This window comes from Micromonospora sp. KC213, assembly GCF_004348325.1.
Taxonomy (GTDB): Bacteria; Actinomycetota; Actinomycetes; order Mycobacteriales; family Micromonosporaceae; genus Micromonospora.
Genome location: NZ_SMKF01000020.1, coordinates 1 through 49,963 on the forward strand (window position 1 = coordinate 1; position 49,963 = coordinate 49,963).

Annotated in this window: 48 protein-coding genes, 1 tRNA gene and 1 pseudogene; 18 read left to right on the forward strand and 32 right to left on the reverse strand. The window is 72.7% G+C overall.

Going from position 1 to position 49,963, the window contains the following annotated elements; translation table 11 throughout:
* On the reverse strand, positions 1–1,741 hold a 1,741-nt coding region (locus E1166_RS07360), incomplete at its 3' end, for an NAD-binding protein (protein ID WP_132268548.1).
* Positions 1,742–1,828: 87 nt separating this feature from the next.
* Between E1166_RS07360 and E1166_RS07365 the strand changes: the two genes are divergently transcribed.
* From E1166_RS07365 to E1166_RS07380, 4 genes are all read left to right on the forward strand, one after another.
* Complete coding sequence (locus E1166_RS07365; protein WP_132268550.1) at positions 1,829–2,332, forward strand: MSMEG_6728 family protein; 504 nt, start codon at positions 1,829–1,831, stop codon at positions 2,330–2,332.
* 25 nt (positions 2,333–2,357) lie between these two features.
* Positions 2,358–3,884, forward strand: coding sequence for an FAD-dependent oxidoreductase (locus E1166_RS07370; protein ID WP_132336927.1), 1,527 nt, complete (start codon positions 2,358–2,360; stop codon positions 3,882–3,884).
* A gap of 138 nt (positions 3,885–4,022) precedes the next feature.
* A complete protein-coding gene (locus E1166_RS07375) occupies positions 4,023–5,189 on the forward strand; it encodes a hypothetical protein (RefSeq protein ID WP_207914064.1) in 1,167 nt (388 codons plus the stop codon).
* A gap of 224 nt (positions 5,190–5,413) precedes the next feature.
* A complete protein-coding gene (locus E1166_RS07380) occupies positions 5,414–5,857 on the forward strand; it encodes an HNH endonuclease (protein WP_132336929.1) in 444 nt (147 codons plus the stop codon).
* A 90-nt stretch (positions 5,858–5,947) separates the two neighbouring features.
* On the opposite strand, the gene E1166_RS07385 is transcribed toward E1166_RS07380, so the two are convergent.
* Both E1166_RS07385 and E1166_RS07390 read right to left on the reverse strand, forming a co-directional pair.
* Positions 5,948–6,715, reverse strand: coding sequence for an enoyl-CoA hydratase/isomerase family protein (locus tag E1166_RS07385; protein WP_132336931.1), 768 nt, complete (start codon positions 6,713–6,715; stop codon positions 5,948–5,950).
* 85 nt (positions 6,716–6,800) lie between these two features.
* Positions 6,801–9,176, reverse strand: coding sequence for a M4 family metallopeptidase (locus E1166_RS07390; protein WP_165944272.1), 2,376 nt, complete (start codon positions 9,174–9,176; stop codon positions 6,801–6,803).
* A gap of 119 nt (positions 9,177–9,295) precedes the next feature.
* Between E1166_RS07390 and E1166_RS07395 the strand changes: the two genes are divergently transcribed.
* Positions 9,296–9,829 carry a hypothetical protein gene (locus E1166_RS07395; protein WP_132336933.1) on the forward strand — a complete coding sequence of 178 codons (534 nt, stop codon included), beginning with the start codon at positions 9,296–9,298 and terminating at the stop codon, positions 9,827–9,829.
* Positions 9,830–9,926: 97 nt separating this feature from the next.
* Complete coding sequence (locus tag E1166_RS07400) at positions 9,927–10,526, forward strand: hypothetical protein (protein ID WP_132336935.1); 600 nt, start codon at positions 9,927–9,929, stop codon at positions 10,524–10,526.
* Between the two features lie 4 nt (positions 10,527–10,530).
* Here E1166_RS07400 and E1166_RS07405 read toward each other — a convergent pair.
* The 5 genes and pseudogenes from E1166_RS07405 to E1166_RS07425 all read right to left on the reverse strand — a co-directional run bounded on the left by E1166_RS07405 (position 10,531) and on the right by E1166_RS07425 (position 12,973).
* A pseudogene (locus E1166_RS07405) lies at positions 10,531–10,947 on the reverse strand (ASCH domain-containing protein).
* Between the two features lie 30 nt (positions 10,948–10,977).
* Positions 10,978–11,592, reverse strand: a complete 615-nt coding sequence (locus E1166_RS07410; RefSeq protein WP_132336937.1) for a histidine phosphatase family protein — start codon at positions 11,590–11,592, stop codon at positions 10,978–10,980.
* 30 nt (positions 11,593–11,622) lie between these two features.
* A complete protein-coding gene (locus E1166_RS07415; protein WP_132336939.1) occupies positions 11,623–12,078 on the reverse strand; it encodes a VOC family protein in 456 nt (151 codons plus the stop codon).
* 35 nt (positions 12,079–12,113) lie between these two features.
* Complete coding sequence (locus E1166_RS07420) at positions 12,114–12,515, reverse strand: AraC family transcriptional regulator (protein ID WP_132336941.1); 402 nt, start codon at positions 12,513–12,515, stop codon at positions 12,114–12,116.
* Positions 12,516–12,896: 381 nt separating this feature from the next.
* A tRNA-Thr gene (locus E1166_RS07425) sits at positions 12,897–12,973 on the reverse strand.
* A gap of 368 nt (positions 12,974–13,341) precedes the next feature.
* Between E1166_RS07425 and ugpC the strand changes: the two genes are divergently transcribed.
* Positions 13,342–14,433 (forward strand): sn-glycerol-3-phosphate ABC transporter ATP-binding protein UgpC, encoded by a 1,092-nt coding sequence (gene ugpC, locus E1166_RS07430; RefSeq protein WP_132336942.1) that lies wholly within the window; start codon positions 13,342–13,344, stop codon positions 14,431–14,433.
* A gap of 55 nt (positions 14,434–14,488) precedes the next feature.
* Here ugpC and rlmB read toward each other — a convergent pair whose 3' ends face one another.
* Positions 14,489–15,607 carry a 23S rRNA (guanosine(2251)-2'-O)-methyltransferase RlmB gene (rlmB, locus tag E1166_RS07435; RefSeq protein WP_132336943.1) on the reverse strand — a complete coding sequence of 373 codons (1,119 nt, stop codon included), beginning with the start codon at positions 15,605–15,607 and terminating at the stop codon, positions 14,489–14,491.
* Complete coding sequence (gene cysS / locus E1166_RS07440) at positions 15,607–17,022, reverse strand: cysteine--tRNA ligase (RefSeq protein WP_132336944.1); 1,416 nt, start codon at positions 17,020–17,022, stop codon at positions 15,607–15,609. Before cysS ends, rlmB begins: the two co-directional genes overlap by 1 nt.
* A gap of 87 nt (positions 17,023–17,109) precedes the next feature.
* Between cysS and E1166_RS07445 the strand changes: the two genes are divergently transcribed.
* Positions 17,110–17,775 (forward strand): helix-turn-helix domain-containing protein, encoded by a 666-nt coding sequence (locus E1166_RS07445; RefSeq protein ID WP_132336945.1) that lies wholly within the window; start codon positions 17,110–17,112, stop codon positions 17,773–17,775.
* Positions 17,776–18,101: 326 nt separating this feature from the next.
* A complete protein-coding gene (locus E1166_RS07450; protein WP_132336946.1) occupies positions 18,102–19,055 on the forward strand; it encodes a hypothetical protein in 954 nt (317 codons plus the stop codon).
* A 138-nt stretch (positions 19,056–19,193) separates the two neighbouring features.
* On the opposite strand, the gene E1166_RS07455 is transcribed toward E1166_RS07450, so the two are convergent.
* A complete protein-coding gene (locus tag E1166_RS07455) occupies positions 19,194–20,900 on the reverse strand; it encodes a S8 family serine peptidase (protein ID WP_165944273.1) in 1,707 nt (568 codons plus the stop codon).
* Positions 20,901–21,074: 174 nt separating this feature from the next.
* Positions 21,075–22,034: an EamA family transporter gene (locus tag E1166_RS07460; RefSeq protein WP_132336950.1), complete on the reverse strand. Its 960-nt coding sequence runs from the start codon at positions 22,032–22,034 to the stop codon at positions 21,075–21,077.
* Positions 22,035–22,115: 81 nt separating this feature from the next.
* Here E1166_RS07460 and E1166_RS07465 point away from each other — a divergent pair, with 81 nt between their 5' ends.
* The gene (locus E1166_RS07465; protein WP_132336952.1) at positions 22,116–22,661 is read left to right on the forward strand and encodes a CGNR zinc finger domain-containing protein; all 546 of its coding nucleotides are present in this window, start codon (positions 22,116–22,118) and stop codon (positions 22,659–22,661) included.
* On the opposite strand, the gene E1166_RS07470 is transcribed toward E1166_RS07465, so the two are convergent.
* Positions 22,621–23,193, reverse strand: a complete 573-nt coding sequence (locus tag E1166_RS07470; RefSeq protein WP_132336954.1) for a GNAT family N-acetyltransferase — start codon at positions 23,191–23,193, stop codon at positions 22,621–22,623. The two genes, E1166_RS07465 and E1166_RS07470, sit on opposite strands and share 41 nt — an antisense overlap.
* A gap of 62 nt (positions 23,194–23,255) precedes the next feature.
* Between E1166_RS07470 and E1166_RS07475 the strand changes: the two genes are divergently transcribed.
* Positions 23,256–23,918, forward strand: coding sequence for an HAD family hydrolase (locus E1166_RS07475; RefSeq protein ID WP_132336956.1), 663 nt, complete (start codon positions 23,256–23,258; stop codon positions 23,916–23,918).
* Between the two features lie 133 nt (positions 23,919–24,051).
* Here the strand turns inward: E1166_RS07475 and E1166_RS07480 are convergent, their stop codons facing one another.
* Positions 24,052–24,234 carry a DUF397 domain-containing protein gene (locus E1166_RS07480; RefSeq protein WP_132336958.1) on the reverse strand — a complete coding sequence of 61 codons (183 nt, stop codon included), beginning with the start codon at positions 24,232–24,234 and terminating at the stop codon, positions 24,052–24,054.
* A gap of 884 nt (positions 24,235–25,118) precedes the next feature.
* The gene (locus E1166_RS07485; RefSeq protein WP_207914066.1) at positions 25,119–26,528 is read right to left on the reverse strand and encodes a class II fumarate hydratase; all 1,410 of its coding nucleotides are present in this window, start codon (positions 26,526–26,528) and stop codon (positions 25,119–25,121) included.
* Between the two features lie 507 nt (positions 26,529–27,035).
* Between E1166_RS07485 and E1166_RS07490 the strand changes: the two genes are divergently transcribed.
* Positions 27,036–27,818 (forward strand): alpha/beta fold hydrolase, encoded by a 783-nt coding sequence (locus E1166_RS07490; protein ID WP_207914068.1) that lies wholly within the window; start codon positions 27,036–27,038, stop codon positions 27,816–27,818.
* Positions 27,819–27,916: 98 nt separating this feature from the next.
* On the opposite strand, the gene E1166_RS07495 is transcribed toward E1166_RS07490, so the two are convergent.
* The 3 genes from E1166_RS07495 to E1166_RS07505 all read right to left on the reverse strand — a co-directional run bounded on the left by E1166_RS07495 (position 27,917) and on the right by E1166_RS07505 (position 31,667).
* Entirely contained in the window at positions 27,917–29,584 is a 1,668-nt protein-coding gene (locus E1166_RS07495) for a fumarate hydratase (RefSeq protein ID WP_132336962.1), read from the reverse strand.
* Positions 29,585–29,673: 89 nt separating this feature from the next.
* Entirely contained in the window at positions 29,674–31,101 is a 1,428-nt protein-coding gene (locus tag E1166_RS07500) for a PQQ-binding-like beta-propeller repeat protein (RefSeq protein ID WP_243706307.1), read from the reverse strand.
* A gap of 77 nt (positions 31,102–31,178) precedes the next feature.
* Positions 31,179–31,667 carry an Lrp/AsnC family transcriptional regulator gene (locus E1166_RS07505; RefSeq protein ID WP_132336964.1) on the reverse strand — a complete coding sequence of 163 codons (489 nt, stop codon included), beginning with the start codon at positions 31,665–31,667 and terminating at the stop codon, positions 31,179–31,181.
* 139 nt (positions 31,668–31,806) lie between these two features.
* Here E1166_RS07505 and hppD point away from each other — a divergent pair, with 139 nt between their 5' ends.
* From hppD to hisC, 4 genes are read left to right on the forward strand one after another with little or no spacing between them, the layout of a single operon-like run.
* On the forward strand, positions 31,807–33,006 hold the full coding sequence (hppD, locus tag E1166_RS07510) for a 4-hydroxyphenylpyruvate dioxygenase (protein WP_132336966.1): 1,200 nt from the start codon (positions 31,807–31,809) through the stop codon (positions 33,004–33,006).
* Positions 33,007–33,017: 11 nt separating this feature from the next.
* Entirely contained in the window at positions 33,018–33,722 is a 705-nt protein-coding gene (locus E1166_RS07515; protein ID WP_132336968.1) for an RDD family protein, read from the forward strand.
* A complete protein-coding gene (locus tag E1166_RS07520) occupies positions 33,719–34,705 on the forward strand; it encodes an RDD family protein (protein ID WP_132336971.1) in 987 nt (328 codons plus the stop codon). Before E1166_RS07515 ends, E1166_RS07520 begins: the two co-directional genes overlap by 4 nt.
* Entirely contained in the window at positions 34,702–35,805 is a 1,104-nt protein-coding gene (hisC, locus tag E1166_RS07525) for a histidinol-phosphate transaminase (RefSeq protein WP_132336973.1), read from the forward strand. The genes E1166_RS07520 and hisC overlap by 4 nt, the downstream gene beginning before the upstream one ends.
* A gap of 42 nt (positions 35,806–35,847) precedes the next feature.
* Here the strand turns inward: hisC and E1166_RS07530 are convergent, their stop codons facing one another.
* The 7 genes from E1166_RS07530 to E1166_RS07555 form a co-directional block, all read right to left on the reverse strand.
* Positions 35,848–36,456 carry a hypothetical protein gene (locus E1166_RS07530; RefSeq protein ID WP_207914069.1) on the reverse strand — a complete coding sequence of 203 codons (609 nt, stop codon included), beginning with the start codon at positions 36,454–36,456 and terminating at the stop codon, positions 35,848–35,850.
* The gene (locus E1166_RS31445) at positions 36,453–36,878 is read right to left on the reverse strand and encodes a hypothetical protein (RefSeq protein ID WP_207914071.1); all 426 of its coding nucleotides are present in this window, start codon (positions 36,876–36,878) and stop codon (positions 36,453–36,455) included. The genes E1166_RS07530 and E1166_RS31445 overlap by 4 nt, the downstream gene beginning before the upstream one ends.
* 281 nt (positions 36,879–37,159) lie before the next feature.
* The gene (locus tag E1166_RS07535; protein WP_132336975.1) at positions 37,160–38,413 is read right to left on the reverse strand and encodes a PQQ-binding-like beta-propeller repeat protein; all 1,254 of its coding nucleotides are present in this window, start codon (positions 38,411–38,413) and stop codon (positions 37,160–37,162) included.
* 121 nt (positions 38,414–38,534) lie between these two features.
* A complete protein-coding gene (locus E1166_RS07540) occupies positions 38,535–39,020 on the reverse strand; it encodes an SRPBCC family protein (protein ID WP_132336977.1) in 486 nt (161 codons plus the stop codon).
* A 118-nt stretch (positions 39,021–39,138) separates the two neighbouring features.
* Positions 39,139–39,348 (reverse strand): DUF397 domain-containing protein, encoded by a 210-nt coding sequence (locus tag E1166_RS07545; protein WP_132336979.1) that lies wholly within the window; start codon positions 39,346–39,348, stop codon positions 39,139–39,141.
* A 155-nt stretch (positions 39,349–39,503) separates the two neighbouring features.
* The gene (gene fahA, locus E1166_RS07550; protein ID WP_132336981.1) at positions 39,504–40,700 is read right to left on the reverse strand and encodes a fumarylacetoacetase; all 1,197 of its coding nucleotides are present in this window, start codon (positions 40,698–40,700) and stop codon (positions 39,504–39,506) included.
* Between the two features lie 156 nt (positions 40,701–40,856).
* The gene (locus tag E1166_RS07555) at positions 40,857–41,717 is read right to left on the reverse strand and encodes a hypothetical protein (RefSeq protein ID WP_132336983.1); all 861 of its coding nucleotides are present in this window, start codon (positions 41,715–41,717) and stop codon (positions 40,857–40,859) included.
* A 116-nt stretch (positions 41,718–41,833) separates the two neighbouring features.
* Between E1166_RS07555 and E1166_RS07560 the strand changes: the two genes are divergently transcribed.
* Entirely contained in the window at positions 41,834–42,994 is a 1,161-nt protein-coding gene (locus E1166_RS07560; protein WP_132336985.1) for a cupin domain-containing protein, read from the forward strand.
* Between the two features lie 66 nt (positions 42,995–43,060).
* Here the strand turns inward: E1166_RS07560 and E1166_RS07565 are convergent, their stop codons facing one another.
* The 4 genes from E1166_RS07565 to E1166_RS07580 are packed head-to-tail and all read right to left on the reverse strand — an operon-like array spanning position 43,061 to position 45,828.
* Complete coding sequence (locus E1166_RS07565; RefSeq protein ID WP_132336987.1) at positions 43,061–44,059, reverse strand: tetratricopeptide repeat protein; 999 nt, start codon at positions 44,057–44,059, stop codon at positions 43,061–43,063.
* Positions 44,056–44,544 (reverse strand): 2-C-methyl-D-erythritol 2,4-cyclodiphosphate synthase, encoded by a 489-nt coding sequence (ispF, locus tag E1166_RS07570; protein ID WP_132336989.1) that lies wholly within the window; start codon positions 44,542–44,544, stop codon positions 44,056–44,058. The genes E1166_RS07565 and ispF overlap by 4 nt, the downstream gene beginning before the upstream one ends.
* Before the next feature lie 49 nt (positions 44,545–44,593).
* Entirely contained in the window at positions 44,594–45,289 is a 696-nt protein-coding gene (ispD, locus tag E1166_RS07575; RefSeq protein ID WP_132336991.1) for a 2-C-methyl-D-erythritol 4-phosphate cytidylyltransferase, read from the reverse strand.
* A 53-nt stretch (positions 45,290–45,342) separates the two neighbouring features.
* Positions 45,343–45,828, reverse strand: coding sequence for a CarD family transcriptional regulator (locus E1166_RS07580; protein WP_007073334.1), 486 nt, complete (start codon positions 45,826–45,828; stop codon positions 45,343–45,345).
* Between the two features lie 326 nt (positions 45,829–46,154).
* Here E1166_RS07580 and E1166_RS07585 point away from each other — a divergent pair, with 326 nt between their 5' ends.
* Positions 46,155–46,874, forward strand: a complete 720-nt coding sequence (locus E1166_RS07585; protein ID WP_132336993.1) for a hypothetical protein — start codon at positions 46,155–46,157, stop codon at positions 46,872–46,874.
* Positions 46,875–46,929: 55 nt separating this feature from the next.
* Here E1166_RS07585 and E1166_RS07590 read toward each other — a convergent pair whose 3' ends face one another.
* From E1166_RS07590 to E1166_RS07600, 3 genes are read right to left on the reverse strand one after another with little or no spacing between them, the layout of a single operon-like run.
* A complete protein-coding gene (locus E1166_RS07590) occupies positions 46,930–47,991 on the reverse strand; it encodes a 3-oxoacyl-[acyl-carrier-protein] synthase III C-terminal domain-containing protein (RefSeq protein WP_132336995.1) in 1,062 nt (353 codons plus the stop codon).
* 34 nt (positions 47,992–48,025) lie between these two features.
* Positions 48,026–49,192 (reverse strand): acyl-CoA dehydrogenase family protein, encoded by a 1,167-nt coding sequence (locus tag E1166_RS07595; protein WP_132336997.1) that lies wholly within the window; start codon positions 49,190–49,192, stop codon positions 48,026–48,028.
* Between the two features lie 46 nt (positions 49,193–49,238).
* The gene (locus E1166_RS07600; protein ID WP_243706498.1) at positions 49,239–49,958 is read right to left on the reverse strand and encodes a methyltransferase domain-containing protein; all 720 of its coding nucleotides are present in this window, start codon (positions 49,956–49,958) and stop codon (positions 49,239–49,241) included.
* Positions 49,959–49,963 lie beyond the last annotated feature (5 nt).

The following is a 49,963-nucleotide window of genomic DNA, read 5'->3' on the forward strand; positions in this document are numbered from 1 at the left end:
GTGGTGGGGCCGGCGTCGTCTCGCGGAGCAGGGCGGACAGCCCCGCCCGCCGGGCCACCACGGTCAACCGGTCCCCGGCCGAGATCACCATCCGCGGGTCGATCCGCCAGTCGGTCCGCTGCCCGGCCGGCGTGTGGGCGAGCAGGCGTACCTCGCCGGGGCGGGCCACGGCGGACAGCGGGCTGCCGTCCAACGGGGCGCCGGCCACCACCGGCACCTCGACCACCAGCAGCGCGTGCCGGCCGACCGGGATGGTGGCGATCACCGCCCGGTCCAGCAGCGCGGCGGCGAACGCGGGCGCGGCCAGGTACGACACGCTGCGCGAGATGCCGATACCGAACGCCTTCTGGATCCGCTCGGCGAAGTCGCCGTCGAAGAGCCGCAGCACCATCCGCAGCTCCGGGTTGAGACCCCGGGCGGTCAACGCGGCGCGCAGGTTGGCCCCGTCGTCGGTGGAGACCACGACCAGTGCCTGACAGTGTTCGACCGACGCGGACCGCAGCGTCTCCTCCCGGGCGGCGTCCCCGACGATCATCGGTACGCCCAGCCGCCGGGCCAGCGACGCCCCGCGCGCGTCGGCGTTGCGGTCGATCGCCACCACCTCGACGCCGAAGTCACGCAGTTGGGCCATCACCCGGGTGCCGATGTTGCCCAGCCCCACCACCACGACGTGGCCGGTGCGTTCCGGTTGGATCCGGCCCGAGTGCAGGGCCAACCGGGTGTTGACGATCCCGTCCACCACCACGGCGGTGATCAGCGGGATCAGCGCCAGCCCGGCGAGGTTGAGCACCACCTGCATGATCTGGGCGGCGGCCGGCTTGGTGACGTCCGGGTCCTGCCCGCTGAGCGTGGTGACCAGGGTCAGGTAGATCGCCTCGGCCCAGCTCACGTCCGTCGCGCGGGCGTTCAGCCAGCCCAGCCCGGCGATCACCGCCAGCAGCAGGAGCACCGCGATCCCGATCTTGCGGGTGGCGAAGCTGCGGACCGCCCGCAGCAGCACGGCCAGCGGCTGCCGCCGGCGACGCGCGCGGACCAGCCGGCGGGCGGCCAGCTCCGTCCCGGCCGGCTGCCCGGTCGCCTCGGCGAGCACCACGTCGGCGGAGTGTTCGTCGGCGGGCAGCACCCGGACCAGTTCCGGGTCGGTGGTGACCGCCAACCCGCAGACCACGTCGGCCGAACGTACGTCGTCACGCTCGGCGACGTAGAGGGTGCGGCCGGCGTGCCGGAAGTGGGTGGGCGCGACCTCGCCGAGCGCGGCGGCGACGAACGCCGGGGCGGCCATCGAGGCGTCCGAGAGCACCGCCGAGTCGGGGAAGAGCTCCCGCAGGCCGTTGGCGAGGCTGGTGTTGAACATCCGGACCACCAGGCGAAGCCGGGGCTCCACCTCCTGGGCGCAGAGCGCGGCGTGCATGTTGCCGACGTCGTCCTGGTGCAGCAGGGCGAGCCCGGCCGCTCCGGCCAGGCCGGCCCGACGGAACGTCGCCTCGTCCAGCCGATCGGCCCGGACCACCTGCACGCCCTCCAGTTCCCGGCCGTCCGGCCCGTCACCGCGGCGACGCTCCGGCACGATCAGGGTGATGCGTACCCGGCCGGCGGCCAACTCCGGGGCGAGCAGCGCGCGGGTCACCCAGTACGACAGCGGGTCCTGACCGCAGATCACGTAGTGCCGGCGGTGGTCGTTGCCGCGCCACAGCCGCAGTCCGGCGGGCCGGCGAGCGCGGTCGTGCTGGGGCTCCGCCATGCCCGGATGGTAGTCAGCCGCTCGCCGTACGCGCAGCCCCGTCGATCATGCAGGCATGTCACGCCTGGCGGCGGGTAGAGCACCGCCGTGCAGACGTTCCTCCCGTATCCCGACTTCCTGGCCAGCGCCCGGACGCTGGACCAGCGGCGGCTGGGCAAGCAGCGGGTGGAGACCCTCCAGGTGCTGCGCGGGTTGACCCGGCCGGACTACGGCTGGCGCCACCATCCGGCGGTACGCATGTGGGCCGGCTACGAGGAGGCGCTGACCCGGTACGGGCTGGACGTCTGCGCCGTGTGGTGCGAACCGGGTCGGGCGGACACCTGTGCCGGCAGTTTGGTCGGCGAACTGGCGAGCGCCTGCGGCCTCACCGCCGTCCGCCGTCAGGCGGAGCTGGCCGAGGCCGGTGAGCTGCCGCCCTGGCTGGGCCGGGAGGACCTGCACCGCAGCCACCGCTCGTCGCTGCTGCGCAAGGATCCGGCGCACTACGGGCCGCTGTTCGGCGACGTCCCACCCGACCTGGAGTACGTCTGGCCCGCCTCGGACCGGCAGCGGCGCTGTGCGCTGCCGCCGGACGCCGAACGGACCGGCTGACGGCTATCGTGGCAGGCCGGCACACATGACCTTGTCGCAGGTGGTGGGCCGGCTCATCGGCGTCCGCGAGCACCTGGTCGACCCGGGTGGCGGTGGCGCTCCCCGGGTGCCGCGACCGACCACGGCCCTGGTGGTCGGCGGTGGGATCGCCGGTATGTCGGCGGCGGTGGTGCTTGCCGAACGCGGGATCCGGGTGACCGTGCTGGAGGCTGCGCCGACCCTCGGCGGCCGGCTCGGCGCCTGGCCGGAAGCCCTCGCCGATGGCATCCAGGTCAACGAGCACGGTTTCCACGCGTTCTTCCGGCAGTACTACAACTGGCGGTCGATCCTGCGCCGGATCGATCCGGCGCTGGCCTTCCTCAAGCCGGTCGACGGGTACCCGGTGCTGAGCGGGCGGTGGCCGGCCGAGGAGTTCGGCAGGTTGCCGCCGGCTCCGCCGATGAACCTGCTCGCCCTGCTGGCCCGTAGTCCCAGTCTGCGCCTGGCCGACCTGCGCCGGATGGACCGGGACGCGGCGTTGCCGCTGCTCAGCTACCACCCGGCGGGTACCTACGCCGAGTTCGACGACACCACCGCCGACGCGCTGCTCACCTCGCTCAGGCTGCCGGACCGGGCGCGGGCGATGCTGTTCGAGGTCTTCTCGCACTCGTTCTTCAACCACGAGACGGCGATGTCCGCCGCCGAGCTGATCGCCCAGTTCCACTTCTATCTGCTGGGCAATCCGGAGGGGTTGGCGTTCGACTGCCCGGACGAGGACTACGCGACGGCGATCTGGCAGCCGTTGGCCCGGCACGTGACGCGGCACGGCGGCCGGGTGGTCACCGGTGTCGCCGCCGCCCGGCTGGACCGGCAGCCCGACGGCTGGCGGGTGACCGCCGCCGACGGTAGCCGGTACACGGCCCGGCACGTGGTGCTCGCCGTCGATCCGCCCGCGCTCGCCGCGCTGGTCGCCGCCTCCCCCGGCCTGGTCGCGCAAGCACCCCGGCTGGTGGCACGGATGCCGGCGTTCGGCCAGGCCGGCCCGCCGTACGCGGTGGCGCGGTACTGGCTGGACGGGGACGTCCGCGCTGACCGGGCGGTGTTCAGCGGGGTGTCCCGGCAGCCGACGCTGGACTCGGTGGCTCTCTACCACCGGCTGGAGAACGAGTCCCGCCGCTGGGCGGAACGGACCGGCGGGTCGGTGGTGGAGTTGCACGCCTACGCCTGCGAGCCGGGCGTGCCCGCCGGCGAGCTGGCCGAGCGGATGCGGGTGGAGCTGTGCCGGCTGTGGCCGGAGGCCGCCGGCCTGCGGGTCCGCGAGTTGCGTGCCCGGGTCGAGGCGCGGGCCCCCGCGTTCGCCCCCGGCAGCCACGCCGGCCGCCCGGGGACACGCACCGACGCCAAGGGGCTCTACCTGGCCGGCGACGGCATCCGGACCGAGTTCCCCAGTGCGTTGATGGAGCGGTCGGCGGCGACCGGGATCAGCGCCGCCAACCACATCCTGCGGGCCGAGGGCGCCGCCGCCGAGCCGGTCCGTTCGGTCCGCCCGCATGGCCTGTTGGCCCGCCCTTGACCGGCGACCCTGAGGATCCGTTCCGGGACGGCCGAAGAAACGGTTCGCCAATCCGGACAAAACCTCCCATCTGCTGTTCTACGCTGGGTTCACGTCCGTCGACAGCCGGTCAGCGACCGGCACGGGAGGTCGCCGAGGGTGTCGCCACTGCACCGGTACGCCGAAGAGGTCGCGGGCGTCGCCGAGGACAGGCGCGACGACGCGTACGGGTTGCTCCGCGACGAACGGGCGTGCATCGTCACCGCGCTGCGGCTGGGATGGTGGATGGCCGACGCCTACCACCACGCGCAGACCGCCGACCTGACCGGCCCGGACGCCACGCCGGTCATCGCCCCCGCCAAACTCTCCAACCTCACCGAGATGTCCGGCTGGCACCGGATGCGGATGTACCTGGACGGGGTGGATGTCGCCCTGGCCCAGATCGCCGAGCTGACCGCCCCCGACCGGCCCGGGCCGTCCACCGCCACCGCCCGCGCCCGGGCCGGTGGCGATCCGCTGCTGCTCGCCCTGGACGAGTTGAACGTGGACGTGCTGCGCTGGGCGATGGCCACCAACCACCGGGTGGGGCTGGCGTACCGGTTGGGTCGCTCGCTGGCCGACACCGTACGGCAGAGCGACGCCGACCGGCTGGTGCACCGCTTCGGTGGCCGGCACGTCGAGATCAGCCGCTGGCTGGACGAGCTGGCCAGCGTGCTGCCGCCGTACTCGGCGGCGGTGGTGCGACGCTCACTGCGGACCTGGGCCACCGCGGTCACCCGGGCCGCCGTCGGCGACCCGGCCGAGCCGGGGACCGCGGAGCTGGCCCGGGAGCTGCGCAACCAGGGTGACCTGTGGCGGGGCGTGCTCACCGGCGGACTGCACCCGAAGGACCTGCTCGACGAGGAGAACTGGGCGGTGGTCGCCCGCAACCTGATCATCCGGGACCGGAAACTCGTGGTCCAGGCGGCACGGGGCATCTTCTGGCCAGTGCTCCTACCCCTGCTGGTGGTGCTCGGCGCGGTCGTCGGGGTGAGCGCCGCAGCGGCGGCCGGCTCACCCACCACCCGGGCGGCCGTGGCGTTGGTCGGCCTCGGCGCCGGACTCACCGCGATCTGGCGTTCGGTCTCCGGGCCGGCGCTCTCCGTCGCCGCCGAGGTCAACCGGCCACTGCTGGACAGCGAGCTGATCGCCCAGATGGCCGAGCGGATCAACCGGCCGCTGGCGGCGGCGCGCGCCGCACGGCGCACCACACGACAGCGACAGCCCGACCGTACGGAGCCGGGATCGAAATACGTTGCTCCCGTCTCCGGCGTCGACCTACCGTGATCGCGCAAGGTCAACCAGTCAGCCGGGAGCTCGCCATGTCGTTGTCGCACCTGGGGTGCGCGTGGTCGGCGCTGTCCGTCGAGGGTTGCCGAGCCGATGGTCCCCGGGACGGGTGACCCGCCTGCCGCGTGCACCCCACGCGCCCAGCCGCCCGTCCCGTTTCCGGACCGGGCGGCTTTCCGCTGCCCGGCCCGGTGCGCCGCCGATCATGAAGGGAGAGCCCGGTGGACGCCGTCCTCGTCATCAACGCCGACCTCGGCCCGCTGCACCGGGTCACCATCCAGCACGCGATCCGGATGCTCTGCCGCCGGGTCGCCGAGATCCACGAAGCCGAACCGGACCAGGTGATCGGGGTCTTCCCGGTCCCCCGCGTGGTACGCCTCGTCCGGTACGTCGTGACCCGCTGGCGGTTCTCGGCCGGGCCGGCCTGGTCCCGGGCCGGTGTGCTCCGGCGCGACGCCCGCTGCTGCGCGTACTGCGGCGGGCCGGCGAGCACCATCGACCACGTCCTGCCCCGCTCGCGCGGCGGCCGGAACACCTGGCGCAACACGACCGCCGCCTGCTACGCCTGCAACCAGCGCAAGGGTGACCGGACGCCGGCCGAGGCGGGGATGCCGCTGCGGCGCGAGCCGGTCGTCCCGAGCTGGGCGTCGCTGGCCGGGCGGTGACGGGCCGGCCGGCGGGCACAGGGGGCCGTGTCGGAGGTACGCCTCCGGCGCGACGCCCGCCGGCCCCACCCGTTCGACGTCGGCCGGCGGTCAGCGTCCGTCCGACGGTGACCAGGTGAAGGTCGGGGTCCGCCGTTCGTGGTGGGCGGTGATTCCCTCGTGGGCCTCGCCGCTGTCCCGCACCTTCCGGTGCCACCAGGCGACCCGGGCCGGGCCGGCCCGCTCGTCGACGATCTCCTTGGCCGCAACGATGCTGAGCTGGGAACGTTGGACGATGGCGGCGGTGACGGCGGCGACCCGGGCGGTGAGCGCGTCGGCCGGCAGCACCTCGTCGACGAGACCGACCCGCAGCGCCCGCTCGGCGTCGATCAGCTCGGCGGTGAACAGCAGGAACTTCGCGGTCGACGGGCCGACCAGGCGGGTGAGCCGGCGGGTGGTCGGCGCCGGGTAGACCAGCCCGAGCCGGGCCGGTGGCACGCCGAACCGGGCGTCCTCGGCGGCGAACCGCAGGTCGCAGGCGACCGCGAGCTGGCAGCCTCCGCCGACGCAGGCGCCGCGTACGGCGGCGACGGTCGGCTTGGCGAAGGTGGCCAGCCGTTCCTCGGCGGCCACCGCGATGCTGTGGTCACCCGCGTCGAGCAGTTCGTCCAGATCACCCAGGTCGGCCCCGGCGCAGAAGGTGCCGCCGGTCCCGGTCAACACCAGCGCCCGCACCGACGGGTCGGCCTCCAGGCCGTCCAACAGCACCGGTAGCTGCCGCCACATGGCCGGCGTCATCGCGTTGCGCCGCGCCGGATGATGGATGGTCACCGTCGCCACCGCGCCGGTCACCTCGACGGTCAGCTCCGCCTCCGACACCGCCCACCGTCCTTCCGCACCGGCCGGTCCGCACCGACCCGTGCGGCGACCATAACGGCGCGGGCCCGGCGACAACCAGGTCAGCCTAGGCGACGTCGACCGCGGCGTCGTCGACCACGAAGGACGTCTGCCGCGAGTTGTCCTCCACGCCGACGAACTTCAGCGTGACCGTCTGGCCGGCGTACGGGGCCAGCGAGAAGGACTTCGGCGCGTACCCGGCGGCCTTGTCCAGGTTCGAGTAGCTGGCCAGGGTGGTCAGTACCCTGCCGGCGGAGCTGAGCACCTGCACCTTCAGCGTGTCGTAGGCGCTGCCGGCGGTCTCCGCCGAGTCGATGTGCAGCCAGAAGCTGAACCGGTACGACGTGCAGCCGGCCGGCAGGCTCACCGCCTGGGAGAGGGTGTCGGTGCGGGTGCTGCCGTACCCGTTCAGCCAGGCGTTGCGGGTACCGGTGCGGGCTGGTTGCCCGGTGAACGTGCCGATCACGCCCGAACTGGGCGCCCACCCGGTGGTGCCGGACTCGAAGCCGCCGTTGTCGAGCTTCGGCCCGGGGCTGGCGCAGCTGCCGGTCCCGTTGACGGTCAGCGTGTACGTCGCCGTCCGGGTGGCGGAGCCGGTGCCGGTCACGCTCACCCGGTAGGTGCCGGGCGGAGTGCTCGTCGTGGTGGCGATGGTGAGCACCGACGAGTTGCCGGCGGTGACCGACGACGGGCTGAACGACGCGGACGAACCGGCCGGAAGGCCGTCAGCCGACAGCGTCACGGTCTGCGCGTTACCGCTGGTGACGGTGGTGCCGACGGTGGTGCTGACCGAGCCGCCCGGGTCGGCCGAGCCGGCGGTCGGGGAGAGCGAGACGGAGAAGTCGTTGCCGCTGGAGCAGGGCGCGTCGGTGCCCGCGACGTTCACCGCGGTCCACGCCGCCTGCACGGCCCGGTACTCGGTGGAGCAGCTGCCGTACAGATCGGTGGCGGCTCGCAGGGTGTAGGCCCGCGCGGTGTTCGACGGGGTGGTGTTGTTGACGTACGCGGTGGTCGACGTGAAGTACACGTCGAGCGCCCGGTACCAGATCTTCTCCGCCTTGGCCCGGCCGACGCCGGTCACGGCCGGCGCGGAGCCGCACACCGGCGAGGTGCCGTACGGGGTGACGCCGGTGCCCTCGGCGAGGTTGAAGAAGAAGTGGTTGGCCACGCCGGAGGAGTAGTGCACGTCCTTGTTCTTGGTGCCGGTGCTCCAGCAGCTGTCGGACGCGCCGTCCAGCGCCGGGTCGTACATGTGGCGCAGCGGCGTGCCGTCGCCGTTGAAGTCGAGCTTCTCGCCGATCTGGTAGTCGGCCGGGTCGGCGGCGGTGTTGGCGTAGAACTCCACCATCGTGCCGAAGATGTCGCTGGTGGCCTCGTTGATGCCGCCGGACTCACCGGAGTAGAGCAGCCCGCCGGGCACCACGTTGTCGCTGATGCCGTGGCTCATCTCGTGGGCGGCCACGTCGAGCGACACCAGCGGCCGGGCATTGCCGACGCCGTCGCCGTACGTCATCCGGGCGCCGTCCCAGAAGGCGTTGTTGTAGTTGTTGCCGTAGTGCACCCGGCTGGGTACACCCCGGCCGTCGCCGAAGATGCCGTTGCGGCCGTGCACGTTCTTGAAGTAGTCGAACGTCTTGGCCGCACCGAAGTGCGCGTCGACCGCCGCCTTCTGCCGGGGGTTGGTGTCGCCCCAGGTGTTGTCGGAGTTGGTGAACGTGGTGCAGGTCGACGTGCCGTTGTTCATGTCGCAGGTCGAGCCGTTGCCGCGGACCGGGTCGACCATCGAGTACAGGCTGCCGGAGACCGTGGTGTCGATGTCGACCGTGCCCGAGTGGAGGCTCTGGCCGGTGCCGGCGATCATCTCGATCTCGTCGTGGGTGCCGATCACCTTGCCGCTGATCGCGTCGGTGATGACGTGGAAGCGCGACGGGGTCTGGCCGTCGGTGTGCCAGCCGGTGAGGACGGTCTCGTAGGCGAGGCGACCCGTGCCGCTGCTGGCGTCCACGAAGAGTTCCGGGGTGCCGACGCGCTCCAACTTGCCCTTGAACTGCTGCCGGGCGAGCACCCTGGCCCGGGTCACCGTCAGCCGGGGGGTGGTGGAGAGGGTGAGCGGAGCGGCCAGGCCCACTGAGGAGCCGGCGTAGGTGCCGTTGGGCGCGGTGTGGACGACGAAGTCACCGCCGTTGACGCGCAACCCCCGGTAGGTGCGGGTGTAGCGGGTGTGTGACGCACCATTCGCGTCCACCTTGGTCCGGACCGCCTGGTACGCCTCGGCGGCGGTGCCCTGGACGGCGCCGGGGTTGCTGCGCAGCACGGTGGCGGCACGGGCCGCGGACGAGGGGGCCGGAACGGGGGCGGGTGCCGCCTGAGCTGTGGTGACGACGCAGCTCAGCATGCCGCCGGTGAGCAGCATCGCGCCGACGGCGGCAAGGGGTCTTTTCACGTGCCCTCCTGGCAGGGAAACCTGTGACCGGGGTAGCGCTCGTCGACACCGACACTGGCCGAACGGGGGAGGGCGTCCTGCTGACGGAACCCGACGGCGACGGTGCGCGTCCGACCGGCATGAGATCATCCGCCCTGACCATTGTCAAGATCGCCGTGTTGGCCGGGCTGCTGACCGGCTGCGCGAGCGCCCCGACCGGCACCCCGTCGGCCGACGCCACCCCCGAGGGCACGGCGAGCAGCGCCACCGGCCGGGCCGACTTCCGGGTCGTCCTGACCCGCACCGGTGGTCTGGCGGGCCGCGACGACACGGTGACCGTCGAATCGGACGGGCAATGGACGGTCACCGGCCGGGGCGGCGCCCTTCGGAAGGGTCGACTCTCGTCCGCCGGTCTCGACCAGCTCCGCGCGTTGACGGAGAACGCCACCAGCGGCGACGGCGGGGCGAGCATCGGTGGCCGCTGCGCGGACACCTTCCGGTACCGGCTCACCGTCCCGGCGGGCAGCGTCGCGTGGACCGACTGCCCCACCGGTCCGCAGCCGCCGCCGGCCGCCGCCACGATCGCGTACCTGCTGTTTGCCGCGACCGGGATCGACGGACCGGTCACCGGCTTCACACCGGCACCTCGGGCCGCCGGCCCACCCACCCGTTGAGAAGCCGAGGCGCTGGTCGACGCGGTGCTTTCCGGGCTGGACAGATGATCGTCACGTTTGCCGGGTAACGTACCGCTCCGATCCGTCGAGGAGCATCATGCCGAAAAGTCGCCTCATCGGCCCGCCCGGGCTGTTTGCCCTGCTCACCACGCTGCTGATCACCAGTGCCGTGGTGCTGACCTCGGGCTGCGCCCGGGTGGGCGGGCAACCGGCGGCGACACCGGCCCCGACGGCGACGGCCGCCCGGACGTTGGCCCTGCCGGAGACGGTGCTGGGCCTGCCCCGATCCCCCAAGCCGGAGCTGACCCGGGTCTCCCGGTCGTCGCTGGAACGGCTGCGGGAATCCGCCGCCGACGTGAGCAGCAGCGTCGACGGGGCGTACGCGGGGCGGGCCCGGACCGCCGACGCGGTCGTGGTCAGCGGGGTGTCCGGCAGGTTCAGCGACCTGGACGCGACCCTGACCCGGGTGCTGCGCCCGTACCCGGTCACCACCTTCCGCACCGTCGAGTACGGCCGGTTCAACGGCGAGGCCCGGTGCGGCCGGGGCCGCACCGAAAACAAGCGCTACCTGACCGTCTGCGGCTGGGCGGACCCGCAGACCGCCGGTGTGGTCGCCTTCATCTCCGCCCGCAGACAGCTGGAACTCACCACGGAGTTCTTCGAGATCCGCGACCGACTCGACGGCACCACCGGTTGACCGGTCACCGCCGTTCGACCACCCGGAAGCGTTCCAGCACCACCGGCATGTCGTCGTCCACGGTGAACTCCGGGTCGCCCCGCCACTGCCGGTAGTCCGGGCCGCGCCATTACGCCTCGTGCCCGGCCCGCCAGGCGGCCACCGAGTCGTGCCCCTCGCCCTCGTCCCGGGCATGGTCGAGGTCGACGTCGCCGAGCCGAACAATGCGGACCTCGGTCGTCTCCACCACCGCGACCGGGCGGTCGTCGGAGTCCACCACCACCGACCGGGCACCGACCACCGGCAACGGCTCGCCGTCAGCCTCGTAGTCGGGCAGCAGGGACGTGGTGGCGGTCTTGGCCCCGAAGAACACGGCGGCGACCAACCGGTCGCGCAGCGGCCCGGGGAAGGCGAACTCACAACGAGAAAGATCGTCTGTCACCGTTCGACGGTAGCCGCCACGGTGACCGGATCAGATCCGGTAGTCCGCCGGCAGGCCGGTCCCCCGCAGTTCCGGGGGCAGGTGGGCGACGTCGTTGACGGCGATCAGGCTGGGCGGACCGGCCAAGCTGTAACGGATCACCGTCAACCCGGCATTGTGGGCGTTGAAGCCGAGCCAGCGCCACCCGGGTGCGTGCAGGGCGTGTCGCACCAGCCAGGCGATCAGGAAGGAGTGGGTGACCACCAGCTCGCGCACCTCACCGTCGGCCGGTGCGGTGGCGAACCGGGCGACGGCCGCCGCCGTCACCCGAGGCCCGTGCACCCGTTCCGCCGGGGAGAAACCGGCCAGGAAGTCCACGTACGACGGCGGCAGGCCGGTCGGGTCGGTGTCGTGCGGAAGGTGGTCCCCGGCCAGCTCCGACTCGTACACCGGAGTGCCCGGCAGTGACCCGGCGACCAGTTCGGCGGTCTCCACGGCCCGGCGCAGCGGGCCGTGGTGGACGGCGCGCAACGGCACGCCGCGCATCCGTTCGCCGAGCAGGGTCGCCTGCCGCCGGCCGCGCGCGCTGAGCCCGGCCTGCGGCGCCTCCACCTCCGCGTGTTCCTGTTCGGCGTGCCGGGCCAGGTAGAGCAGGCGGACGCCCATGGTCACCTCACCGGATCGGGAGAGGCGATGCTATCCGCAGCCGATCTGGTCCGTCCCCTGCGGAGCCGAGTCCCGGGGAAACATCTGGCCGATACGGATCTTGTTGCCGAACGGGTCGCGGATGCCGAAGTCGATGCCGTACGACCGCTCGGTCGGCTCGTCGGTGATCTCCACGCCCCTGCCGACCAGTTGCTCGTACGTCTTGTGCGCGTCGTCGGTGGTCATGAAGAGCGTCCCGCCCAACGCCCCCTTGGTGAGCAGCTCACGGACCTGCTCGGCGGTGGCCGGGTCCAGCGCCGGCGGGCCCGGCTTCTCCAGCAGGATCTCCCGCTCCGGGTCGCCGGGCAGGTTCACCGTCAGCCAGCGCATGAAGCCGAGGTCGGCGTCGGTGTTGACCTCCATGCCGAGCTTGCCGACATAGAAGTCGAGCGCCTCGTCCTGGTCGAGGACGTAGATCTGGGACCGGCTGATCGCGTTCATCGTCATGCCGTAGACCCTACGGACCGGCGCTGAGCTGCTGCTTATCCAAAACTGCTGGGTCTGGTCCAGGCTTTGGTGAAGCAGCTCGGCACGCCCGGCGTGGGGCGTCGGGTACGGCGGAACCCGGTGGGTGACTGGCCCACGATCTGCCGGAACGTACGGCTGAACGTGCCGAGGCTGCTGAACCCGACCGCGTAGCAGATGTCGGTGACGTCCCGGTCGCTCTCCAGCAACAGCGACATCGCCCGTTCCACCCGGCGGCGTTGCAGGTAGCGGTGCGGGGTCTCGCCGAAGGTGGCGCGGAAGGTGCGGATGAAGTGGGCCTCGGACACCAGGGCGATGCGGGCCAGCGCCGGGATGTCCAGCGGCTCCGCGTACGCGCGGTCCATCGCGTCCCGGGCCCGCAGCATCGCCCGGTTGGACTCCTCAGTCGCGCGACTCACCGCGGCTCCGGATCCGTTCGCCGACCTGGGCACAGGCTCCCACGTCGAAAACCGTCATCGTACGGGGGCGCGTCGGTTGTGGACCGCTGCGGCCCGCCGTTGGGAGTCGGCGCCGCACCAGCCACGCGCAGCGACCCGGCCACCCGGATCACGGCCGGTCGCTGCGGAAGCAGTCGTCAGGCGACGAAACGGTCCGCCTCCGACGGGCGAGAAGGTAGCCCTGGCTGCCGGGGACCGCCGAACCGACCTCGAGGATCGCGGTCCCGAGGGCGAGCCGGGCCTACGGGCGCAGAGTCGTGTTGTGGCCCCCGTGGTGGCTAGCCACGACACGATACAGATCAACACCTGCGGCCGGGGGCCCGTCGGATCGATCGATGTAATTGGAGCCCCCGGCCGGGATCGAACCGGCGACATCTCGCTTACAAGGCGAGTGCTCTGGCCAGCTGAGCTACAGGGGCGCGTGCGCAGAGGTCAGCATAGCGACTGACATCGGGAAATCCTCGCTCGGCGGGGGTCTTCAGCCTGCAAAACGTCAATTTGCCGACGCCCTCACCGACGGATGCGTGCTGAGTTGCCCGACCGGCTGAGGGGATTGATGCCTCCACGTGCCCGACTGACCGGAATGTGCATCCCGGTTGGCCCATCAGGGCTCTCACGTCTTGGCAGGGTGCGAAAAGCCGTTTACCGTGCAGTGACACGTACGACATCTCGGCCGGCTTCGGTCGGACGGAGGTGGCGTCCCGTGTACCGGCACCGGCACGGTGCCGGCGGCTCCTTCACTCGGATCGTCCGGCACGTTCCTGCCGGTGAGAGGAAGCACACCAGCATGGCTACGGTCACCTACGCGAAGGCGTCCCGGGTCTACCCCGGCACCGAACGCCCCGCGGTCAACCAGCTCGACCTTGAGATCGGTGACGGGGAGTTCCTCGTCCTGGTCGGCCCGTCGGGTTGCGGCAAGTCCACCAGCCTCCGGATGCTCGCCGGCCTGGAGGACGTCGACGACGGCGCGATTTACATCGACGACCGGGACGTCACCCACCTGCCGCCGAAGGCCCGCGACATCGCGATGGTCTTCCAGAACTACGCCCTCTACCCGCACATGTCGGTGTACGAGAACATGGCGTTCGCGCTGAAGCTGCGCAAGACGCCGAAGGCTGAGATCGACCGGCGGGTCAAGGAAGCGGCCGGGCTGCTCCAGCTGGAGGACTACCTCAGCCGCAAGCCGAAGGCGCTCTCCGGTGGTCAGCGCCAGCGGGTTGCCATGGGCCGGGCGATCGTCCGGGAGCCGCAGGTCTTCCTCATGGACGAGCCGCTGTCCAACCTCGACGCCAAGCTCCGGGTGCAGACCCGTACCCAGATCGCCTCGTTGCAGGCGAAGCTCGGCATCACCACGGTCTACGTCACCCACGACCAGGTCGAGGCCATGACCATGGGCCACCGGGTGGCGGTCATGCTCGACGGTGTCCTTCAGCAGGTCGACACCCCACGGGCCCTCTACGACACCCCGGCCAACGTTTTCGTCGCCGGCTTCATGGGCTCCCCCGCCATGAACATCAAGACCGTGCCGCTGACCGAGCAGGGCGCCGCGTTCGCCGAGCTGCTCATCCCGCTGACCCGCGAGCAGGCCGAGGCGGCCCGCGCCGAGGGCGGCGACGGCAAGGTCACCGTCGGCTTCCGTCCGGAGGACTGCGACCTGGTCAGCCCCACCGAGGGCGGTATGCCGGTCGTGGTGGAACTGGTCGAGGACCTCGGCTCGGACGCCAACGTCTACGGCCACGCCGCGCTGGAGGGCCACAACGAGCGCTTCGTGGTCCGCACCGACCGGCGCACCATGCCGAACATGGGTGACACCGTGTTCGTCAAGCCGCGCACCGGCCGCACCCACGTGTTCAACGCCGCCAGCGGCAAGCGGATCTGACGTACGACGGAAGGGGCGGCCCGCTTCGGCGGGCCGCCCCTTCCGTCGTACCTACTCAGCTCTCGGCGGCGCGGCGGCGGGCCACCTCGGCCAGGGTCACCGCGGCGGCGACGCTGGCGTTGAGCGACTCGACGTCGGAGACCATCGGGATGCGCACCGTCAGGTCGCATCGCTCCCCGACCAGGCGGGACATTCCGCGCCCCTCGGAGCCGACCACGACGACCAGCGGGCCGACCGCGGCCTCCAGGTCGTACAGGTCGGTTTCGCCGTCGGCGTCCAGGCCCACCACGATGAAGCCGGCGTCTTGGCAGGCCCTCAGCGACCGGGTCAGGTTGGTCACCTGGGCGACCGGCACCCGCGCCGCCGCGCCGGCGCTGGTGCGCCAGGCGGTCGCGGTGATCCCGGCGGCCCGTCGCTCCGGTACGAAAACCCCCTGCGCGCCGAACGCGGCGGCGGACCGGATCACCGCGCCCAGGTTGCGCGGGTCGGTGACCCCGTCCAGCGCGACCAGCAACGGGGCGGGTTGTTCCAGCGCGGCGGCGACCAGGTCCTCGAACGGCTGGTACGCGAAGGGCGGCACCTGCAGGCCGACGCCCTGGTGCAGCACCCCCCCGGTCATCCGGTCCAGCTCGGCCCGGCTGATCTCCAGAATGGCGATGCCCCGGTCGGCGGCGGTCCGGACGATCTCGTTGACCCGGTCGTCGATGTCGATGCCCTGCGCGGTGTACAGCGCGGTCGCCGGCACCTGGGCGCGCAGCGACTCCAGCACCGGGTTCCGGCCGACCAGCAGTTCGGGGCTGTCCTTGGCCGGGTTGGACTTGCGGCCCGGCGCGACCCGGGGGCCGGTGCGGCCGGTGGGCCTGCCGCCCTTGCCGCCCTTGAACGGGGCACCGGCACGGGTGCCCTTGCCCCAGGTGGTGTCCTTGCTGCCCGGCTGGCCGACCTTGGGGGCACGCCCCTCCTCGACCGCCGCGCGCCGTTCCTTGTCCTGCTTCCAGGCGGTGCGCTGGGGCAACTTCTCGGTGCCCGAGTACGCCTTGTGCCAGGGTCGTTCGTCGGCGGGCAGGGTACGCCCCCGGCCCGCGAGGGCATCCTTGTTCTTGCCGCCGGAGCCCTTCGGGGCGCCTGCCTTCGGCGTCAGTCGCCGGCCACGGCGCTGCGAGTTGCCGGCCATCAGTCCTGCTCTCCAATAGTCCAACGGGGGCCCTGCGGGGTGTCCTCCACCACCACACCGGCCTGCTTGAGCTGGTCGCGTACGGCGTCCGCGGCGGCCCAGTCCTTGCGGCTGCGAGCCTGCGCGCGCTGCTCCAGCGCCAGCGCGATCAGGGAGTCCACCACGCCACGCAGGTCGTCCACGCGGTCGCCGCCCGTCCAGGCCGGGTCGAGCGGGTCAACGCCGAGGATATCCAGCATGGCCCGGGCGGCGGCGAGGGTGGTGCGGACGGTCACATCGTCGCCGGCGGTCAGCGCCGTGTTGCCGTCCCGCACGGTCTCGTGCAGCACGGCCAGGGCGGCGGAGGTGTTGAGGTCGTCGTCCATCGCCGCGACGAAGCCGGCCGGCAGCTCACCGGGCAGTCCCGCGCCGACCCGCTCGACGGCCCGCTGCACGAAGCCCTCGATCCGCCGGTACGCCACCGCCGCCTCGCGCAGCGCGTCCTCGGAGTAGTCGATCCGGGAGCGGTAGTGCGCGGCGGCGTAGTAGTAGCGCAGCTCCACCGGGCGCACCCCGAGCGAGGCCACGTACGTCAGGTCGAGGGCGTTACCCAGTGACTTGCCCATCTTCGCGCCGCCGATGCTGAGCAGTCCGTGGTGCACCCAGTACCGGGCGAACGGCAGGCCGGCGGCCTGCGACTGGGCGATCTCGTTCTCGTGGTGCGGGAAGATCAGGTCGAGCCCGCCGCCGTGGATGTCGAACTCCGGCCCCAGGTAACGCCAGCACATCGCCGAGCACTCGATGTGCCAGCCGGGACGGCCCCGACCCCACGGCGACGGCCAGTAGGCGTCGACCGGCTCGTCCGGCTTGACGCCCTTCCAGAGCGCGAAGTCACGTGGGTCGCGTTTGCCCCGGTCGGGGGCGTCCCCGGCGGACTGCATGTCGTCGGGCGACTGCCCGGACAGCGCGCCGTACGCGGGCCAGGAGCAGACGTCGAAGTAGACGTCACCGGAGCCGTCGGTGGCCGGGTAGGCGTGCCCGTCGGCGATCAGCCGGGCGATCAGCTCGTGCATCTCCGGGATGTGCCCGGTGGCGCGCGGCTCGTACGTCGGCGGCAGCACGTTCAGCGCCCGGTACGACTCGGCGAGCAGCAGCTCGTTGGCGTAGGCGATGGACCAGAACGGCCGGCCCTGCTCCTGCGCCTTGACCAGGAGCTTGTCGTCGATGTCGGTGAGGTTGCGGATGAACCGCACCTGGTGACCGGCGGCGAGCAGCCAGCGGCGCAACACGTCGTAGTTGACGCCGGAGCGAAGATGGCCGATGTGCGGCGGTGCCTGGAGGGTGAGACCACACAGGTAGACCCCCACCTTGCCGGCTTCCCGCGGGACGAAGTCCCGCACCGATCGGGTGGCGGTGTCATACAGGCGTAGCGTCACCGTATCAGGGTAGCCCTCCCCGCTTCCCAGGATCGTCCGGAGCCGGGTCGTACGTCGGATGCCGAGCCGGGTCGTACGCTGCGTGCTGTGGAGACGGCAGGGCCGGCGGGCGGGGCGCGACCTGGCGCGGAGACGGCGCAGACCCTCGATCGAGGGCTGCGCCTGCTGCACCTGGTCGCCGACACCCGCGCCGGGTTGACCGTCACCGAGGCGGCACAGCGGCTGGGCATCGGCCGCGCGGCCGTCTACCGGCTGGTGGGGGCGCTGTCCGGGCACGGCATGGTACGCCGGGACGACGAGGGCCGGCTGCGTCTCGGTGCCGGCGTGCTGCACCTGGCCCGCCGTGCCCAGCCGCTGCTCGCCGAGGGTGCGCTGCCCGCGCTGCGCCGGCTGGCCGAACAGGTCGGTGCCACCGCGCACCTCACCGTCGTCGAGGGCGGTGAGGGGGTGGCGCTGGTTGTGGTGGAGCCGAGCTGGACACAGTTCCACGTCGGGTACCGGACGGGGACGCGGCACCCGTTGGCGCGGGGGGCCGCGGGGCGGGCCATCCTCGCCGGACGATCCGGCGACGCCCGCCCGGTGAGCACCGCCGGTGAACTCCAGTCCGGGGCGTACGGGGTGGCCGCCCCGGTGCTCGGGGTACCCGGGCTGGAGGCGAGCGTCGGCGTGGTCGCGCTGGCCCCGCTCGACCTCGCCACCGTCGGCCCGCAGGTCACCGCTGCCGCCACCACCATCGCCACCGCCCTCTCCTGACCGCCGCAGACGACGTTGATCAGTCTCTGGTACCCCGACCTGACGCAAGCCGAGTCGATCAGCCCCCCGGCCGGACCGCCGACTGGTGTAGTCCCTGAGGGGACGCCGCCATCGGCCAGCGCACATCGCGCCACGCCCGAAGCCCAGCCTCCACGACCCGGCCGGCACGATCAGCAGGATGACCGGGCCGGCATCCCACCTGGCCGGGACCGCCATAGCACATGTCGGGGTGGGCAACACGCTGTCCACAGGCGGGACAATGTGCGCCTCGCAGGGTTGTCCACAGGGGTGGTGCCGGCTCACCGCCGACGGCCAGGCTGGTCGACATGCCCCCACTCGCTCACCGGCCGACCGTCCTCGCGTGGCAGGTCTTCCGTGGCTCGGACGCGGTCCGGCGCGGCCTCCTGACCGTCCACCAGCTTCGTAGCTCCGCCTGGGTTCAGCTCCGCCACGACGTCTACGCCGACGCCCGGCTCGACCGCGACCACGGTCTGGCCTGCCGTGCGGTGGGGCTGCGGCTGCCCGAGGGAGTGCTGCTCGCCGGACCCTCGGCGGCGTACCTGCACGGCGTGCAGCACGCCGCCGGATTCCCGGACGACGTCCACGTGCTGGCCCCGGCCGGCACCGGTCTGCGTACCCGTCGCGGTGTCCAGGTGCACACGACCCTCCACCCACGTTCCCACGCCGACGAGGCCCCCGTCGGGCTCGCGCCCGCCGGGTCACCGCCGCGCGGCACTCCCACGCCCGCCAGTTCACCGCCGCGCAGCACTCCGGCGTTCACCGCCTGGGAGTCCGCGGCCTGGCTGGAGCCGGTACGCGCGGTCGGAATCGTCGACGCGCTGCTCCGTCAAGGGCTCACCACCCGGGCGGAGCTGGCCGAGGTCGCCCGGCGGTTGGCCGCCCGACCGGGTGGACGTCGGGCGCAACGGGTCTTCGACCTGGCCGACCCCGGTGCGCAGTCCCCGCCGGAGTCGCACCTACGGGCACGCCTGGTGTTGGCCGGTCTACCCCAGCCGGTCACCCAACACCCGGTCCGGCTGCCGTCCGGGCTGGTCCTGCATCCCGACCTGGCCTGGCCGGAGTTCCGCGTGGCGGTGGAGTACGACGGCGGGTGGCACGCCAGCGCGGAGCAGTTGAATCGCGACCGCCAACACCTCAACCAGCTCGTCGGCTCGGGGTGGCTCGTCCTGCACGTGACCGCTCGCCGCCTCCGTGACGACTTTCCCGCAGTCGTCCGCGAGGTCGCCGCCGCCCTGTCCGAGCGGGGCTGGCGTCGATGACCCGTCCCGCGGCACAATGGCCGGTCCCCGGCCCGGGACACCGCAAGTCGGCGCGATCGAAGTTGGTCAGGCCTGGCCCGGGCCGGCCGGACGAGGGCCGGCCGAGCGGGTCGGCTCGGCCAGCCCTCCCGTTGCGGGTTACGGGCGGATGTGCGGCTTGAGCGGGCTGGTCACCGCCGCGTACGCGTCGATGATGCCGTACCCGTAGAAGCCGTTGAAGTTCAGCGAGCCGGCGCAGTATGCGTCGAACTCGGCCGACCGGCCCTCGTTGGCGTAGCTCTGCAGGCGCGGTTCGGGGCAGGCGTGCTCGGCGGCGGTCCGGTAGAGGTGCTGCTCCACCAGGTTCGGCGCCAGCCCGAAGCCGTTGCGATCCTGCTTCTTGCCGTGCTTGCTGATGATCAGGCCGGCCACGCCGCTGACGTGCGGCGATGCCATCGAGGTGCCCTGCAGGTAGGTGTAGTACCCGCACTCGCCCTTCGCCGTGCACTGTGTGAAGACCGACTCCTCGAAGCCAGGGACGACGTTGCCGTTCTCGTCGACCGAACCCTCCTCCTGCAGCACCTTCTTCGGGTACGTCGAGAGGATCATGTTGGCGTCGGTGCGGTAGGTGTCGGTGCCGTATCCGTCCCGGAACCAGCCGCCGGGCGCGGCGACCGAGATCTGCTCGGTGCCGTAGTTGGAGTAGTCGGCCTTCTTGCCCGACGGACCGACGGCGGAGACGCCGATGACGTGCGGGCCCTCGACCGGGAAGTCCCAGCAGCTCTCGTTGTCGATCGGTCGCGGGTACGGGTCGGCGCCGTAGTCCGGGCTGGACACGTCGGTCCGGGGAGCCCCGAGGTCCTCGTGGTTGTTGCCGAGCGAGCCGACCAGGGTGACGCCCTTACGGTGAGCGAAGTTCAAGGCCCGCTTCATGGCCTTGATGGTGGCCCGCTGCTCGGCCTGCGACTCGGGCGAGTCGGCCGGGTTGGCGGTGCAGTTGTACAGCCACGGGTCGACGTAGAACGACATGTTGACCACGTCGATGCCGGCCTTGCCCGCGTACACGAGTGCGTTGACCACGGGATTGAGGAAGAAGTACCCGGAGTCCTGCCCGCCCTTGAGGTCGACCAGCGACACGTTCGGGGCGACGCCGGAGAGGCCGAAGCCGTTGGCGGCGGCACCGATGGTGCCGGCCACGTGGGTGCCGTGCCCACCGTCGTCGGTACCGGCCGGGTCGAGGCAGCTCGGCACCTCACACGGGCCGTCGATGTCGACCATGTCGGGGGCGAAGTTGCGCGACAGTGACCAGTTGAAGTTCGGCGCGAGATCCGGCTGGCTGGCGTCGACGCCGGTGTCGAGGATGGCGACAGTCACCCGCCTGTCCCCGGGCTCGACCTTGCGGGCCTTGTCGGCCCGGATCATGCCCAGACCCCAGAGCTTGTCGTCCAACGGGTCGAGCTTGCTGCTCCTACCCTTGGTGGCCTTGGCCGCGCTCGTGGCCCGGGCCGCGCTCGTGGCCTGGGTGAGCAGGTGTTCCCGCTCAACCCGGTCCAGCTTCGGCTTGCGTCCGATGGCCTTCTGTTCGGCGGCGCCGACCAGCGCGTCGCTTGCCCGGGCGCGGCTGGCGAAGTCAGCCCGATCGCTGGTGACCTGGAAAAGGCCGACGTCGTCGGTGCGGGACACCACGGTCCCGCCGGCCGCCCGGATGGCGGCGATGGCCGCGTCGGCGGAGACACCGTCCTCGGCGACCACGGTGAACGTCCGGTTGCTGGTCGCTCCGGCGTTCACCGGGGCCGACAGGCCAGTCAACGTCAGTGCCAGAGCAGCCGCGGTCGCGACGGCTCCGGCGGTGAAGCGCTTGCTCACCACATCAGATCCTCTCGTTGAGGGACGTGGCAGCATCAGACCTCATCGGACGCGGTTTCGCCAGGGGACGATCCGGAATAGAGCCTTATTGACACTTACCGCGCGCAGGGCGGCGGACAACGCGGCCAAGATGCCCACCTCGGCTTCGGATCGGCCCTGCGGGCGGGCGTGGTGTCACGTCAGCGCCGGCGCGTCCGTCCGTTCCTCGGCCCGTTCGGCGGGGACGCCGCGCAGTTCGTCCAGGCGGACCAGGGCCACCCCGGCGACGATCAGTGCGCCACCGAGGAACTGCACCACGGTCGGCAGCTCACCCAGCACCAGCCAGGCGATGAGCACCGCGAACATCACCTCGGTCAGTCCGACGAACGACGACAGGCGCGCACCGAGGATCCGCGTCGCGGCGATCCCGGCGAGGTACGCGACCACCGCCGCGATCAACGACAGTCCGGCGATCGGGACGAGCCAGCTGGTGTGCCGTCCCGCGAAGTCGACCGGCCCGAAGGTGGCCCGCAGCGGCAGTATCCCGACCAGGCCGAGCAGCGCCAACGCGGTCGCTCCGACCGCCATGCCGAGGCTGGCCATGGTGACCGAGGGCAGTTCGTCGTCGACCTGGGCGGCGAGCACGAAGTACGCGGCCAGGCCGACCGCCGCGCCGAGGCCCCAGAGCACGCCGACCGGGTCGAGGCGACCGGCGCCGGTCAGGTCGAGGACGAAGGCGAGCCCGCCCAGCGCCGCGACCGAACCGACCACCGTGAGTCGCCGGGGTCGCTGCCGGTGCACCAGCCACATCCAGGCCACGACGAGGACGATGCCGAGGTATTCCAGCAGCAGGGCGACGCCGACCGGCAGGTACCGCACGGCATTGAAGAAGCATGCCTGCGCGGTGGCGACGCCGAGCAGCCCGAATACACCCACCTGGTTGAGGGTGCGGCGCAGTACGTGGCCCCTGCCACGCAGCGCCAGCACGGCCGGCACGGCGAGCACCAGGGCGGCGATGCCGACCCGGGCGATCACCACTGCCTCGGCGGACCACCCGGCTTCGATCAGCGAGCGGGCGAAGGTGCCCGAGGTGGCGAAGGTGACGGCCGACAGGAGAGCCAGCCCGAGCCCGGCACCAGCGGTTCGTTGCTGCATCGATTCTTCCCACCAGACGCCGTCACGATCAAAGTATTCTTATGCCAGTGACGCTAACGGACCGCCGAGACAGGAGTCAAGTTGCTTTTCGCTCATGACACCGAGTGTGGGCTGGTCGCCGCCACCGCGCTGGTCAACACCGACGGTCGGGACGGCGAAGGGCTGCCGGACATCGCCGCCCTCGACCGGTTTCTCCTGAGATACGGCTGGACCGGCCGGCACGAGCGCACCGAGGCCGAACTCGACGCGGTCCGCGCGCTGCGACCCCGGCTACGCCGGATCTGGTACGCCGACGTCGACGAGGTCGTCGCCGTCGTCAACGGGCTGCTTCGGGAATCCCATGCGCTGCCCCAGCTCATCCGGCACGACGACGAGCCGTACCACATGCACGCGGTGCCCCGCGACGCGCCGCTGGTCACCCGGATGGCGGTCGAGGCGGCGATGGCGATCGCCGATCTGGTGCGCGGCGACGAACTGGCCCGACTCGGGATCTGCGCTCACGCCGACTGCGACAACGTGCTGATCGACCTGTCGAAGAACCGGTCCCGCCGGTTCTGTGAGGCGGGCTGCGGCAATCGTGCGGCGGTCACCGCGTACCGGGCGCGGAAGGCGGCCACTCGCTCCTGAGCAGTTCGTATTCCACCTCACCGTGTTCGGTGCCCGGGATCGGGTCGGCGAAATGCAGGTGGAAGGTGCGTAGGTAGCGCAGGCCGGTCTTCGCCATCACCGCTCGGGAGCGGGCGTTGACCGCCATGGTCTGCGCCCACACCCGACGTACACCCACCGTCTCGAAGGCGTGCCGGAGCAGAGCCCGAGAGCCCTCGGTGGCCAGGCCCCGCCCCCATGCCGCGCGGCGCAGCCGGTAACCCAACTCCGCCTCGGCGCCGTCGTCGGACGGGTCGAGCGCGAACCAGCCCAGGAACTCAGCGGTCGACCGGTCCTCCGCCGCCCACCGGCCCAGTCCGGGGGTGTGGTCGTACCGGGCGAGGATGCGCGGCAGGTGCTCGTCGCGGACCGTCTCGCGCGGCGTCGGCTCCCCGCCGGTCAGGAAGCGCATGACCTCCGGGTCGGCGTCCAACCCGACCAGGTTGTCGACGTCGCCGACGGTGAACCGGCGCAGCCGCAGCCGCTCCGTCCCCAGCAGAACCTCTGCGCTCATGCCCCGAAGCATGACGGCAGCCGGCCGGCCGGTCGACGGGTTATCCGGTCTACGCTAAGGCCGTGGTCAGGGGTCTGTTGCTCGACTTCTACGGCACGGTTGTGGAGGACGACGACGCGGTCGTGGCCGCGATCGCCGCCCGGGTGGCGGCCGACGCCACGACACCGGTCACCCCCGAGGCCGTCGCGGCGGCATGGATGCGGGAGTTCGCCACAGTCGCTGAGGGCCCGCCGTTCCGGCTGCTGCGCGACAGCGCACCCGAGAGCCTGGGCCGGGTGATGGCCGAGGTCGGTTGCCCCGGCGACCCGGTGGCGCTCTACGCGGCCCACCACGCCACCTGGGGGCTGCCTCCGCTGCGGCCTGGCACCCGGAAGTTTCTCACCGGCCTCCGGCTGCCCGTCTGCGTGCTCTCCGACGCCGACCGGGCCGACCTGGCGGCGGTCGTCGCTCACCACGGCCTGGCCTTCACCGCTGTGGTGACCAGTGAGGATGTCGGGGCGTACAAACCGGATGGTGCCATGTTCCGGCGGGCGCTCGCCGCGCTGGGGCTGGCCGCCGACGAGGTGCTGCACGTCGGCGACTCGCTGCGCACCGACGTCGCCGGGGCGCACGAGGCGGGCATTCGCGCGGTGTGGGTCAACCGGCACGGAATGCCGGCCCCGGCGGGTGCGCCGGTCACCCACGAGATCACCGACCTGACCGGCCTGACCACGCTCATCCACTGACCGGCCCCGTCGCCACCCGGCGGTGGGCTGGCGAAGCGCTGGCGGAGGATTGGCCAGCACTGGCGGAGCGCCGGCGTGGCAGTGACGCGAACAGGCTCAGGCGAAGGGGTCCGCGACAGGCGGGCCGGTCGGGTCAGCGCGGCGGCGCGGCCACACAGGCACGCCAGGCGTACGGGTCGAAGGTGAGCACCGGCCCGGCCGGATCCTTGCTGTCCCGCACCCCGACCACCCCCGGCACCTTGATCGCCACCTCGACACACTGAGTCGTCTGGTCGCTGCGGCTGCTCTTTCGCCACACAGCGCCGGTCAACTCCATGACTCGGCAATCTCCCTCAGCAACTCGACGGACTCCTGCGGCTGATCGCCTTGGCCAGTTCCTCCTGACTCAACCCGCGCCGGTCCGTGCCCGGCGCAGCTCGGCGACCAGGAAAGCCGCCGGCGTCATCCGTCCGTCCGCCATCTCCAGCCGTCCTCCAGCGCCCCGGTTGATCCATTCCAGCGCCGCACCGATCCGGCGATCCGGGAACGCAGGGCGTCTCGGGCAGCGGGCGCGAACCCTTCCCACCGTAGTGGTGTCGTCACCAGACTGTGAAGCGCGACAACACCCCGGCCCACCCTCCGGCCGGGCGGTGTCGCGGTGGGACCGCCCGCTCCCCCGGCCGGCGATCCCACCAACCCGGGGGCCGATGACGTAACCGATTCAGCTTTCCAGGAGACGACCAGATGCCCCGGCTCATCCGACGACGCCAGCCTGCCCTGTCCCGACCTACCGATCGGCCCACACCGACGCTGGTCAGGCACCTCCGTCGCCTCGCCCCCGGCCTGGCCCGCAACCGACGGCTCCTGCCGCTCGCGCCCTTCGGGCAGGGCCGACCCCGACCGGTGCCGCTCGCGCCCCGGCACCGCCGGACCTGGCGCGCCTTCCGCCTGTGGTGCTCGTGCGGGCTGCGGTGGCACAGGTGCCCCGACCGGTACGCCGCCGTGCCGACCGAACCGGTCGCCGAGCTGCCCGCTCCGAACCGTCCGCCCTGGGCTGACGCGACAGTGGCGTACCCGACGGTGGGCGCGCCGGCTGGCTCACGCCGGCCCAGAAGTGGCGGGCCAACGGCGGTCGCTGGTGAGCACGGAGCCCCGGCCGCACCTGCCGTTACGCCCCATCCGACTTGCGAGCGGCGGCCCCCAGGGCGGGTACGTCGCCGGTCAGGGGTGGGTCATGCGGAGCAGGTCGAGGGCCTCGTCGAGCTGCTCCTCGGTGAGCTTCCCGGAGTCGACGTGGCCCCGGGAGATCACCACCTCGCGGATCGAGACCTGCTTGGCCAGCGCCTCCTTGGCGATCGAGGCGGCCTCGTCGTACCCGAGGTGACGGTTGAGCGGGGTGACGATGGACGGCGAGCCCTCGGCGTACGCCAGGCAGACGTCGGCGTCCGCGACCAGACCGACCACCAGCCGGTCGGCGAAGATCCGGCTGGACGCGGCGAGCAGCTTGATCGACTCCAGCAGGTTGCGGCCCATCACCGGGAGCATGACGTTCAGCTCGAAGTCGCCCTGCGAGCCGGCGAACGCCACCGTGGCGTCGTTGCCGATCACCTGCGCGCAGACCTGACGCATCGCCTCGGCGACCACCGGGTTCACCTTGCCCGGCATGATCGACGAGCCGGGCTGGAGGTCCGGGATACGCAGCTCACGCAGGCCGGCGCGGGGGCCGGAACCCATCCAGCGGATGTCGTTGGCCATCTTGTACAACCCCACCGCGATGGTGCGCAGTTGACCGGAGGTCTCCACCAGCGCGTCCCGGGCGCCCTGCGCCTCGAAGTGGTTGCGGGCCTCGGTCAACGGCAGCCCGGTGGACTCGCGCAGCTTCTCGATGACCCGGGCGGCGAAACCGAACGGGGTGTTGATGCCGGTGCCCACGGCCGTGCCACCGAGCGGCAGCTCGGCCAGCCGGGGCAGCGCCGACTCCAACCGCTGGACGCCGTACCGGATCTGGGCGGCGTAGCCGCCGAACTCCTGACCGAGGGTGACCGGGGTGGCGTCCATCAGGTGGGTACGCCCGGCCTTGACCACCGTCTCGAACTCGGCCGCCTTCTCCTCCAGCGCCCCGGCCAGATGCTTCAGCGAGGGGATCAGATCCTCCACCACGAACTGGGTCGCGGCCAGGTGGATCGAGGACGGGAAGACGTCGTTGCTGGACTGGGAGGCGTTCACGTCGTCGTTCGGGTGCACCTCCCGGCCCAGTTCCCGGCTGGCCAGGGTGGCGATCACCTCGTTGGTGTTCATGTTGGACGAGGTGCCGGACCCGGTCTGGAAGACGTCGACCGGGAACTGGTCGTCGTAGCCGCCGTCGGCCACGTGCGCGGCGGCGGCGGCGATCGCGGCGGCGACGTCCGCGTCGATCACGCCCAGTTCTCCGTTCACCTGCGCCGCCGCGCCCTTGATCTGGGCCAGCGCCTTGATCTGCGCCGGTTCGATGCCCCGACCCGAGATCGGGAAGTTCTGCACCGCGCGCTGGGTCTGCGCCCGCCACAGCGCCTCGGCGGGCACCTCCACCTCACCCATCGAGTCGCGTTCGATCCGGTAACCCGTTGCCTCTGGAGTCGTCACGCGTACCATCCTGCCGCGCCCCGGAGCTACCCGCTCAGAAGCCGACAGAAAGCGGATGGGCGGTAGGCAGAGCGGGCACCCGACTCCGATCCGCCATCCACCAGGAGAATCCCGGCGACATCCAGCCCGCCACCTCAAGGATGCGCCAAGATCCGACGCCCGCAGGTCCTCGAAGGCGCGCCCTGCGGCTGACTGCCTTATTGTTCCGTAAACTTCCCTATCGGTCTACATGCCTTGCCGTTCTGGGGGGTGTTGGGCATGATAGGTAACTATGAGGGTAGAGGAAGTTGACTCCGTTGACGAGGGGACCTCCCTGTTCGGCACACCAGCAGGGGCGGGCCGTGTAGCGTGTCGCCCCCGGCGGGGCCGACCAGGTGGGAACTCGGTCAGCCCCTACGGGTCGTTCACGGAGCCGACGTCATGAGCTCGATCTACCGCTCCGAGAACGGACGCCGCGCGGTGGAGGAGCGTTACCGCGCATTCCTGCACGCCTGGCCCGTGCCCTCGACGGAGTCGTTGCTGTCCACCCGCCAGGGTGACACCTTCGTCGTTTCCTGCGGCCCGCCCGACGCCCCGCCGGTGGTGCTGCTGCACGGTGGCGGGTTCAACTCGGCGGCCTGGTTGAGTGATGTCGCGGATTGGGCCCAGACGCATCGGGTGTACGCCGTCGATGTGATCGGCGAGCCCGGTCTCAGCGCGCCATCTCGGCCGTCGCTGGAGTCGGATGCATACGCCGAGTGGCTCGATGACGTGCTTGACGGGCTTGGGATCACGCGGACGGCGTTCGTGGGCGCGTCGCTGGGCGGGTGGCTGGCGCTCGACTTCGCCGTACGCCGACCGGAGCGGGTTGCGCGGCTCGCGCTGCTCGTGCCCGCTGGGATCGGGCGTCAGAAGCACGGCGCGCTCATCGCCTCGCTCTTCCTCGTGCCCTTCGGTAAGAAGGGTCAGCGTGCGGCCTACCGCTTCGTGCTCGGTCCCGCCCCCGCGTCGAAGGTGTCGGGGGCCGAGGCGGCCCTTCACCGAGACTTCGCCGACTACCTGCTGCTCATTCTGATGAACTACCGGATGCGACGCGAGCGGCTGCCGGTCTTCACCGATGAGCAACTGCGCCACCTTGATGCGCCGATGCTGGTCATTGCTGGAGCAAAGGATCGGATTCTGGACACCCACCACACCGCCCGCCGGCTGCGTCACCTGTGTCCCGACGCCGCCGTCACCCTGCTGCCCGACACGGGCCACATTCCCACCGGGTACGCCGAGACCATCCAGCGGTTCCTGACCGACGCAGACCAGGAATAACGGACCGGAGCGGAACGCCGTGTCCTGTCGGCCGGCGACGGCTGCGCCCGGTTGCCGCCGCCCTGGTCGCCTACCGTTCCGGGGAGCGGGCCGACGTCCTACCGCCGGCCGACGGTGAGCACCGGCTTGGTGACCTCGGCGAAGAAGTCGTTGCCCTTGTCGTCGACCACGATGAAGGCGGGGAAGTCCTCCACCTCGATCCTCCAGACCGCCTCCATGCCCAGCTCCGGGTATTCGAGCACCTCGACGTGGCGGATGCAGTCCTGCGCCAGCCGGGCGGCGGGGCCACCGATCGAGCCGAGGTAGAAGCCTCCGTGCTGCTCACAGGAGCGGGTCACCTGGGCGGAGCGGTTGCCCTTGGCCAGCATCACCAGCGACCCACCGGCCGCCTGGAACTTCTCCACGTACGCGTCCATCCGGCCGGCGGTGGTCGGGCCGAACGAGCCGGAGGCGTACCCCTCCGGGGTCTTCGCCGGGCCGGCGTAGTAGACGGCGTGGTCACGCAGGTACTGCGGCATCGGCTCGCCGGCATCCAGCCGCTCGGCGATCTTCGCGTGCGCGATGTCCCGGGCGACGACCAGCGGGCCGGTCAGCGACAGCCGGGTCTTCACCGGGTACTTCGACAGCTCGGCGCGGATCTCGTCCATCGGCCGGTTCAGGTCGACCCGGACCACCTCGGCGGCGTCCAGCGTCTCGTCGGTGACGTCGGGCAGGTAGCGCGCCGGGTCGGTCTCCAGTCGCTCCAGCCAGACCCCCGACGGTGTGATCTTGGCAACCGCCTGCCGGTCGGCGGAGCAGGAGACGGCGATCGCCACCGGGCAGGACGCGCCGTGCCGGGGCAGCCGGACCACCCGCACGTCGTGACAGAAGTACCGGCCGCCGAACTGCGCGCCGATGCCGAAGTTGCGGGTCAGCTCCAGCACCTCCGCCTCCAGCTCCAGGTCACGGAAGCCGTGGGCGGTCATCGAACCGGAGGTGGGCAGGGTGTCCAGGTACTTGGCGGAGGCGTACTTCGCGGTCTTCAGGGCGTACTCCGCGGAGGTGCCGCCGATGACGACGGCCAGGTGGTACGGCGGGCAGGCCGAGGTGCCGATGAGCCGCAGCTTCTCCTCCAGGAACTGCATCATCCGGGTCGGGTTCAGCAGCGCCTTGGTCTCCTGGTAGAGGTACGACTTGTTGGCCGAGCCCCCACCCTTGGCCATGAACAGGAACTTGTACGCGTCCGGGTGACCGTCCGGGTCCTCGGCGTACAGCTCCACCTGGGCCGGCAGGTTGCTGCCGGTGTTGCGCTCCTCCCACATGGTCAGCGGGGCGAGCTGCGAGTAGCGCAGGTTGAGCCGGGTGTACGCCTGCCACACGCCACGCGAGATCGCCTCGGCGTCGCCACCGTCGGTGAGCACGTGCCGGCCGCGCTTGCCCATCACGATGGCGGTGCCGGTGTCCTGGCACATCGGCAGCACGCCACCGGCGGCGATGTTGGCGTTGCGCAGCAGGTCCAGGGCGACGAACCGGTCGTTCGGCGAGGCGGCCGGGTCGTCGATGATCGACCGCAGCTGGGCCAGGTGCGCGGGACGCAGGAAGTGGGCGATGTCGTGCATCGCCTCGGCGGTCAGCGCGGTCAGCGCGGCCGGCTCCACGGTCAGAAACCGGCGGCCCCCGGGGCCGTTGACGACGTCGACGCCCTCGTCGGTGACCAGCCGGTACTCCGTCTGGTCGGGGCCGGTCGGCAGCAAGGGGGCGTACGAGAACGCGGCGGCACTGCTCATGACGGGAAAGCCTAGGGCAGACCGGTCGATCGGTGACACCCGCCGGGTGGGTCGTGGGAGTCCGCTTCCACCGGCCGGGCGGGGCACGCTCAGCCGTCGGCGCAGAGTTCCCGTTTCGGCCCGCAACTGTCCCGCGGGCCTGGGATCTGGTCACCGCCGGGCGCGGGAGCGTCGGCCTCGTCCGCCCCGTCGGGGCGGGGAGCGGGCGGCCCACCGGCGCCGGTGCCGAACCGGACGTAGCCGATCTCTCGGCCCTCGCCGATGACCATCCCGCCCGGCCCGACCGCGAGCGCGTTCGCACTGCTGCGCAACACCACCAGCTCACGTCCGGTCCGCGGGTCCAGCGCGATCAGCCGGTTCGGCTTCTCCCCGGTGAGCACCGCCGCGTACGGGGTGAGAGCGCCACCGGCCCGGTCACTCGCGGGCCGGGTCCACCGCGCCTTCGCCGCGCCGAGTTGGCGGCCGACGACCGACCGCTTGTCGGCGGCGCGGACCAGCGCGTACCGGTCGTCGACGGCGAGCAGCCGTTCCCCCTCGGCGGTGGCCAGCAGCAGCCGGCCGTCGTATCCGTCGAGGACCACCTCCCGGCCGTCGGGGGCGATGCCGGTCAGCACGTTCCGGGCGCCCTGCGGGTCCTGGCGCTGAACGCAGCCGGCGCTGTCCGCGGTCCGCACGTTCACTCCCGCGCGCCGCCACACCTCCTCGCCGGTGGCCGTGTCGCGGGCGGAGACGGTGTACTGGCAGGAGCCGTCGCGGGACACGGCGGTGATCCGGAGTAACCGGCCACCGATCACCGCCAGCCGCTCGTCCCGGCCGGGTTCGAGGTTCTGCACCACCCGCCCGCCGGCGGTGTCCACCACGTGTACCCGACCGTCCACCGGGAAGCCGAGCAGCGGGGGCGCGGGCTCGGGGCCGGCCACCCCGGCCTCGACGCGGGGCGTGGTGAAGCGCCGGGTGCCCAGCAGGTTCGGGTTGTCGGCGAAGAGGCCGCTGCTCACGCCGGGCAGGAACGCCGTCCAGCGGGGCGCGGTGCCGCGCGGATCCCAGGCGGAGAGGGTGCAGTCGGTCGCCTCGACGCAGCGCGCGTCGAGCAGCATGTTCCGGTACGTCCAGACGGCCACCGCGTCGTCGTCGCGCCGGCGCACCACCCCGGTCGCGGGGTCGAGCAGCTCGTACCCCTTGACCAGGAGCTTGCCCACGGCGACGACCGCGTCCCGGTCGCCACCGGCCACCGCCGCCCAGTCGGCCTTGCGTTCCCACAGCTGCGTTCCGGTGGTGAGGTTGCGCGCCTCCACCCGGGTCCGCTGCTCGACCACCACCGTGTCCCCGGCGATGGTGACGCTCTTCGGCGTGCCGCCGACACGCTGCTGCCAGACCACGTCCGGCTCGGAGATCGGCTTGCGGCTGCCGACCCAGTCCCACACGGCGGGGAACGGGTTCCAGACACCCGTGGCGGCGAGGACGACCACGACGACGAGCCCGAGCAGCAGCCACCCACGCACGCCGAGCTTCGACACACCGCACACGGTAGCGATGCTCGCCGCATCCCCGGCCTTGTCGGTCGGAGTGTCGCCGCCCTTTCTCCGCGCGGGCCTCAGCGCCGGACGGCGGAGTGGACCAGCGGGAGGGTGCGGTAGGGGATCTGCTCGGCCAGGGCGATGATGGTGGAGGCGCGGCGGATGCCCTCGCACGAGACGATCTGGTCGATCACCCGTTGCAAATCGGCGTTGGAGCGCGCCACGATCCGGCAGAGCAGGTCACTGGAGCCGGTGATGGTGTGCGCCTCCAGCACCTCGGGGATGGCGCCCAGGTGGGCGGTGACCGGGTCGTGCCCGTGCCGTTGGCTGATCTCCAGGGTGACGAAGCTGGTCACCGCGAAGCCGATCGCCGCCGGGGAGACCTCCGGCCCGAAACCGCCGATCACCCCCCGCGCGACGAGCCGGTCCAGCCGGGCCTGGGCGGTGCCCCGGGCCACCCCGAGGCGGCGGGAACACTCCAACACCCCGATCCGCGGCTCCTCGGTGAGCAACTGGATCAACCTGGCGTCGAGCTCGTCGAGCTGTGCATGTTGTCCACCGTTCATGCACCGGCACTCTACCGAATGTGCAGACTGACCAGCGGAATCGGTGACAGTTGCCCAGTCTGGGCGGGGCGGTGATAGTCCCCGCAAGAGCGCAGGAACGGCGGCCCACGAGGCCGGCCGGTACGCGAGGGAGACCACCATGACGCAGGCGATCGACCGTCCGACCGACGACGTCGACCTCGACCAGCTCGTCGGCGCCGTCGACCACGACATCAGCCACGACCCGTTCCCGGTCAGGGGCCTCGACCACGTGCATTTCCTGGTCGGCAACGCCAAACAGGCCGCGCACTACTACTCCACGGCGTTCGGCATGACCTGCGTGGCGTACCGGGGGCCGGAACAGGGTTACCGGGACCACGCCCAGTACGTGCTGACCAGCGGCTCGGCCCGGTTCGTGCTGACCGGCGCGGTCCGCCCGGACGCCGAGGGCGCCGACCACGTGGCCCGGCACAGCGACGGGGTCAGCGACATCGCGCTGGAGGTGCCGGACGTGGACGCCGCGTACGCGCACGCCGTCGGTCAGGGCGCGACCGGCCTCGTCGAGCCGCACGACGTCACCGACGAGCACGGCACCGTCCGGCTGGCCGCCATCGCCGCGTACGGCGACACCCGGCACACCCTGGTCGACCGGTCCCGCTACACCGGCCCGTTCCTGCCCGGCTTCGTGGCCCGCGCGCCGATCGTGGACCGGCGGCCGATGATCGACGCCGGACTCCAGCCGAAGCGGTTCTTCCAGGCGGTCGACCACGTGGTCGGCAACGTCGAACTGGGCCGGATGGACGAGTGGGTGGACTTCTACCGGCGGGTCATGGGCTTCACCAACATGGCCGAGTTCATCGGCGACGACATCGCCACCGACTACTCCGCGCTGATGAGCAAGGTGGTCGCCAACGGAACCCGCAAGGTGAAGTTCCCGCTCAACGAGCCGGCGATCGCCCGTAAGAAGTCGCAGATCGACGAGTACCTGGAGTTTTACCAGGGGCCGGGCGCGCAGCACATCGCGGTGGCCACCAACGACATCCTGGCCAGCGTCGACGCTATGCGGGCGGCCGGTGTGGACTTCCTGCACACCCCGGACTCGTACTACGACGATCCCGAGCTGCGCGCCCGCATCGGCAAGGTGCGGGTGCCGATCGAGGAGCTGAAGGCCCGCCGGATTCTCGTCGACCGGGACGAGGACGGCTACCTGCTCCAGATCTTCACCAAGCCGGTGCAGGACCGCCCGACCGTCTTCTTCGAGCTCATCGAGCGGCACGGCTCGCTCGGTTTCGGCAAGGGCAACTTCAAGGCGCTGTTCGAGGCCATCGAGCGGGAACAGGAGAAGCGCGGCAACCTGTAACACTGTCGAGCGTGACCCAGCCTCCGACGTACCCGACGCCGCCGGCCGGCGGGCAGCCACCCGCCGGCGGCGGCTTCGCGCCGCCCACCGGTCCGACCCCCCAGGGGTACGCGGTCCCACCCCAGTACGCCCCGCCGGGCTGGGCCCTGCCGCCCGGGTACGCCGGTCCCCCGCCCGGGTACGCGGCGCCGCCGCGTCCGGCGCTGGCTCCGAACGGGCAGCCGCTGGCGAGCTTCGGTGACCGGCTGTTGGCCTTCCTCCTCGACTCGGTGATCCTGGGTGGGGTCGCCACCGTCCTCGCCATCCCCGCGATCGTGGTGTTCGTCGCGGTGATCACGCCCGAGCTGGCCGTCACCGCCCCGGACGGCACGCCCGTGGCGAACCCGGTCACCGACGTTCTGCTGCCGCTGCTGGCGCTGGAGGCCGGGCTGCTCGTGGTGATCTTCGCGTTGTCCTACGTCTACCAGGTCGAGTTCGTGCGCAGAACCGGGCAGACCGTCGGTAAGCGGGTGCTGAAGCTCAAGATCGTGCCGGTCGATCCGGCCGCTCCGCTCAGTCGGGGGATGCTGGCGAAACGCTGGCTGGCCCAGCAGGGCGGCGGGCTCATTCCGGGGTTCAGCTACCTCGACGGGCTCTGGCAGCTCTGGGACAAGCCCTGGCAGCAGTGCCTCCACGACAAGTTCGCCCGTACGGTCGTCGTTAAGGTTGCTCCGTGAGTGTGCAGCCAGGCTGGTACGTCGACCCCGCCGAGCCGACCACCCGACGGTGGTGGGACGGTGAGGGCTGGGTCGGGCGGCCGATTCCGCTCGACGTCACCCCGCCGGAGGGTCCGCCGCCGGAGGAGGAGCCCACCCCCGAGCCGGCCCCGACCACCGGGGCGCCGCCGCAACACGCCCCGGGCCAGCCGCCCGCCGGCGGGCCGTCGAACATCCAGCCTCCCGCCGGCTGGTCGCCGGCTCCGGGACAGCCTCCCGCCGGGGGCTGGCGGCCGGTTCCGGGACAACAGCCCGGCGGGTGGCCGCCGGCCGCCGGCCCCGGGCACCCCCAGGGGCCGCCGCCCGGCTGGCCGTACCCGACCTGGCCGGGCCGCCCACCACTGCCGCGTCCGCACGGGTTTCCGCTGGCCTCGTACGGGGCGCGGCTGGTCGCCCGCCTGATCGACTTCGGCATCCTGTTCCTGCTCAGCCTCGCCGTGAACGGCTGGTTCATCTGGCGCTACGTGCAGGAGGTCTCGCCCTACCTCAGCGAGGCGTTGCGGCGGGCGGTGGCCGGCGACACCTCCCGGGAAGGGCTGCCGACGGTCGGTCAGCAGGCCGACGGGCTGCTGCTGGCCATCCTGCTGATCACCACCGCGCTCTGGTTCGCCTACGAGGTGCCGGCGATGGCCGCCGGTGGGCAAACCGTCGGCAAGCGGCTGGCGCGGGTGCGGGCCGTACCGGTCGAGGCGGACCAGCCGCTCGGCTTCGGCCGGGCCGCCCGCCGGTGGAGCACCCTCGGCCTGCCCACCCTGCTCTGGTACTGCCTCTGCTTCGGCCTGGTGCTCCAGTTCGTTGACGCCGTCTCCGCGCTCTTCGACCACCCGCTCCGGCAGGCGCTGCACGACAAGCGCGCCCGGACCGTGGTGGTACGGCTACCGCGAGCCGAGCCCACCCCTGCCGCCCCGACCGACCGTGCCGACCCCCCGGGAGACACCCCATGACCGACACCGGACGTCACCAGCCCGCGCTGCGGCTGACCCGCGCCGACCTCGACGCGCTGCCCAGCTACGTGCCCGGCCGCAGCCCGGCCGATCTGGCCCGCGAGCTGGGCCTGGCCGAGGCGATCAAGCTGGCCAGCAACGAGGTGCCGTACGGGCCGCTGCCCGGTGTGGTGGAGGCGGTCACCGAGGCGGTCGCCGGTTCGCACCGCTACCCGGACATGGGCGTGGTGGCCCTGCGGGGGGCGCTCGCCGAGCGGTACGGCGTGGGCGCCGAGCGGATCGCCACCGGCTGCGGATCGGTGGCGCTGGCCGAGCACCTGGTCCGGGCCACCTGCCTGCCCGGCGACGAACTGCTCTACTCGTGGCGCTCGTTCGAGGCGTACCCGATCATCGCGGCGACCAGCGGCGCGGCGAGCGTACGGGTGCCCAACGACGCCGGGCACGGTCACGACCTGGCGGCGATGGCCGCGGCGGTGACCGACCGGACCCGGATGGTGCTGGTCTGCAACCCGAACAACCCCACCGGCACGGCGGTACGCAAGGCCGAACTGGACCGTTTCCTGGACACGGTCGGCGAGGACGTGCTCGTCGTCCTCGACGAGGCGTACCGCGAGTTCGTCACCGACCCGGCGGTGCCCGACGGCCTGACCTACCTGGACCGGCCGAACGTGGTGGTGCTGCGCACGCTGTCCAAGGCGTGGGGTCTGGCCGGGTTGCGGATCGGCTGGATGGCCGCGAGCCCGGAGGTGGCCGCCGCCGTCCGCAAGGTGGTCACCCCCTTCTCCACCAGCCTGGCCGCCCAGGCCGGGGCGCTGGCCGCGTTGGCCCAGGCCGACGAGATGCGGCGGCGCTGCGCGCTGGTCGTGGCCGAGCGGGACCGGGTCACCGAGGCGCTGCGCAAGCTGCTCCCGGATGTGCCGTCCAGCCAGGCCAACTTCGTCTGGCTGCCGCTGCGCGACCGGGCGGTGGAGTTCGGCCGGGCCTGCGAGTCGCGCGGCGTGATCGTCCGCCCGTTCGCCGGCGACGGGGTCCGGGTCACCATCGGCACTCCGGCCGAGAACGACGCCTTCCTCGCCGTCGCCGAGTCGGCGTTGGCCTGACCCGTGCCGCCGGTCCGTCTCGTCGGGAGGCGGACCGGCGGTTCAGCCGGCGGGCACGGGCTGCCGGAATCGGGCCCGGCGGCGGTGGACGTACACCGCGAAGAGGGCCAGCACGAGCCCCGAGGTGACCAGGCCGCCGGCGAGCACCTGGTCGGTGCGGTCCTTGCCGGCGGCTGCCGCGGCCGGAGCCGCGCCGAAGCTGACCGCGCCGGTGACCGTCCGTTTGGTCCAGCCGCTGGCCAGAGCCAGTTTCGCCGCCCACGGGCCATCCGGCAGGCGGCGGTCCAGGTGCACCCGGACGACGGCGGTGCCACCGAGCGGCAGTGTCCTGGCCTCCGCCTTGACCGGCCCCACCGACAGCCCGCCCGGCCCGTCGGTGAGCCACAGCTCGCCGGCCAGGTCCAGGGCGCGCCGGCCCGTGTTGCGCACCTCGGCGGTGACGTACGGGTCGCCTTGCGGGGTCCGGCCACCGGTCAGCGGTCCCACCTCGAAACCGGAGACCGGCTCCCCGCCCGGCCCGACAGAGAGGTAGACCCGGATGCCGGTCCGGCCGATGTTGCGGATGTTGGCCCCGTCGACGCCGGACACCTCGGCCCAGACCACCGCGTACCGTTCGCCGGCCTCCGCCTTCTCCGGCACCTCGATGGTCACCAGCGCTTCGGTCTCCTGACCGGGTCGAGCCGCACCTTCTCGGGGGTGACCTCGATCCAGCTGCTCAGCTCGTTCTCGGTCCGGCCGGGCGCGAGGGCGAAGCCGTCGTCGGTCACGTCGGCGGCAGCGGCGTAGAGCGTGGCGTCGCGGGGAAGCTCGGAGCGGTTCCGCACGATCACCCGTCGCTTGATGCTGGTGCCGGGGCGGAGGTGGTCCACGACGTACCTGTGCGCCCGGGTGTCGTCGCGCCGGTTCACCGGGGCGTCCAGCAGCCGGATCCCGATCGCCACGGACGGGTCGCCCGGCTCCGTTGAGGCGCTGGGTCGGGGCGGATGGTGGGAGCGATCGTGCCCACCGGCCACCTCGGGCAGGTCGACCTCCGGCCGGTCGGGGTCGGCGAGCACGCCGGGCCGACCACTCACCGCGTCTGTGGCGTACGCCGGCGCCCCAGCCGGAGCCAGGAGGGTCAGGGCCAGGGCGAGGACGTACGCCGGGTCATGCCACCGAATGGGTGATCACCCCCGTGTAGGTGCCGCCGACGGCGGTCGACGGGACGGTGATCCGGATGTCCGGCGCCCAGGTGGCGGAGTTGTTGCCGCTGCCGGAGGTCTTGGAGGACGCGACCCTCGGCAGGTTGAGCGTGACGGCCTCGGCCTGGCTGGGCTGGGCTGGCCGGGAACGAAGGTGCCGGTGCCGGACCTGCTCACGTCGCGGCCAGCACCACCGGCTCGGACATCAGGAAGTACGCCTGGTCGTCGTCGTCCGGGCCGGCCCGCTCCCGCAGCCGCTCGACCGCCAGATAGCCGTCCGCCGCGTACGCCAGTCCGGGCTGCCACCCGATCCCGTCCCGCCCGACCGTGAGCGGGAACCGGGACCGTTGCGCGCCGGTCGTCGGATCCAGGGTGACCAGGTCGCGCTGCTCGGTGAGCACGTACACCCGGCCGGACCCGACGGCGAGCACCCGCACCGGCCCCAGGTCACCGCGCTGCCAGCGGTGCCTGCCGGTACGCGCCTGCCAACCCTTCAGCACCGGACCGTCGCTGCCGACGACGAACTCACCGACCAGCGTGCGGTCCGCGGCGTCCAGGATGGGCGCGGCGACCGGATCGCCGGCACCGACCAGCCAGCCCCGGCCCGCCGCGTCGCCCGGCCCGGCGGTTCGCAGGCCCCGGCAGCGGGAGCGCGGGGTCAGGCAGTCCACCGGCGTCACGGTCAGCTCCGGCCCGGCATCCGGTGGAAGCCAGCGGGTCAGCACCGCGCCGGTCGACACGTCGCGGAACTCCACGGTGGCCGGCGTCGCGCAGGAGTCGAGGGTGAGTACCCGTCCGTCGGCGGTGGTGCCCAGACCGGTACGGCAGTCGGCGTCACCGCCGGCCCGCCACAACTCGCGTCCGTCGGCGACGGCGTACCCGCGCAGTTGTCCCTCGCCGGCGGCGACCAGCACAGCCCGGCCATCCGGCCCGGCGGCCACGAAGAGACCACGCGGATCCCAGACCACGGCCGCGCCGGTACGCCGGGCGGTGAACCCCGCGCCGGGCGGCGGCCCGTCGGCCCGCCAGGCCACCTTGCCGCTACGCCCGTCCAGCGCGACCAGTTTCCCGTCCGACCAGCGGGTGAGCACCGTGGCGTCGCTCGCCAGCACCGCGTTGAGCTGTGCCGGCCAGCGACGGTACGACCAGAACGGGGTGACCCGGTACCGACGGTCGGCGGGCTGGTCGGCGTAGACCTGGCGTGGGGCCGCGTACACCCGGAGCCGACCGTCGACGAGCAGCGGCGCGACGGGCAGCCGTCCGATCACCCCGATCGCGGGCGTGACCGGTGGCGGCAGGTCGCCACGGGCGGGGGTGACCACCTCGGCGGGGGCGAGCACGCGGTAGCCGATGCCGGCCACCGCCCCGACGGCGAGCAGCGCCGCCACGGCGGCCACGACCCGTCGCCGGCCCTTCGGGACACCCATGCGCACCTCCGCCCGGCACCCTACCTCTCCGCCTCCCCTGCGATCATGAGGTCGGCGGTGCCATCGGAGATCGACCTTGCCGGCAACCTCGTGATCACGCTGGGCTGCGGGCGCGAGGGTCCTAGGCTGCCACCGTGCCGCCATTGGCCGCGGTCATGGCGGCGGCCAGGTCGGCCAGGTCGCGACGGATCGCCCCCTCCACCACCCGGGCGGCCAGTCCGCCGAAAAGCAGCGCCATCACCCGGCCGTACGACGCAACCGGCACCGCCTCGTGCTCCACGGTGACCGCGGTGCAGCCCCGCCCACGCCGACGGATGGTGCGCAGCGTCCAGGTGATCCGGTAGTCCACCCCGATGCCCGGCGAGCCGAGCACGAGCCGGTGCGGGGGCTCGGCCTCGCATACCACGAACTCCTCCGCCTGCTCGCCCCCGTCCGGGCGGGTGCGGATCTCCCGCCAGGCGGTGCCCGGGCCGAACCCCTCCGAGGTCAGCGGCTCCACACCGCCGACCGTGCGCAGCCAGCCCGCCCGGGCCGGCAGGTCGACCAGACAAGCCCAGACATCGACGGCCGGCGCCTCGATGAACTCGGTGACCGTGACCGTCGACATGGGCAGCACCTCCCGTGTCGTCCACCGTACGGTGGGTGCGCCCCGCGCGGGAGTCGGGCGGCGGAATTTCCGTCGCCGGTGCCCGGACGGGCACCGGCGCGATCTCCCCGTACCCTGCTCAGGGGCGGAAACCGCCGAGGCGGATCGCCTCGACGAAGGCCATCCAGCCCGGCGGGCTGACGACGAGCGCCGGGCCGTCCGGGTCCTTGGAATCCCGGATCCCGACCAGACCGCGGGTGCGCGCGAGGTTGTCCGCCACCTCCACGCAGAGCCCCTGGTCGTTGGAACGGCTGCTGGTACGCCAGACGGCGCCCGCGAGATCGTTCATGCTCGTACCTCCTGTCCGCTGCGACGTGCCACGCCGACCGACGGCCACGCCACCGGCGGGTGGCGTGGCGCGACTGACGACGGGAATCCGGTGGATCAAACGCGGCAGGAGCGACCGCCGGTCGGACAGTGGGTGCGACCGTGCGGGAAGGACCGTCAGCGGGCCGGCAGGATCCGCCCGGTCACCTCGCCCAGGGCGATGGTGGTGCCGTCCGGCCCGGGAGCGGCGGCCCGGATGGTGACCGTGTCGCCGTCGGCCAGGAACGTGCGGGTCTCACCGCCGACCGTGACCGGCTCGGTGCCGCCCCAGGTGAGTTCCAGGAACGACCCGACCTGGTGACGTTGCGGCCCGGAGACGGTGCCGGAGGCGTACAGGTCGCCGGTACGCAGCGACGCGCCGTTGACGGTGAGGTGGGCGAGTTGCTGGGCCGGCGTCCAGTACATGGCGGCGAAGGGCGGCTCGGCCACCCGCTCACCGTTCCACTCCACCGACAACCGCAGGTCGAGGCCGAGGTGGGGGATGTCGCGCAGGTACTCCTGCACGGGCGGGTCCTGGTCGGGGGCCGGCACGAACGCGTCGGCGAGCGCGTCCAGCGGCGTCACCCAGGCCGAGATCGAGGTGGCGAAGGACTTGCCGAGGAACGGCCCGAGGGGCTGGTACTCCCATGCCTGAATGTCCCGGGCGGACCAGTCGTTGACCAGCACCACACCGAAGACGTGGTCCGCGAGTGCGGCGGCGGCCACCCGGGTGCCCAGGGTGCTCGGTACGCCGACCACGAACCCCACCTCGGCCTCGATGTCCAGGCGTACGCAGGGGCCGACGGTCGGGCCCTGCCCGGTGGCGCGCTGCCCGGTGGGGCGGACGATCGGGGTTCCGGAGACGACCACCGTGCCGGCCCGGCCGTGGTAGCCGATCGGCAGGTACTTCCAGTTCGGCAGCAGCGCCGGCTGGCCGGGCCGGAAGATCTGGCCGACGTTCGAGGCGTGGTGCTCGGAGGAGTAGAAGTCGACGTAGTCCGCGACCTCGATGGGCAGCAGCAGCTCCACCTCGTCGAGCGGGACCAGCAACGGCTCCACCGCCGCACGGTGCGCGGGGTCGGTGAGCAGTGCGACGATCCGTTGCCGTACCGACGTCCACTGGGGGCGGCCCAGCGCCATGAAGTCGTTGAGCGTGGGCCGGCCCAGGGCGCCGGCGGCGAGCACCAGCCCGGCGGCCTCGGCGCCGGCCAGGTCGAGCACGAGATCGGCGATCCGTACGCCGATGCGCGGTTCCCGCCCGCCGTGCCGGAACACCCCGTACGGCAGGTTGGTCACCCCGTACGGCGAGCCGTCCGCCCCCGTCACCCAGCTCATGCCGGCACTCCGCTGCGCTCCGTGCCGTCATGAGGCACCACCGCGCTGAGCCTGCCGACTCGCTCGCCACGCTCGCTCATGCCGGCACTCCGCTGCGCTCCGTGCCGTCATGAGGCACCACCGCGCTGAGCCTGCCGACTCGCTCGCCACGCTCGCTCATGCCTCGTCTCCCCCGTTCACCAGCCCCAGCCGGATCAGATCGGTCAGTGGTTCCAGGATGCTGCACGAGCCGAAGCCGACCCATAGCGGACGCGCGTCGTCGCGCCGGGCCCGGGCCGCCTCGACCAGCGGCCGTGGGTCGGCCGTGGTGAGCAGGACGGCGACCGCCGCCAGGTCGGCACCCTCGGCCGCGGCGAGGGTGGCGGCCAGCACGTTGCCGAAGCCGTGGTGGGTGAAGCCGGTTTCCGGGTCGAGGTGGCGTAGCGCGTGGTGCAGCCCGGCGGTCAGCTTGAACGGCAGGTCGCGGTCGCGGCAGGCGCAGATCACCGCGGCCAGTTCGGCCGGGGTGGGGAAGAGTTCGGCGGCGAGCCCGCCGGTGCGGAACTTCGCGGCGACCGGCAGCCCGGCGGCCCGCGCCCCGGCGAGCGTGTCGAGCGCCCCCATCAGCCCGAAGCTCAGCGGGATCTCGGCGTAGACGTCGACGCCGGCCAGCCCTTCGGCGAGCGCGAGCAGCGCGGCCAGGCCTGGTTGCGGGTCCTCCCCACGCCTGGCGACCGCCACCTCCACCTGTCGCGCCGTGATGCCGTCGGGCGGCAGGAACGACAGCGCGAAGGGCAACCGTTCGATGCCGGTGTCGCCGATCAGCCCGACGACGAAGCCGTCGCTGACCAGGCCGCTCAACTCGCCGGCGGCGACCGCAGAGGCGGGCACCAGCAGCGGGCCGACCAGGTCGGCGTACCAGGAGTCGCGGTGGGTGCGATGGGTCAGGGCCGCGTCGGGCAGGGACGCGCTGCCGGGCGGAAAGACCGCGGCGTCGTCGACCAGGCCGGCGAGGAGGCGGGGCACCTGCGTTGACACGACACAAGAATCTACGGGACGCTGTCAAGGAACGGACAGCAGCGTCCGATTATCGGACGTCACCGGGTGGTCGTCGGTGCACCCGGAGCGGCGACGGGACGGGATCGGGAGGCCACATGCCGTACTACCGCAGCGTCGGCGAGGTGCCCCGCAAGCGGCACACCCAGTTCCGCCAACCCGACGGCCGCCTCTACACCGAGGAGCTGATGGGCCAGGAGGGGTTCTCCTCCGACTCGTCCCTGCTCTACCACCGGCACGCGCCGACCGCGCTCGTCGCCGCCGAGGAGTTCACCCCACCGGCCGTCACCCGGGTGCCCAACCTGCCGCTCAAGCCGCGCCACCTGCGCACCCACCAGCTCGACGGCGCCGGCGCCGACCCGGTCCTGGGCCGCCGTCACCTGCTCGCCAACGACGACGTACGGATCGCGTACGTGCTGGCCGACCGGCCGTCCCCGCTCTGCCGCAACGCCACCGGCGACGAGTGCCTCTACGTCGAGGCCGGCGCCCTGCGGGTGGAGTCCACCTTCGGCGTGCTGGACGCGGTCGCCGGCGACTACGTGATCATCCCGACCTCGACCGTGCACCGGCTCGTCCCCACCGGCGACGCCCCCGCGAGGCTGCTCGTGATCGAGGCGACCGGGCACATCGGCCCACCCAAGCGCTACCTCTCGGTACGCGGCCAGTTCCTGGAACACTCGCCCTACTGCGAGCGGGACATCCGTGGCCCGCAGACGCCGCTGCTGGTCGACGACACCGACGTCGAGGTGCTGGTCCGCCACCGTCGCGGTTGGACGCGGCACGTGTACGCCCACCATCCCTTCGACGTGGTCGGCTGGGACGGGCACCTGTACCCCTGGGCGTTCTCCATCCACGACTTCGAGCCGATCACCGGCCGGATCCACCAGCCGCCACCGGTACACCAGACCTTCCAGGGCCCGAACTTCGTCATCTGCTCGTTCGTGCCGCGCAAGGTGGACTACCACCCGGACGCCATCCCGGTGCCGTACCACCACCACAACGTCGACTCCGACGAGGTGCTCTTCTACACCGGCGGCAACTACGAGGCTCGCCGCGGCTCCGGCATCGGACAGGGCTCCATCTCACTGCACCCGTCCGGCTTCACCCACGGACCGCAGCCCGGCGCGGCGGAACGGGCCATCGGGGTCGACTTCTTCGACGAACTGGCTGTCATGGTCGACACGTTCCGCCCGCTGGATCTCTGCGACGCCGCCGTCGAGTGCGAGGACGACGGGTACGCCTGGACCTGGGCACGTTAGCTCGCGCTGCCGGAGCGGCCACCCGGCCACCCGCCCGCCCCGACAGCAGCGGCGGGCGGCGGGTGCCTAGCGGAACATCCGGGTGACCAGGGTCAGGCCGGCGGCGGTGGCCACCGCGATCGCCGCGGCCAACGGCCACGGGCTGCCGACCAGCGCGTGCAGCAGGATCAGCAGCGGGCCGACCGCCACCGCCTGGATCGCCAGCGCCAGCACCCGGTCGGTGCGCCGCAGTTCCGGCAGGACCTCGTGGCGCAGCCCCGGCACCCGCGCGGCGAGCCGCCAGAGGGCGAACCCGACCGCGACCGCCACCAGCACCGCGACGAACCGGGAGAGCCCGCCGGCCACCGCGACCAGGAGACTGCCGACCAGCGTCCAGGCGCCACCCAGCAGGACGAGCCGGCGGATCCCCTCCTCGACCGGCAGGGCCTCGGCCCGTACCGGGTCGACGATGGCCAGCTCGGAGACCCGCTCCAGGGCCTCGGCCCAGCGTCGCCGCTCCAACCGGAGCACGCCCGGTTCGCCCGCCGCCTCGGCCAGGGCCGGGTCCAGGCGCAGCGCCTCCCGGTAGGCGCGCTCGGCCAGGTCGAACAGCTGCAACCGGGCCGAGACCAACGCGAGCACCAGATGCGCCTGCGGTTCGTCGGGGGCCAGCTCGACCGCGCGCCACGCGGCGTCGAGCGCCTGCTGGCCGTTGCGCGCCTCGGCCAGGATCCCGGCGCCGGCCCGCTGCGCGTACGCGTCCGCCGGACCGCCGGTGAGGATCCGGTCGGCGGTCGCCGCCGCCTCGCCGTACCGGCCCAGGTCGACCAGAGCGAGAGCCCGGACGACCAGGGGTCCGGCCGCGTCGGGCGCGGCGGCCGAGGCGGAGTCGGCGGCGGCCAGCGCCTCGACGGGTCGCCCCGCCGCCAGGTGCAGCCGGGCCAGCAGGGTCAGCGCCGGCCCACCAGCCGTCGGCACCGGCTCACCGGCCGGGGCCAGCTCCTCGACGGCCTCGTCGTACCGACCCAGCTCGGCGAGGAGTTGGGCGCGGTTGAACCGGCCGTCCGCGTCGTCGTCGCCGGTCACGGCCGGGCCGCCGGGTCGTCGTACACCAGGGCGACGGCGATGCCGGCCAGCCCCTCACCGCGCCCGGTGAAGCCGAGCCCGTCGCTGGTGGCGGCGGTGACGGTCACCGGGGCGCCGACCGCCGCGGAGAGCACCCGCTGGGCCTCCGCACGGCGCGGCCCGATCTTCGGGCGGTTCCCCACCACCTGCACCGAGACGTTACCGATCGCGAAGCCCGCCGCCCGAACCCGTCGGGCCGACTCGGCCAGCAGCGCCAAACCGGACGCCCCCGCCCACTCCGGCTGGTCGACACCGAAGTTCGCGCCCAGGTCACCGAGCCCGGCGGCGGAGAGCAGGGCGTTGCAGGCGGCGTGCGCCACCACGTCGGCGTCGGAGTGACCGGCCAGGCCGTCCTCTCCCGGCCAGTGCAGGCCGGCCAGCCAGCAGGGCCGGCCGGCCGCGAAGGCGTGGATGTCGGTACCCACGGCCACCCGAGGAACGATCATGGCCACGAGGGTACGCGCCGGTCGTGCCCGACGCCGGTGCCGCCCGCCGTCACCGGCCGCTGGCCAGCAGGTGTTCGGCCAGCGCCAGGTCGAACGGGCGGGTGATCTTCAGCGCGTACTCCGAGCCGGGTACGCAACGGACCGCGACGCCCAGCTTCTCGACCAGCCCGGCGTCGTCGGTCAACGGATCGCCGGCTGCGGCGTGCGCGGCGGTCAGCACGCCGCGCCGGAAACCCTGCGGGGTCTGCACCGCGCGTAACGCAGCCCGGTCGACCGTGCCGAGGACCACCTCACCGGCCCCGACCTCCTTGATCGTGTCGACCACGGGTAGGACCGGGATCACCGCGTCGTCGCCGGAACGGACCGCCGCGGCGACCAACTCGACCAGCTCGGGCGGGGTCAGCGCCCGGGCCGCGTCGTGCACGAGCACGATCTGCGGCTCCGGCGGGACGGCTGCCAGGGCGGCCGCCACCGAGGCCTGCCGCTCGGCGCCGCCCGGCACCACCGTGACCGGTGCCACCGGGGCCAGCAGCTCCCGTACCGCCGCCATCCCGGCCGGCGGGGCGGCCACCACGATGGTGTGCACCGACGGCGCCGCCGCGACCCGGCGTACGGCGTGCACCAGCAGCGGCTCGCCGCCGAGCAGCCGCAGCGCCTTGGGTGCGCCGGGTCCGAGGCGTACCCCGGCACCGGCCGCAGGAACGAGGACCGCGACGTCACCGCGCGGATTGAGCTGCGCGGTCACGTCGCGGTCCTCGGATTTGTTCGCTGCGGGGTGGGTACGACGATGCCGTGAGGTCAGGCCTCGGTCAGAACCTTGTCGAGCAACGTCTCCGCCTCGTCCTTGGTGCTCTTCTCGGCCAGCGCGACCTCGCCGACGAGAATGTCGCGGGCCTTGGCGAGCATGCGCTTCTCACCCGCGGACAGGCCCCGCTCCCGCTCCCGACGCCACAGGTCCCGCACGACCTCGGCGACCTTCAGCGGGTTGCCGGAGGCAAGCTTCTCCAGATTCGCCTTGTAACGCCGCGACCAGTTGGTCGGCTCCTCGGTGTGCGGTGCGCGGAGCACGTCGAAGACCTTCCCGAGGCCCTCTTCGCCGACCACCTCGCGCACACCCACGATCTCGGCGTTCTCGGCGGGCACCCGGACCGTCAGGTCACCCTGGGCGACCCTCAGGACGAGGTACTGCTTCGGCTCGCCCTTGATGACCCGAGTCTCGATTGCCTCAATGAGTGCGGCCCCGTGGTGGGGGTAAACAACGGTCTCGCCGACACTGAAAACCATAGGTTCGAAACCCCTTTCGCTGTGTCTAGGGTAACACGCTCAGGCACCGATGTCCCACCGCTGTCCTGACCGTTGGCGCAGCTCAGGGGCCCTGTGAGAGGTATTTCTTCAGCTTGACAGGCGGTCAAACCGATGGTTTGCACACACTCCGTGACCAACAGATGACACCCCGGTACGGGTGATCGGAGCGTGGATTTCTGAGGCTGTGCGCTCCTCCCATGATATCCCGCCGCCGGCTCGCCCGCCCAGGTCTGGCGGGATGAGGGCCGGTGCGGGACGCTGGAGACACCTGCCGTCGTTCGCGAACCGCTTCCCCCGGGGGTCCGATGGGCACGCCTGACGCAGAAGGCCACCGACCGCCCGACGGGCTGCCCGACCTGCCACCGCACTGGGGTCGGGTGGTCATCCCGGACGACGCCTCGGCGCTGGCCGGGGAGGCCGCCCAACTCCGCCGGGAACTGCGCCGCCAGGGCAACCGAAACCACCGACCGGGACCGGGCCTCCGCCCGCCGGGACGCCACCCGTTCGCCCTGCCCGAGCTCGTGCTGCTGGTCGCGCTCCTCACCACCGTTGCCGCCCTGGCAGCCGTCATCTGGCCCCGGTCGGCGCGCGACCCCGACCGGCCCGGCGAGCCGCCGACCGCGTCGTCCACCCCGCCCGACCTGACCGGGCGACCGCTGCCGGCGCTCGACCTGGTCGACGCCGAGCAGTCACCGGTGCCGCTGCGTCGGCTGCTCCCCGCGGTGATCATCCTGGTGGACGCGTGCACCTGCGCCGAGCAGGTGGCCGCCGCGGCTACCGCCGCCCCAGCCGGTGTCACGGTGGTGACCGTCACCGGCGACCGTAGCGTCGACCCCGCCGCCTCTAACGACAGCCAGGCCCTCGCCGATCCCGCCGGTGGCCTGCGCGCCGCCCTGCGCCTCGCCCCGACCCCCGGCACCGCCCCCGCGCTGCTGGTCGACCGGACCGGCACGGTCACCCGGGTCCTGCCCGACCTGCGCTCGACCGGCGACTACCACACCGACCTCGCCCGGCTGGCCAGCTGACCATCCCGGACCAGGCGGCCAGCCGACGTCCGGCCGGTCCCCTCACCCGTCCCGCTCAGCCACGGTCGAGCAGGGCCGCGTAGAGAGTCAGCCCCGGCCCGAAGGCGAGCATCACCACCCGCCGGGGCGGCACGGCGGCGCGCGCCAGCCGGTCCAGGATCAGCAGCACCGTCGGGGACGAGCAGTTGCCGTGCTCGGCCAGCACCCCCCGGGAGGCCGCCAACGCCGCCGGCGGCAGGGCCAACTCGCGCTCGACCACGTTGAGGATGCGCGGGCCGCCCGGGTGGACGGCCCAACCGTCCACCTCGGCGACGCTCGCGCCGTGCCGGGCCAACAGGTCGTCCACCAGCGCGCGGACGTGCGCCGAGAGCACCTGCGGGACCTTCGGCGACAGACCCATCCGGAAACCGGTGTCGGTGACGTCCCAGGTCATGTGATCGGCGGTGGAGGTGTCGGTGACCGAGCTGACCTCCCGGATCCGCCAGCCGGGGCCAGCCGGTCCGGTCGGGGCCGGCAGCAGCACCGCGGCGACCGCGGCGTCGGAGAAGAGCGCGTGCGAGACGATCTGCTGGGTGTCCATCCTGGCCGTCGCCGGCTGGATGTGCAGGCTGGTCAGCTCGGTGCAGAGCAGCATCGCCGGCCGCCCCCGCGCGGTGACGAAATCGCCCGCCGCGCCCAGCCCCGGCAGCGCCGCGTAACAGCCCATGTGGCCCACGAACATCCGCTGCGTGTCCGGGGCCATGCCCAGGTCCCGGGCGAGCAGGATGTCCAGCCCCGGGGTGGCGTACCCGGTGCAGGAGCAGACCACGAACAACCCCACGTCGCCGGCGTCGAGGCCGGCGGCGGTCAACGCCCGCCCCACCGCCTCCTTACCCAACGGCAGCGCCTCCACCTGGTAGCGCCGCATCCGGCGCTCGGTCGGCCAGTCGGAGACGTCCTCCAGCAGGGGGTTCACCGCCGCCTGCCGCCGGTCCACCCCGGAGTTGGCGAAGATCCGTTCGGCCAGCGCGCGGGTGGCGCCCGAGAAGTGCCGGGAGAAGAAGCCCTCCCACAACTCGTCCTGCCGGGCGGCCGGCGGTTGCGCCGTACCGAGACCCGCGATCACTGGCACGGCCATGTCCCCACCTCTCGTCCGGTTCTGCCTGCCCGAGCTACCAACGAGGCGCCGATCCGTCCCGGTCCGGGTCACCGCCGAGCGCCGCCACCCCGAGCCAGTCGGCGCACACGTCCGAGGTGGCCGGGTGCAGCGAGCCGCAGCGGGCGTCCCGGTAGAGCCGTTCCAGCGGATGGCCCCGTCGGGTGGCCGACGTGCCGGCCGCCTCCAACACCGACGCGGCCACCTCGGCCGCCGTCGTGCCGGCCAGCAGCTTCGCCCGCCACACCCAGCGGTTGGTCTCGGCGTCCCCCGGGGCCTCGTCCACCCGGCGGGCCGCCTCCGCCACGACCAGTCCGGCCGCGGCCACCGCCGCGTCCGCCCGACCGAGCCGGGCCCGCACCGCCGGCAGGCCGGCCAGCCCACGCGCGTTCAGGTGTTCGGCGGCGGCGTCCAACGCCGCCCGCGCCACTCCCACGTAGACGGCGGCGTAGCTCGCCACCAACCAGTGCGGCATCAGCTGGGCGACCACCAGGGCCAGCCCCTCCACCCCGCCGAGCAGCCGATCGGCCGGCACGGTCACGTCCAGGTGCAGGTCGTGCGAGGCGGTGGCCCGCATGCCGAGCGAGTCCCAGGTCGGCTCGACGGTCAACCCGGCACCGGCCGGCACGAGGAACTGGGACACCACCGACTGGTCGGTGGCGCTGCGGGCGGCCACCAGATAGCCGTCGGCGTGCCCCGCCCCGGAACAGAAGGTCTTCGCACCCTTGAGGTGCCAGCCGCCGTCGACCGGCTCGTACACGGTGCTGAGCTGCGACAACCGGGCACCCGCGCCGCGTTCGCTCATCGCGACCGCGTACCAGGAGCCATCGGCCGCCGCGCGCAGCAGCCGGTCCCGGGCGATTAGCGCCTCCTCCGGTACGCCCAACGCCTCGGCCAACTCCTCGGTGACCGCCCCCAGCGCCCCGGTGACCGAGGCGTGCATGTTGAACACCAACGCGGTGGCGCCGTTGCCCCGGGCCAGCTCGGTGGCGACCGCCGTGTACTGCGCGAACGTCGCGCCCGCGCCACCCAGCCCGGGCGGGACCATCAGGCCGAACAACCCCGCCTCGCGCAGGTCGGCGAAGTCCTCCACCGGGAACGAGCCGTCCTCGTCGTGCCGGGCCGCCCGCGCGGCGAACCGCGGCGCCAACCGGCGGGCCGCCTCCAGCGCGTGCACCGTCATGTCGCCCCCTTCTGTGGCTTCTCCCTCTACCCCCGTCCGGGCCCGGTCACCCGTGCCGGACGCCACGCCCCTGGTAGAGCACGGCAGTGGACCAGGTCGGTTTGATCCGGGGTTCCCGGTCGAGCCGCCCGACCGTGCCGCCGCGCCACCGCCGCAACAACCAGGCCGCCGTGTCGGACAGACTGGGCCGGACGCCGCGTACGCGCAGGTGGACGCCGTGCCGGGCGGCCTCGACGACCAGTTGCCGAGCATCCACGAACAACCGTGGATCGTGGATGCCCCGGGGCACCGTGGGCAGCCGCTCCCCGATCTCCACCGCGACCAGCCGGGCCAACGCGGTGTCGTTGAGGGTGTCCACCACCAGCAGCCCGCCGGGACGCAGCAGCCGGCACGCCTCGGCGACCGCGCGCCGCCAGTCCGGTACGTGTTCCAGCACCTCCCCGGCGGCCACCACGTCGGCGCAGCCGTCGGCCAGCGGCACCGCGGTGGCGTCCCCGACGAGCACGGTCACCCCGTGGTCGGCGGCCTGGTCCAGAGCCGAACGGGTCAGGTCGACCCCGACGTGCCGGTAGCCCTTGCCAGCCAGGTGTGGGGCCATCAGCCCGGCACCACAACCCAGGTCGACCAGGAGAGCGTCGGGACGGGACGCGGGCGGCACCAGCGCGGCCCGCGCCCGGGCCAGCCAGTGCAGCATGGCGAACGCGCCGTCCGGTCGCCACCACTCGCCGGCCAGGTCGTCGTACTGGCGGGGGTCGTTGCGGGGCAGGAGGC

Bases quoted from the DNA above. Each gene is read 5' to 3' on its own strand.
- rlmB (WP_132336943.1), bottom strand. From the start codon at position 15,607: ATGGCCGGCAACTCGCAGCGCCGTGGCCGGCGACTGACGCCGAAGGCA.
- E1166_RS07545 (WP_132336979.1), bottom strand. From the start codon at position 39,348: ATGAACGATCTCGCGGGCGCCGTCTGGCGTACCAGCAGCCGTTCCAAC.
- E1166_RS07595 (WP_132336997.1), bottom strand. From the start codon at position 49,192: ATGACGGTGCACGCGCTGGAGGCGGCCCGCCGGTTGGCGCCGCGGTTC.
- E1166_RS07415 (WP_132336939.1), bottom strand. From the start codon at position 12,078: ATGACGATGAACGCGATCAGCCGGTCCCAGATCTACGTCCTCGACCAG.
- E1166_RS07485 (WP_207914066.1), bottom strand. From the start codon at position 26,528: ATGGTACGCGTGACGACTCCAGAGGCAACGGGTTACCGGATCGAACGC.
- E1166_RS07480 (WP_132336958.1), bottom strand. From the start codon at position 24,234: ATGGAGTTGACCGGCGCTGTGTGGCGAAAGAGCAGCCGCAGCGACCAG.
- E1166_RS07395 (WP_132336933.1), top strand. From the start codon at position 9,296: ATGAGATCATCCGCCCTGACCATTGTCAAGATCGCCGTGTTGGCCGGG.
- E1166_RS07495 (WP_132336962.1), bottom strand. From the start codon at position 29,584: ATGAGCAGTGCCGCCGCGTTCTCGTACGCCCCCTTGCTGCCGACCGGC.
- E1166_RS07370 (WP_132336927.1), top strand. From the start codon at position 2,358: ATGACCTTGTCGCAGGTGGTGGGCCGGCTCATCGGCGTCCGCGAGCAC.
- E1166_RS07580 (WP_007073334.1), bottom strand. From the start codon at position 45,828: ATGGTTTTCAGTGTCGGCGAGACCGTTGTTTACCCCCACCACGGGGCC.
- E1166_RS07410 (WP_132336937.1), bottom strand. From the start codon at position 11,592: ATGGGCGTCCGCCTGCTCTACCTGGCCCGGCACGCCGAACAGGAACAC.
- hisC (WP_132336973.1), top strand. From the start codon at position 34,702: ATGACCGACACCGGACGTCACCAGCCCGCGCTGCGGCTGACCCGCGCC.
- ugpC (WP_132336942.1), top strand. From the start codon at position 13,342: ATGGCTACGGTCACCTACGCGAAGGCGTCCCGGGTCTACCCCGGCACC.
- E1166_RS07450 (WP_132336946.1), top strand. From the start codon at position 18,102: ATGCCCCCACTCGCTCACCGGCCGACCGTCCTCGCGTGGCAGGTCTTC.
- E1166_RS07590 (WP_132336995.1), bottom strand. From the start codon at position 47,991: ATGGCCGTGCCAGTGATCGCGGGTCTCGGTACGGCGCAACCGCCGGCC.
- E1166_RS07460 (WP_132336950.1), bottom strand. From the start codon at position 22,034: ATGCAGCAACGAACCGCTGGTGCCGGGCTCGGGCTGGCTCTCCTGTCG.
- E1166_RS07505 (WP_132336964.1), bottom strand. From the start codon at position 31,667: ATGAACGGTGGACAACATGCACAGCTCGACGAGCTCGACGCCAGGTTG.
- E1166_RS07560 (WP_132336985.1), top strand. From the start codon at position 41,834: ATGCCGTACTACCGCAGCGTCGGCGAGGTGCCCCGCAAGCGGCACACC.
- E1166_RS07585 (WP_132336993.1), top strand. From the start codon at position 46,155: ATGGGCACGCCTGACGCAGAAGGCCACCGACCGCCCGACGGGCTGCCC.
- ispF (WP_132336989.1), bottom strand. From the start codon at position 44,544: ATGATCGTTCCTCGGGTGGCCGTGGGTACCGACATCCACGCCTTCGCG.
- E1166_RS07540 (WP_132336977.1), bottom strand. From the start codon at position 39,020: ATGTCGACGGTCACGGTCACCGAGTTCATCGAGGCGCCGGCCGTCGAT.
- fahA (WP_132336981.1), bottom strand. From the start codon at position 40,700: ATGAGCTGGGTGACGGGGGCGGACGGCTCGCCGTACGGGGTGACCAAC.
- hppD (WP_132336966.1), top strand. From the start codon at position 31,807: ATGACGCAGGCGATCGACCGTCCGACCGACGACGTCGACCTCGACCAG.
- E1166_RS07535 (WP_132336975.1), bottom strand. From the start codon at position 38,413: ATGGGTGTCCCGAAGGGCCGGCGACGGGTCGTGGCCGCCGTGGCGGCG.
- E1166_RS07470 (WP_132336954.1), bottom strand. From the start codon at position 23,193: ATGAGCGCAGAGGTTCTGCTGGGGACGGAGCGGCTGCGGCTGCGCCGG.
- E1166_RS07400 (WP_132336935.1), top strand. From the start codon at position 9,927: ATGCCGAAAAGTCGCCTCATCGGCCCGCCCGGGCTGTTTGCCCTGCTC.